The organism is Caulobacter sp. 05L422, from assembly GCF_056397765.1.
Genome location: NZ_JBFTOB010000021.1, coordinates 1 through 53,688, shown reverse-complemented (window position 1 = coordinate 53,688; position 53,688 = coordinate 1). Strand labels below are relative to the sequence as shown.

General features: G+C 69.3%; 55 protein-coding genes and 1 tRNA gene (1 of these 56 only partly in view). 26 read left to right on the top strand and 30 right to left on the bottom strand.

The window, feature by feature from the left end; all coding sequences use genetic code 11:
* Together cydB and AC1DMQ_RS19230 are read right to left on the bottom strand one after the other, a co-directional pair.
* Window positions 1-1,088, bottom strand: the 5' portion of a protein-coding gene (gene cydB, locus AC1DMQ_RS19235; RefSeq protein WP_477035163.1) for a cytochrome d ubiquinol oxidase subunit II. 58 nt of this gene lie to the left of the window's left edge; the window shows 1,088 of its 1,146 coding nt (coding positions 1-1,088); its start codon is at window positions 1,086-1,088; its stop codon lies beyond the left edge, outside the window.
* A 14-nt stretch (window positions 1,089-1,102) separates the two neighbouring features.
* Entirely contained in the window at window positions 1,103-2,668 is a 1,566-nt protein-coding gene (locus tag AC1DMQ_RS19230; protein ID WP_477035162.1) for a cytochrome ubiquinol oxidase subunit I, read from the bottom strand.
* Between the two features lie 128 nt (window positions 2,669-2,796).
* Here AC1DMQ_RS19230 and cydD point away from each other — a divergent pair, with 128 nt between their 5' ends.
* The 5 genes from cydD to fixK all read left to right on the top strand — a co-directional run bounded on the left by cydD (window position 2,797) and on the right by fixK (window position 8,962).
* Window positions 2,797-4,431, top strand: coding sequence for a thiol reductant ABC exporter subunit CydD (gene cydD / locus AC1DMQ_RS19225; protein ID WP_477035161.1), 1,635 nt, complete (start codon window positions 2,797-2,799; stop codon window positions 4,429-4,431).
* Window positions 4,428-6,080, top strand: a complete 1,653-nt coding sequence (locus AC1DMQ_RS19220) for an ATP-binding cassette domain-containing protein (protein WP_477035160.1) — start codon at window positions 4,428-4,430, stop codon at window positions 6,078-6,080. The genes cydD and AC1DMQ_RS19220 overlap by 4 nt, the downstream gene beginning before the upstream one ends.
* Window positions 6,081-6,086: 6 nt before the next feature.
* Window positions 6,087-7,589, top strand: coding sequence for a PAS domain S-box protein (locus AC1DMQ_RS19215; RefSeq protein WP_477035159.1), 1,503 nt, complete (start codon window positions 6,087-6,089; stop codon window positions 7,587-7,589).
* Entirely contained in the window at window positions 7,582-8,193 is a 612-nt protein-coding gene (gene fixJ, locus AC1DMQ_RS19210; protein ID WP_477035158.1) for a response regulator FixJ, read from the top strand. Before AC1DMQ_RS19215 ends, fixJ begins: the two co-directional genes overlap by 8 nt.
* A 121-nt stretch (window positions 8,194-8,314) precedes the next feature.
* Complete coding sequence (gene fixK / locus AC1DMQ_RS19205) at window positions 8,315-8,962, top strand: transcriptional regulator FixK (RefSeq protein ID WP_477035157.1); 648 nt, start codon at window positions 8,315-8,317, stop codon at window positions 8,960-8,962.
* Here fixK and AC1DMQ_RS19200 read toward each other — a convergent pair.
* A complete protein-coding gene (locus tag AC1DMQ_RS19200; protein ID WP_477035156.1) occupies window positions 8,959-9,807 on the bottom strand; it encodes an aldose 1-epimerase in 849 nt (282 codons plus the stop codon). The two genes, fixK and AC1DMQ_RS19200, sit on opposite strands and share 4 nt — an antisense overlap.
* 134 nt (window positions 9,808-9,941) lie before the next feature.
* Between AC1DMQ_RS19200 and AC1DMQ_RS19195 the strand changes: the two genes are divergently transcribed.
* The 4 genes from AC1DMQ_RS19195 to AC1DMQ_RS19180 all read left to right on the top strand — a co-directional run bounded on the left by AC1DMQ_RS19195 (window position 9,942) and on the right by AC1DMQ_RS19180 (window position 14,278).
* Complete coding sequence (locus tag AC1DMQ_RS19195; protein WP_477035155.1) at window positions 9,942-11,105, top strand: CaiB/BaiF CoA transferase family protein; 1,164 nt, start codon at window positions 9,942-9,944, stop codon at window positions 11,103-11,105.
* The gene (locus AC1DMQ_RS19190; RefSeq protein ID WP_477035154.1) at window positions 11,102-12,217 is read left to right on the top strand and encodes a CaiB/BaiF CoA transferase family protein; all 1,116 of its coding nucleotides are present in this window, start codon (window positions 11,102-11,104) and stop codon (window positions 12,215-12,217) included. Before AC1DMQ_RS19195 ends, AC1DMQ_RS19190 begins: the two co-directional genes overlap by 4 nt.
* A gap of 84 nt (window positions 12,218-12,301) precedes the next feature.
* Entirely contained in the window at window positions 12,302-13,315 is a 1,014-nt protein-coding gene (locus AC1DMQ_RS19185) for an SMP-30/gluconolactonase/LRE family protein (RefSeq protein ID WP_477035153.1), read from the top strand.
* Window positions 13,316-13,438: 123 nt separating this feature from the next.
* A complete protein-coding gene (locus AC1DMQ_RS19180) occupies window positions 13,439-14,278 on the top strand; it encodes an outer membrane beta-barrel protein (protein WP_477035152.1) in 840 nt (279 codons plus the stop codon).
* Window positions 14,279-14,287: 9 nt separating this feature from the next.
* Here AC1DMQ_RS19180 and AC1DMQ_RS19175 read toward each other — a convergent pair whose 3' ends face one another.
* The 3 genes from AC1DMQ_RS19175 to AC1DMQ_RS19165 form a co-directional block, all read right to left on the bottom strand.
* Window positions 14,288-14,671: a DUF1244 domain-containing protein gene (locus tag AC1DMQ_RS19175; protein WP_477035151.1), complete on the bottom strand. Its 384-nt coding sequence runs from the start codon at window positions 14,669-14,671 to the stop codon at window positions 14,288-14,290.
* Between the two features lie 137 nt (window positions 14,672-14,808).
* Window positions 14,809-16,752 (bottom strand): acyltransferase family protein, encoded by a 1,944-nt coding sequence (locus tag AC1DMQ_RS19170; RefSeq protein WP_477035150.1) that lies wholly within the window; start codon window positions 16,750-16,752, stop codon window positions 14,809-14,811.
* A 495-nt stretch (window positions 16,753-17,247) separates the two neighbouring features.
* A tRNA-Arg gene (locus AC1DMQ_RS19165) sits at window positions 17,248-17,324 on the bottom strand.
* 229 nt (window positions 17,325-17,553) lie between these two features.
* On the opposite strand from AC1DMQ_RS19165, the gene ggt reads away from it, so the two are divergent.
* Window positions 17,554-19,281, top strand: a complete 1,728-nt coding sequence (gene ggt / locus AC1DMQ_RS19160; RefSeq protein ID WP_477035149.1) for a gamma-glutamyltransferase — start codon at window positions 17,554-17,556, stop codon at window positions 19,279-19,281.
* A 41-nt stretch (window positions 19,282-19,322) separates the two neighbouring features.
* Here the strand turns inward: ggt and AC1DMQ_RS19155 are convergent, their stop codons facing one another.
* From AC1DMQ_RS19155 to AC1DMQ_RS19135, 5 genes are read right to left on the bottom strand one after another with little or no spacing between them, the layout of a single operon-like run.
* Window positions 19,323-20,837: a sensor histidine kinase gene (locus tag AC1DMQ_RS19155; RefSeq protein ID WP_477035148.1), complete on the bottom strand. Its 1,515-nt coding sequence runs from the start codon at window positions 20,835-20,837 to the stop codon at window positions 19,323-19,325.
* Between the two features lie 9 nt (window positions 20,838-20,846).
* The gene (locus AC1DMQ_RS19150; protein WP_477035147.1) at window positions 20,847-21,584 is read right to left on the bottom strand and encodes a TVP38/TMEM64 family protein; all 738 of its coding nucleotides are present in this window, start codon (window positions 21,582-21,584) and stop codon (window positions 20,847-20,849) included.
* Entirely contained in the window at window positions 21,581-22,657 is a 1,077-nt protein-coding gene (locus AC1DMQ_RS19145; RefSeq protein WP_477035146.1) for a quinone-dependent dihydroorotate dehydrogenase, read from the bottom strand. The genes AC1DMQ_RS19150 and AC1DMQ_RS19145 overlap by 4 nt, the downstream gene beginning before the upstream one ends.
* Window positions 22,654-22,998, bottom strand: a complete 345-nt coding sequence (locus AC1DMQ_RS19140; protein WP_477035145.1) for a DUF952 domain-containing protein — start codon at window positions 22,996-22,998, stop codon at window positions 22,654-22,656. The genes AC1DMQ_RS19145 and AC1DMQ_RS19140 overlap by 4 nt, the downstream gene beginning before the upstream one ends.
* On the bottom strand, window positions 22,995-23,507 hold the full coding sequence (locus AC1DMQ_RS19135; protein ID WP_477035144.1) for a SixA phosphatase family protein: 513 nt from the start codon (window positions 23,505-23,507) through the stop codon (window positions 22,995-22,997). Before AC1DMQ_RS19135 ends, AC1DMQ_RS19140 begins: the two co-directional genes overlap by 4 nt.
* A 77-nt stretch (window positions 23,508-23,584) precedes the next feature.
* Here AC1DMQ_RS19135 and metX point away from each other — a divergent pair, with 77 nt between their 5' ends.
* From metX to AC1DMQ_RS19120, 3 genes are read left to right on the top strand one after another with little or no spacing between them, the layout of a single operon-like run.
* Window positions 23,585-24,742, top strand: coding sequence for a homoserine O-acetyltransferase MetX (metX, locus tag AC1DMQ_RS19130; RefSeq protein WP_477035143.1), 1,158 nt, complete (start codon window positions 23,585-23,587; stop codon window positions 24,740-24,742).
* Window positions 24,739-25,407 carry a methionine biosynthesis protein MetW gene (gene metW, locus AC1DMQ_RS19125; protein ID WP_477035142.1) on the top strand — a complete coding sequence of 223 codons (669 nt, stop codon included), beginning with the start codon at window positions 24,739-24,741 and terminating at the stop codon, window positions 25,405-25,407. Before metX ends, metW begins: the two co-directional genes overlap by 4 nt.
* Window positions 25,404-26,207, top strand: coding sequence for an endonuclease/exonuclease/phosphatase family protein (locus tag AC1DMQ_RS19120; RefSeq protein WP_477035141.1), 804 nt, complete (start codon window positions 25,404-25,406; stop codon window positions 26,205-26,207). Before metW ends, AC1DMQ_RS19120 begins: the two co-directional genes overlap by 4 nt.
* Here AC1DMQ_RS19120 and AC1DMQ_RS19115 read toward each other — a convergent pair.
* The gene (locus AC1DMQ_RS19115) at window positions 26,137-27,672 is read right to left on the bottom strand and encodes a phospholipase D-like domain-containing protein (RefSeq protein WP_477035140.1); all 1,536 of its coding nucleotides are present in this window, start codon (window positions 27,670-27,672) and stop codon (window positions 26,137-26,139) included. The two genes, AC1DMQ_RS19120 and AC1DMQ_RS19115, sit on opposite strands and share 71 nt — an antisense overlap.
* A gap of 92 nt (window positions 27,673-27,764) precedes the next feature.
* Here AC1DMQ_RS19115 and AC1DMQ_RS19110 point away from each other — a divergent pair, with 92 nt between their 5' ends.
* Entirely contained in the window at window positions 27,765-29,321 is a 1,557-nt protein-coding gene (locus AC1DMQ_RS19110) for an MFS transporter (RefSeq protein WP_477035139.1), read from the top strand.
* Window positions 29,322-29,324: 3 nt separating this feature from the next.
* On the opposite strand, the gene AC1DMQ_RS19105 is transcribed toward AC1DMQ_RS19110, so the two are convergent.
* Complete coding sequence (locus tag AC1DMQ_RS19105) at window positions 29,325-29,669, bottom strand: P-II family nitrogen regulator (RefSeq protein ID WP_422178578.1); 345 nt, start codon at window positions 29,667-29,669, stop codon at window positions 29,325-29,327.
* A 29-nt stretch (window positions 29,670-29,698) separates the two neighbouring features.
* Complete coding sequence (locus tag AC1DMQ_RS19100) at window positions 29,699-30,505, bottom strand: class I SAM-dependent methyltransferase (RefSeq protein WP_477035138.1); 807 nt, start codon at window positions 30,503-30,505, stop codon at window positions 29,699-29,701.
* 77 nt (window positions 30,506-30,582) lie between these two features.
* Between AC1DMQ_RS19100 and gloB the strand changes: the two genes are divergently transcribed.
* Together gloB and AC1DMQ_RS19090 are read left to right on the top strand one after the other, a co-directional pair.
* The gene (gene gloB / locus AC1DMQ_RS19095) at window positions 30,583-31,329 is read left to right on the top strand and encodes a hydroxyacylglutathione hydrolase (RefSeq protein ID WP_477035137.1); all 747 of its coding nucleotides are present in this window, start codon (window positions 30,583-30,585) and stop codon (window positions 31,327-31,329) included.
* Window positions 31,330-31,331: 2 nt separating this feature from the next.
* Window positions 31,332-31,799 (top strand): cupin domain-containing protein, encoded by a 468-nt coding sequence (locus AC1DMQ_RS19090; protein ID WP_477035136.1) that lies wholly within the window; start codon window positions 31,332-31,334, stop codon window positions 31,797-31,799.
* A gap of 4 nt (window positions 31,800-31,803) precedes the next feature.
* Here the strand turns inward: AC1DMQ_RS19090 and AC1DMQ_RS19085 are convergent, their stop codons facing one another.
* On the bottom strand, window positions 31,804-33,549 hold the full coding sequence (locus AC1DMQ_RS19085; protein WP_477035135.1) for a flavin monoamine oxidase family protein: 1,746 nt from the start codon (window positions 33,547-33,549) through the stop codon (window positions 31,804-31,806).
* Between the two features lie 141 nt (window positions 33,550-33,690).
* On the bottom strand, window positions 33,691-35,592 hold the full coding sequence (locus AC1DMQ_RS19080; RefSeq protein ID WP_477035134.1) for a peptide MFS transporter: 1,902 nt from the start codon (window positions 35,590-35,592) through the stop codon (window positions 33,691-33,693).
* A 184-nt stretch (window positions 35,593-35,776) separates the two neighbouring features.
* Here AC1DMQ_RS19080 and AC1DMQ_RS19075 point away from each other — a divergent pair, with 184 nt between their 5' ends.
* Together AC1DMQ_RS19075 and AC1DMQ_RS19070 are read left to right on the top strand one after the other, a co-directional pair.
* Window positions 35,777-36,331, top strand: coding sequence for a DUF427 domain-containing protein (locus AC1DMQ_RS19075; protein ID WP_477035133.1), 555 nt, complete (start codon window positions 35,777-35,779; stop codon window positions 36,329-36,331).
* A gap of 112 nt (window positions 36,332-36,443) precedes the next feature.
* Window positions 36,444-36,602: a hypothetical protein gene (locus tag AC1DMQ_RS19070; RefSeq protein WP_477035132.1), complete on the top strand. Its 159-nt coding sequence runs from the start codon at window positions 36,444-36,446 to the stop codon at window positions 36,600-36,602.
* Window positions 36,603-36,609: 7 nt separating this feature from the next.
* Here the strand turns inward: AC1DMQ_RS19070 and AC1DMQ_RS19065 are convergent, their stop codons facing one another.
* Entirely contained in the window at window positions 36,610-37,998 is a 1,389-nt protein-coding gene (locus AC1DMQ_RS19065) for an aminotransferase-like domain-containing protein (RefSeq protein WP_477035131.1), read from the bottom strand.
* 121 nt (window positions 37,999-38,119) lie between these two features.
* Between AC1DMQ_RS19065 and AC1DMQ_RS19060 the strand changes: the two genes are divergently transcribed.
* Window positions 38,120-38,980: a DMT family transporter gene (locus AC1DMQ_RS19060; RefSeq protein WP_477035130.1), complete on the top strand. Its 861-nt coding sequence runs from the start codon at window positions 38,120-38,122 to the stop codon at window positions 38,978-38,980.
* 26 nt (window positions 38,981-39,006) lie between these two features.
* Here the strand turns inward: AC1DMQ_RS19060 and AC1DMQ_RS19055 are convergent, their stop codons facing one another.
* The 4 genes from AC1DMQ_RS19055 to AC1DMQ_RS19040 form a co-directional block, all read right to left on the bottom strand.
* Window positions 39,007-40,365, bottom strand: coding sequence for a glutamate--cysteine ligase (locus AC1DMQ_RS19055; RefSeq protein WP_477035129.1), 1,359 nt, complete (start codon window positions 40,363-40,365; stop codon window positions 39,007-39,009).
* Between the two features lie 180 nt (window positions 40,366-40,545).
* Entirely contained in the window at window positions 40,546-41,019 is a 474-nt protein-coding gene (locus tag AC1DMQ_RS19050; RefSeq protein ID WP_477035128.1) for a hypothetical protein, read from the bottom strand.
* Window positions 41,016-41,867, bottom strand: a complete 852-nt coding sequence (locus tag AC1DMQ_RS19045; RefSeq protein ID WP_477035127.1) for a hypothetical protein — start codon at window positions 41,865-41,867, stop codon at window positions 41,016-41,018. The genes AC1DMQ_RS19050 and AC1DMQ_RS19045 overlap by 4 nt, the downstream gene beginning before the upstream one ends.
* Before the next feature lie 278 nt (window positions 41,868-42,145).
* Window positions 42,146-42,862 (bottom strand): 16S rRNA (uracil(1498)-N(3))-methyltransferase, encoded by a 717-nt coding sequence (locus tag AC1DMQ_RS19040; RefSeq protein WP_477035126.1) that lies wholly within the window; start codon window positions 42,860-42,862, stop codon window positions 42,146-42,148.
* A 46-nt stretch (window positions 42,863-42,908) separates the two neighbouring features.
* Between AC1DMQ_RS19040 and AC1DMQ_RS19035 the strand changes: the two genes are divergently transcribed.
* From AC1DMQ_RS19035 to AC1DMQ_RS19025, 3 genes are read left to right on the top strand one after another with little or no spacing between them, the layout of a single operon-like run.
* Window positions 42,909-43,670 (top strand): polyphosphate kinase 2 family protein, encoded by a 762-nt coding sequence (locus AC1DMQ_RS19035; protein ID WP_477035125.1) that lies wholly within the window; start codon window positions 42,909-42,911, stop codon window positions 43,668-43,670.
* A 4-nt stretch (window positions 43,671-43,674) separates the two neighbouring features.
* Complete coding sequence (locus AC1DMQ_RS19030) at window positions 43,675-44,484, top strand: phytanoyl-CoA dioxygenase family protein (RefSeq protein WP_477035124.1); 810 nt, start codon at window positions 43,675-43,677, stop codon at window positions 44,482-44,484.
* A 45-nt stretch (window positions 44,485-44,529) separates the two neighbouring features.
* A complete protein-coding gene (locus AC1DMQ_RS19025) occupies window positions 44,530-45,375 on the top strand; it encodes an alpha/beta hydrolase family protein (protein WP_477035123.1) in 846 nt (281 codons plus the stop codon).
* Here the strand turns inward: AC1DMQ_RS19025 and AC1DMQ_RS19020 are convergent.
* Window positions 45,372-46,211, bottom strand: a complete 840-nt coding sequence (locus tag AC1DMQ_RS19020) for an aldo/keto reductase (protein WP_477035122.1) — start codon at window positions 46,209-46,211, stop codon at window positions 45,372-45,374. The two genes, AC1DMQ_RS19025 and AC1DMQ_RS19020, sit on opposite strands and share 4 nt — an antisense overlap.
* 52 nt (window positions 46,212-46,263) lie before the next feature.
* The gene (locus AC1DMQ_RS19015) at window positions 46,264-46,608 is read right to left on the bottom strand and encodes an MmcQ/YjbR family DNA-binding protein (RefSeq protein ID WP_477035121.1); all 345 of its coding nucleotides are present in this window, start codon (window positions 46,606-46,608) and stop codon (window positions 46,264-46,266) included.
* Between the two features lie 99 nt (window positions 46,609-46,707).
* On the opposite strand from AC1DMQ_RS19015, the gene AC1DMQ_RS19010 reads away from it, so the two are divergent.
* Complete coding sequence (locus tag AC1DMQ_RS19010) at window positions 46,708-47,589, top strand: NAD-dependent epimerase/dehydratase family protein (protein WP_477035120.1); 882 nt, start codon at window positions 46,708-46,710, stop codon at window positions 47,587-47,589.
* Window positions 47,590-47,596: 7 nt separating this feature from the next.
* On the opposite strand, the gene AC1DMQ_RS19005 is transcribed toward AC1DMQ_RS19010, so the two are convergent.
* From AC1DMQ_RS19005 to AC1DMQ_RS18990, 4 genes are all read right to left on the bottom strand, one after another.
* Window positions 47,597-48,133 carry a YkgJ family cysteine cluster protein gene (locus AC1DMQ_RS19005; protein WP_477035119.1) on the bottom strand — a complete coding sequence of 179 codons (537 nt, stop codon included), beginning with the start codon at window positions 48,131-48,133 and terminating at the stop codon, window positions 47,597-47,599.
* Window positions 48,130-48,570, bottom strand: a complete 441-nt coding sequence (locus AC1DMQ_RS19000) for a YkgJ family cysteine cluster protein (protein ID WP_477035118.1) — start codon at window positions 48,568-48,570, stop codon at window positions 48,130-48,132. Before AC1DMQ_RS19000 ends, AC1DMQ_RS19005 begins: the two co-directional genes overlap by 4 nt.
* Before the next feature lie 71 nt (window positions 48,571-48,641).
* Window positions 48,642-48,986 carry a VOC family protein gene (locus AC1DMQ_RS18995; protein ID WP_477035117.1) on the bottom strand — a complete coding sequence of 115 codons (345 nt, stop codon included), beginning with the start codon at window positions 48,984-48,986 and terminating at the stop codon, window positions 48,642-48,644.
* Window positions 48,987-49,028: 42 nt separating this feature from the next.
* Entirely contained in the window at window positions 49,029-49,715 is a 687-nt protein-coding gene (locus tag AC1DMQ_RS18990) for a class I SAM-dependent methyltransferase (protein ID WP_477035116.1), read from the bottom strand.
* Window positions 49,716-49,816: 101 nt separating this feature from the next.
* Here AC1DMQ_RS18990 and AC1DMQ_RS18985 point away from each other — a divergent pair, with 101 nt between their 5' ends.
* Complete coding sequence (locus tag AC1DMQ_RS18985; protein WP_477035115.1) at window positions 49,817-50,266, top strand: PEGA domain-containing protein; 450 nt, start codon at window positions 49,817-49,819, stop codon at window positions 50,264-50,266.
* Here the strand turns inward: AC1DMQ_RS18985 and AC1DMQ_RS18980 are convergent.
* Window positions 50,263-51,228 (bottom strand): fatty acid desaturase family protein, encoded by a 966-nt coding sequence (locus AC1DMQ_RS18980; protein WP_477035114.1) that lies wholly within the window; start codon window positions 51,226-51,228, stop codon window positions 50,263-50,265. The two genes, AC1DMQ_RS18985 and AC1DMQ_RS18980, sit on opposite strands and share 4 nt — an antisense overlap.
* 71 nt (window positions 51,229-51,299) lie before the next feature.
* Between AC1DMQ_RS18980 and AC1DMQ_RS18975 the strand changes: the two genes are divergently transcribed.
* Window positions 51,300-51,641: a lysozyme inhibitor LprI family protein gene (locus AC1DMQ_RS18975; RefSeq protein ID WP_477035113.1), complete on the top strand. Its 342-nt coding sequence runs from the start codon at window positions 51,300-51,302 to the stop codon at window positions 51,639-51,641.
* Between the two features lie 15 nt (window positions 51,642-51,656).
* Here the strand turns inward: AC1DMQ_RS18975 and ubiA are convergent, their stop codons facing one another.
* Window positions 51,657-52,595 (bottom strand): 4-hydroxybenzoate octaprenyltransferase, encoded by a 939-nt coding sequence (gene ubiA, locus AC1DMQ_RS18970; protein WP_477035112.1) that lies wholly within the window; start codon window positions 52,593-52,595, stop codon window positions 51,657-51,659.
* A gap of 228 nt (window positions 52,596-52,823) precedes the next feature.
* Between ubiA and AC1DMQ_RS18965 the strand changes: the two genes are divergently transcribed.
* Complete coding sequence (locus tag AC1DMQ_RS18965) at window positions 52,824-53,057, top strand: hypothetical protein (RefSeq protein WP_477035111.1); 234 nt, start codon at window positions 52,824-52,826, stop codon at window positions 53,055-53,057.
* Between the two features lie 3 nt (window positions 53,058-53,060).
* Here AC1DMQ_RS18965 and AC1DMQ_RS18960 read toward each other — a convergent pair whose 3' ends face one another.
* Entirely contained in the window at window positions 53,061-53,183 is a 123-nt protein-coding gene (locus AC1DMQ_RS18960; RefSeq protein WP_477035110.1) for a hypothetical protein, read from the bottom strand.
* Between the last annotated feature and the right edge of the window lie 505 nt (window positions 53,184-53,688).

Genomic DNA, 53,688 nt, shown 5'->3' with positions numbered 1-53,688 from the left:
TTGAACACCCAGGCGGTGTAGAGCAGCACCACCGGCATCAGCACGACCACGACGATCAGCATGATGAACAGGGTCATGTGGCTGGACGAGGCGTTCCACACCGTCAGGCTCGACCGGGGATCGATCGTGCTGGGCAGGATGAACGGGAACATCGACAGGCCCACGGTAGCTATGATCCCCGCCGCCGAGGCCGACGAGCCGCCGAAGGCCAGCGGCGCGGACCGCCGCCACAGGCCCAGCAGGGCCAGGATCGCCCCTCCGAAGCCCAGCACCGGCGCGATCAGCATCCAGGGATGGCGGCCGAAGTTGTCGAACCAGGCGCCCGGGGCGGCGACGGTCGCGGTCCGCAGCGGGTTGGACGGCGCGGCGGGGTCGAACGCGCCTTCGATGCGGAAGCCCAGACGCATGGCCAGCAGGCCGCCGACCAGGAACAGCAGCAGCGTGGCGATCCCAGCGCCCGTGCCGAACCTGCGGGCCCGGTCCTGGACCACCCCGCCTTCCTCGGCCTTCACCCCCAGCCAGGCCGCGCCGTGCAGCACCAGCATGGCCACCGACAGCAGGCCGCAGACCAGGGTGAAGGGCGTGAACAGGCCCAGGAACGCGCCGTGATAGGTGCTGCGCAGGTCGCCATCCAGCTTGAACGGCGCGCCCTGCAGCACGTTGCCCACGGCCACGCCGAACACCAGCACCGGCACGAAGCTGCCGGTGAACAGCGCCCAGTCCCAGAACGACCGCCAGCGCGGGTCCGGCCGCTTGGATCGGTACTTGAAGCCCACCGGCCGCAAGATCATCGCCACCAGCACCAGGAAGATGGCCAGGTAGAAGCCCGAGAAGCTGACGCCGTAGACCAGCGGCCAGGCCGCGAAGATCGAGGCCCCGCCGGTGATGAACCACACCTGGTTGCCTTCCCAGGTGGCGCCGATGGTGTTGATCACCATCCGCCGCTCCTCGTCGGTGCGGGCGACGAACGGCAGCAGCGCGCCCACGCCCATGTCGAAGCCGTCGGTCAGGGCGAAGCCGATCAGCAGCACGCCCAGCAGGCCCCACCAGATCATTCGCAGGGTCGGATAGTCGATGGGGAGTTCCATGATCCGGTTTCTCCTTAGGCCACGGCTTCGCCGGCGGGGGCGGCGTGTCCAGACGGGAAGGTTTCCTGCTCGGCGAACGGACCCTTCTTGATGGTCTTGAGGATCAGTCCGACCTCGACCACCGCCAGGGCGCCGTAGAGCAGGGTGAAGACCACGATGCTGGTTAGGATCTGGGCCACGCTCAGCGACGAGGGCGCCAGGAAGGTGGGCAGCACCCCTTCAACTGCCCAAGGCTGGCGCCCGACCTCGGCCAGCACCCAGCCCAGCTCGGTCGAGATCCACGGCAGCGGGATGGCCGCCACCGCGATCATCAGGAACCAGCGGGTGTTCTGCTTGCGCAGGGTCACCAGCACGAAGGCGGTGGCGAACAGGGCGATCATCAGGAAGCCGATGCCGGCCATGATCCGGAACGACCAGAACATCACCGGCACGTTGGGCACGGTGTCCCAGGCGGTTTTCTGGATCAGCGCCTTGTCGGCCGTTCGCGGGTCGGCGACGTGGCGCTTGAGCAGCAGGGCGTAGCCGAGGTCGCGGCGGTGGGTCTCGAACACGCCGCGCGCCGCCAGGTCGGTCGGATTGACCTTCAGGGTCTCCAGCGCGTCGTAGGCGATCAGGCCGCTCTCGATCCGGGTCTCGGCCTGGGCCACCAGCTCGAAGATGCCGGCGACGGGACGATCGAAGCTGCGGGTCGAGATCAGGCCCAGGACGTAGGGAATCTTGATCTCGGCATGGGTCTTACGCTCTTTCAGGTCCGGGATGCCGAAGGCGGTCAGGCCGGCCGGGGCGGGCTCGGTCTCCCACATGGCCTCCAGGGCCGCGAGCTTCATCTTCTGGTTGTCGGTCAGGGCGTAGCCGCTCTCGTCGCCCAGCACGACCACCGACAGGGAGGAGGCCAGGCCGAAGGCGGCGGCCACGGTCAGCGAGCGCTTGGCGACGCTGACATAGCGGCCCTTCAGCAGGTACCAGGCGCTGACGCCCAGCACGAAGACCGCGGCGATCGTATAGCCGGCGCTGACCGTGTGCACGAACTTGGCCTGGGCGACGGGGTTGAAGACCACCGCCTTGAAGTCGACGACCTCCATCCGCATCGTGTCGGGATTGAAGGCCGCGCCGACCGGGTTCTGCATCCAGCCGTTGGCGATCAGGATCCACAGGGCCGAGAGGTTGGTGCCCAGCGCCACCAGGAAGGTGACGAGCAGGTGCTGCACCGGCTTCAGCTTGTCCCAGCCGAAGAACATCAGGCCCACGAACGTGGCCTCGAGGAAGAAGGCCATCAGTCCCTCGATGGCCAGCGGCGCGCCGAAGATGTCGCCCACATAGTGCGAGTAGTAGGACCAGTTCATGCCGAACTGGAATTCCATGGTCAGGCCGGTGGCGACGCCGAGCACGAAATTGATGCCGAACAGCGTGCCCCAGAACCGCGTGGTGGTTCGCCAGATCGGCCGCTTGGTCATCACATAGACGCTCTCCATGATCACCAGCATGAAGGAGAGGCCGAGGGTCAGGGGTACGAACAGGAAGTGGTAGAGCGCCGTCAGGGCGAACTGCAGACGGGATAGGTCGACGACGGCGGGGTCCATGAAGCGCTCCGGTTGTCGTTGGCGATCATTGTCGCGCCAAGGACTTTCCACCCCTAGACGCGTCGTGGCTAGGGCGCTTTGATCCTGATCAAGGACGCCCCCGTCCTCTCGGGTCTAAACAGCGGCCGATGACCGTCAGTTTCACCGCCCAGCTCGACGCCGTCGCGCGACCCTGGCTGAAGGCGCTGAGCAAGGCCGGCGGTCGCCAGGCCCGGACCGCCCCGCTGTGGCTGCTGGCCGACGTCCCCGCCGCGATCGCCTTCGCCGCCGGACTGGCCCTGGTCCTCGACGCCCTGCCGCGCGGCTTGGCCGCCGCGACGCCCTGGCTGGCCCTGCTCGCCCTGGCCGCCGCCGCGCGTGGATTGCTGGCCAAACGGGCGGCCGAAGCCGGGGCCCAAGCCGCCGCCGGGGTGAAGGTCCAGGCCCGCCACGACGCCGTCGCCTCCGTGCTGGGCGGTCGCGTCACGGGCGGCGAGGCCCTGTCGGCCGTGGTCGAGGGCGTCGAGGCGCTGGACGGCCATGTCGCGCGGTTCGAGCCGGCGCGAACGGCCGCCGTCGTCGCGCCCCTGCTGATCATCGCCGCCGTCGCCGCGGCCACGCCCGTGGCGGCGGGGATCCTGCTCCTGACCCTGGTCCCGTTCGGCCTGGTCATGGCCCTAGCCGGCGGCGCGGCGGCCGAGGAGGCGCGGCGGCAGTTCCTGGCCCTGGAGCGGCTCTCCAGCCTGTTCCTCGACCGGGTCCGCGCCCTGCCGCTGGTGCTGGCGTTCCAGGCCGAGGGCGCGGTGACCCGCGACCTCTCCGTCGCCGCCGACGACCTGGCGCGACGGACGATCCGCGTGCTGAGGGTGGCGTTCCTGTCGTCGGGCGCCCTGGAGTTCTTCGCCGCCCTGTCGGTGGCCCTGGTGGCGGTCTATTGCGGCTTCAACCTGCTGCGGCTGCTGCCCTTCCCGGTTCCCGAACAGCTGGACCTCAAGCGCGCCTTCTTCGCCCTGGCCCTGGCGCCCGAGGTCTACGCCCCGCTGCGCCGCCTGGCCGCCGCCTATCACGACCGCCAGGCCGCCGAGGCCGCCGCCCTGACCCTGGCCGCCCTGCCCGCCCCCGCGCCACCGCCCGTCGCCGTGACCTTCGACGCCGCCCCGGCCATCCGCTTCCAGGCGGTGACGGTGACCTACGAGGCGGGCGAGGCGGCGGTGTTCGACGGCTTCGATCTGGACATCGCGCCGGGCGAGGTCGTCGCCCTGCTGGGCCCCAGCGGCAGCGGCAAGACCACCCTGCTGAACCTGCTGCTGGGCCTGGCGCCCCTGAGCGGCGGCGAGGTGTCGGTCGGCGACCAGCGCCTGTCGCACCTGGGCTCGATCGCCGCGTCGGTCGCCTGGGCCGGACAGTCGCCCGTGGTGCTGCCCGGAACCCTGGCCGACAACCTGGCCCTGGCCCATCCGGACTCCACGCGGGAGGCGCTGGAGCAAGCGGCCCGCGCCGTTGGCCTGACAGACGTACTGGACGGTCGCGGCGGCCTGGACACAAGGCTCGACGAGCGCGGCGCGGGCCTGTCGGGCGGCGAACGACGCCGCCTAGGCCTGGCCCGCGCCATGCTCAAGCCCGCGCCGATCCTGCTGCTGGACGAGCCAACCGCCGATCTGGACGCGGCGTCGGAGCAGGCCCTGCTGCCGATCCTGATCCAAGCCGCCAAGGGCCGCACGACCCTGATCGCCACCCACTCCGAGGCGGTCGCCGCCCTGGCCGACCGCGTGGTGCGCCTGTGAGCACCCCTCAAGCAAAAGGGGGGGGCCTCGCCGTCCTGATCCGCGAGCAGCGCAAGCGCCACGCCGACGGCCTGCGCCTGGCCGCGATCTCGGCCGCGATCGTCGGGGCCGGGTCCGTGCTGCTGCTGGGCCTGTCGGGCTGGTTCCTGACCGGGGCGGCGATCGCGGGCCTCGGCGGACTGGCCGCGGCCCAGGCCTTCAACGTGCTGCTGCCCAGCGCCGGCATCCGCCTGCTGGCCATCCTGCGCACCGCCTTCCGCTATCTGGAGCGGCTGTCCGGCCACGCCGCCGCCCTCAAGGCCTTGGCCGCCATCCGGCCAACGCTCTACGCGTCGCTGGCCGCCGCCCCACCGACCCAGGCGCTGGCCCTGTCGCGTGGCGAGGCCTCGGCCCGGCTGGTGCAGGACGTCGACGCGGTCGAGACCCGGCTGATCCGCCTGTCCGCCCCCTGGGGCGCAGGAGCCGCCGTCGCGGCGGGCCTGGCCATGGCCGCCCCGGCCGGCTGGGCGTCGGCCCTGGTCGTCACCGTGGCCGTGGCCGCGACCCTGCTGGGCGTCCGCGCCCTGGCCCGCCGCCTGACCGCCCGCACCGGCCCGGCGATCCAGCGGGCCGCCGGCGACCTGAAGGGCGCCCTGGCCGCCTACGCAGCCGCCGCGCCCGAACTGAGGGTCTATGGCGCGCAGGACCGGGCCGCCGCCGAAATCGCCGCCAAGGGCGCCCGCTTGGACGCGCTGCGCCGCGAGGCAGTCGCCGCCGGCGGTTGGGCGGCCGTGCTGCAGGGCGCGATCCTCGGCCTGGCCGTCGCCCTGGTCCTGGCCTTCGCCCACGACGCCGCCACGCCCCTGGCGGCCATGGCCGGCCTGGCCGCCGCCATGGCGCTGGAGGGGCTGGCGGGGGTCGGCAAGGCGTTCGAGCAGGACGCCGGGGCTGATGCGGCGAGCGAGCGGCTGGACGCGGTGCTGGTCCATGCGCCGAGCACGACGGACGCCCAGGCCCCGCTGGATCGTCCGAGCCTTGGCTTCGGCGATCTTGTCCTGGAGCCAGGCTCGCGGCTGGTCCTGACCGGACCTTCCGGTTGCGGCAAGACGACCGTGCTCGAAAGATTGCTGGGCCTCCGCTCCCCCCCATCCCTTCATCCCGGCAAACGTCGGGATGAAGGAAGTTCGCGGTTGGCCGTGGCGGGCCAGTCCGTCGAAGCCCTCTCCCCCCAAACCCTTCGCCCCCTCTTCGCCCACGCCCCCCAGGACGCCGCGATGATCGCCGGCACGGTCCGCGCCAACCTCGCCCTGGCCGGCGTCCATCCCGACGATGCGCTGTGGGACGCCCTGGCCGACGCCGCGCTGGAGGCCCGGGTCCGCGCCCTGCCCCAGGGCCTGGACACCTGGATCGGCGAGAACGGCGAGCGGCTGTCCGGCGGCGAGCGGCGGCGCCTCTCCTTGGCCCGCGCGCTGCTGCGCGACGCCCCCTGGCTGCTGCTGGACGAGCCCACCGAGGGCCTGGACGCCGCCACCGAGGCCCTGGTCGTCGCGCGCCTGGACGCCCGCCTCGAGCGCACCGGCCAGGGCCTGGTGCTGGTCAGCCACCGGCCCGCCCCGCGCGCGCTCTGCGATCAAGAACTGCCAATCGCCGCGTCAGGGGCTATAGGGTAGCCGACCTTGCGCAGCGGAGACCGCTATCACGTGATGACCACGGTTTCGGCCGGGACGCTGCACAGCGACCTGCGGCCCCGGGCCTACCTGGCGGCCGTGGCCACGGTCCTGGCCTGCGCCCTGATCCAGTTGGCCCTGCCCCCCGGCTTCACCGCCCCGTCGGCCTTCCTGCTGTTCGTGCCGGCCGTGCTGATCAGCGCGGCGGTCGGCGGGCTGGCGCCGGGCCTGTTCGCCACCGTGCTGGCGGCCGCGGCGGTCTGGCTGCTGAAGGTGCAGGGAAGGCCCGACCAGGCCACGGCCCTGTCCAGCCTGGTGTTCGTGATGATCGGCTTCGGCATGTCGGTCGGCGGCGGCTGGTTCCACGCGGCCCGGGCCCGGGCCGCGGCCATGACCCATCACCTGCAGTCGATCCTCGATTCCGCGCCGGACGCGGTGATCGTCATCGACCCGGTCGGAGTCATGACCTCGTTCAGCCCGGCCGCCGAGCGGCTGTTCGGCTGGACCTCGTCCGAAGCGATCGGCCAGAACGTCAGCCTGCTGATGCCCGAGCCCGATCGGGGCAGCCACGACAGCTTCCTGGCCAACTACGCGCGCACCCGCGAGCCGAGGATCATCGGCACCGGCCGCGTGGTGGTGGGCCGGCGCAAGGATGGCTCGACCTTCCCCATGGAGCTGGCGGTCGGCGAGACCCGGGGCTCCAGGCCGTTCTACACCGGCTTCATCCGCGACCTGACCGAGCGCCAGCACACCGAGGCGCGGCTGCGCGACCTGCAGGCCGAGCTGGTCCACGTCTCGCGCCTGACCGCCATGGGCGAGATGGCCTCGACCCTGGCCCATGAGCTGAACCAGCCGCTTTCGGCGATCGCCAACCTGCTGACCGGCTCGCGCCGCCTGATCGACCGGGGGCGTCCGGAGGACCAGGCCAAGGTCCGCGACGCGGTCGACAAGGCCTCGGCCCAGGCCCTGCGGGCCGGCGACGTGATCCACCGCATGCGCGAGTTCGTGCGGCGCGGAGCCAGCGAACGCGCGCCCGAAAGCCTGTCCAAGGTGGTCGAGGACGCCGCCGCCCTGGCCCTGATCGGGGCCCGCGAGCATCTGGTCGCCAGCCGCCTGCAGCTCGATCCCGCCGCCGACGCGGTCTATGCCGACCGGGTGCAGATCCAGCAGGTGCTGGTCAACCTGATCCGCAACGCCGTCGACGCCATGGCCGATTCGCCGCGACGTGAACTGACCATCGCCAGCCAGCGGCTGGAGGACGGCTCGGCCCAGGTCAGCGTCATCGACACCGGCTCAGGGATCAGCGACGACTTCCGCGACCGATTGTTCCAGCCGTTCATGACCACCAAGGCCGAGGGCATGGGGGTGGGCCTGTCGATCTCGCGCTCGATCATCGAGGCGCACGGCGGGCGCATCTGGGCCGACGCGAACCCCAAGGGTGGTACGGTGTTCCACTTCATCCTGCCGCCGCGCCGCGACGACCAGAGAGCCGAGGAAACGATCGATGAGTGAAGCCGTGGTCCACGTGGTCGACGACGACGAGAGCGCCCGCGAGTCCCTGGCCTTCCTGCTGGAGGCCGCCGACTTCGAGGTGGTCAGCCACGCCTCGCCCCTGGCCCTGCTGGACGCCCTGCCGCTGGACGGCGCCGGCTGCGTGATCACCGACATGCGCATGCCCGACATGACCGGCCTGGAGCTGGTGCGCGAACTCAACGCCCGCGGCTCGCGCGTGCCGATCATCATGATCACCGGCCATGGCGACATCCCCCTGGCGGTCGAGGCCATGCGGGCCGGGGTCGCCGACTTCATCGAGAAGCCGTTCGGCGAAAGCCGCATGCTGGACGCCCTGAACCGCGCCCTGGAGACCGCCCCGCCGCCTCCGGCGGAAGCCTCGGACGAGACGACCCTGGTCCGCCAGCGGCTCGAGACCCTGTCGGAGCGCGAACGCCAGGTGCTGGACGGCGTCGTCGACGGCCAGCCCAACAAGGTCATCGCCCGCGAGCTGGGCATCAGCCCGCGCACCGTCGAGATCTATCGCGCCAAGCTGATGGCCAAGATGCACGCCGACAACCTGGCGGCCCTGGTGCGGATGACGTTGTCGACCCGGCGCGGCTAGAGGCGCGAGACGATCGCTTCGTGCAAGCCATCCTAGGTAGTCCCCCTTAGGCGTAGGTCCCGACTGTACCACTTGGCTCCGACGACGGAGATTGGGCGGGCTGCCAGATCGGGAGATCGCCATGCTGTCCGTGATTCAGACGCCCGCGCCCACCGTCACCCGCCAGCCGGCGGCGGTCGTGCTGGACGGCCTGCACCTGAGTTACGGCCAGGGCGAGACGATCTTCGACGAGGGCGAGCCGGCCGACCGGATCTATCAGCTGATCTCCGGCTCCCTGCGCACCTGCCGGATCCTGCGCGACGGACGGCGGCAGATCGAGGCCTTCCACTTCGCCGGCGACGTGTTCGGCCTGGAAAGCGGCGAGACCTACCGCGTGGCCGCCCAGACCCTGAGCCCGACCCTGGTTCGGGTCATGCCGCGCCCCGCCCTGCGGGCCCTGGCCAGCGAGCGCGGCGACGTGGCCAGGCGGCTGCTGGAGCTGACCACTGACAGCCTGCGCCGCTGCCAGGACCATGTGCTGATGCTGGGCGGCCGCACGGCCTGCGAGCGCGTCGCCGCCCTGCTGCTGGACCTGGCCGAGCGCACGGGCGCCGAAGCCCTGCTCGACGTGCCCATGACCCGCCAGGACATGGCCGACTATCTGGGCCTGACCATCGAGACCGTGTCGCGCACCTTCACCCAGTTCCAGCACGAGGGCCTGATCGCCCTGCCGACCACCCGCAAGGTGCTGCTGCGCGATCGGGCGGCGCTGGAGGCGATGGTCGACTAGGTCGAGCTGACGCTCATCCACACCGACGCCGTCGCGCCCGGCGCCAGGATCTTGATGCCGCTGTCCTCGCCGTTGAACGGGTCGGGACGGTTGGCGACCGGCTCGGCGCAGACGAAGTCGGCGCCCGGCGGCGAGTAGATGTGCAGCCAACGGCACTCGGGAGAGGCGGTCAGGGTCGTGCTCGCCCCGCCCGGCGCCGACAGGGTCGCGACGCCGTTCCAGCCCGTGTAGCAGTTGTCGATCAGGGACGAGACCGCCGTCGGCGCGCCGGCCGCCCAGTCCGAGCGCCAGGGTCCTTCGACGTTCGTGGTGGGCAGGCAGTCGTCGTCGATCAACCAGACGCCGGTCACGCCCGCCTGCAGTCGCTCGCCCTCGCGGGTCGGGAAATAGGGGTGGAAGCCTAGGCCGACGGGCATCGGCTCGGCCCCGGTGTTGGTCACCGTCAGCTCCTGGCGCAGGCCGTCGTCGCCCAGGGTGAAGCGCTGCTCGGCGCGATAGGCCCAGGGCCATTCGCCGGGCGCGTGCTCGAAGGCCAGCACCGCTTCGGTCTCGCCGGCCGAGACCACGCTCCACGCCCCGCGCCAGGCCTGGCCGTGCAGGGCGTGCGGATGGTCTCCCAGGTTCGGCGACAGGGCCACGTCGTGACCGCCGAAGCTGAAGCGGCCGTCGCGGATGCGGTTGCAGAACGGGACCAGGGCGAAATTGCCGGTGTCGAGCACCTCGGTCGCCCCGGCCGGCGCCGGCCGCAGCACGTCGCGGCCGTCCCAGGTGAACAGGCCGACCGAACCGCCCAGGGCGGGCAACAGCTCGACGCGGGCGCGGGCGGTCTGCAGGACGACGGTCATGGGGGCCTCAATGGAGTAAGCTGACGCGGCCTGCCTACGCATATCGACCCGCCGAAACAAGCGCCCTTCCCCAACGTCGCCCTAGGCGCGGCCGGGCGCCCGTCGCATCATCGCGCCAACAAAAGGCGGAGCGGATGAACAGACCCCTGGACGGCGTGCGCATCGTGGCGGTCGAGCAGTACGCCGCCGGTCCCTACGGCACCCAGCTGCTGAGCGAGCTGGGCGCGCAGGTGATCAAGATCGAGGCTCCGTCCCTGGGCGGCGACATCAGCCGGGGCCTGGGTCCCTACTATCTGGGCGACGGCGACAGCCAGTTCTTCCAGACCTTCTCGCGCGGCAAGTCGTCGGTGGCCCTGGAGATCAAGACCCCCGAGGGTCGGGCCGATTTCGAACGGCTGGTGGCCGGCGCCGACGCCGTGGTCAACAACCTGCGCGGCGACCAGCCGGAGAAGCTGGCGATCCGCTACGAGGACCTGAAGGCGATCAATCCCGCCGTCGTCTGCGCCCACCTGTCCGCCTACGGACGAGGCAACAGCCGCGAGGCCTGGCCGGGCTACGACTACCTGATGCAGGCCGAGGCCGGGTTCATGACCCTGACCGGAGAGCCCGACGGACCGCCGGTGCGCTTCGGCCTGTCGATGGTCGACTTCATGACCGGTTCGGTGTGGGCGTTGGGCATCGTCTCGGCGATCCTCGGGGCGCGGGCCGGCGGCAAGGGCTGCGACGTCGACGTCTCGCTGTTCGACGTCGCCCTGCACCAGACCTCCTATCCGGCAGTGTGGGCGATGAACGAGGGTCACCAGGTCGGCCGGCCGCCCCGCGGGGCCCACCCGTCGATCAGCCCCTCGCAACGGGTGAAGACGAAGGACGGCTGGGGCATGCTGATGTGCCAGACCCAGCGCTTCTGGGAGGTCTGGTGCGACCTGGTCGACCGGCCCGAACTGAAGACCGATCCCCGCTTCGTCGACATGCCGGCCCGCCGCGCCAACCTCGACGCCCTGACCCCGATCCTCGACGCGATCATGGAGCAGCGCACCGGCGCGGACTGGATGGCTTACCTCGGCGGTCGCGTGCCGTTCTCGCCGATCGCCGACCTGGCCGAGGCGCTGGACAATCCTTTCGTCGCCGAGGTCGGCATGCGCGACCGCATCGACCATCCGGCCCGGCCCCAGGGCCTGGACATGCTGGCCTGCCCGATCAAGGTCGACGGCCGGAGGATGGCCGCCGCCCGCGCCCCGGCGATGGGCGAGCACAACGATCTGCTGCTGGGACGCCCGGAAAAGCGGGAGGGGGCATGAAGCTCGACGGCGTCAAGGTCCTGGACCTGTCCCTGTTCCTGCCGGGTCCCATGCTGACCCTGATGATGGCCGACCACGGGGCCGACGTGATCAAGGTCGAGCCGGTCGGCGAAGGCGAGCCCAGCCGCCATATCGGCCCCTCCACGAACGGCCAGACGGTCTGGTTCCGCAACACCCATCGCGGCAAGCGCTCGGTGCAGCTGGACCTGAAATCCGCCGAGGGTCAGGCGGCGTTCTGGGCCCTGGCCAGCGAGGCCGACGTCCTGGTCGAAGCCTTCCGGCCGGGCGTGGTCGACCGGCTGGGCGTCGGCTACGAGGCCGTGAAGGCGGTCAACCCGGGCATCGTCTACTGCTCGATCAGCGCCTTCGGCCAGACCGGTCCCTATCGCGACCGCCCGGCCCACGACCTGGCCGTCGAGGCCCTGGCCGGATTGGTGGCGCTGAACGAGGGCCAGGACGGCAAGCCGGCCATGCCCGGCCTGATGGCCGCCGACGCCCTGGCCTGCCTGACCGCCCTGTCGGGCGTGCTGATGGCGCTCTATCGTCGGACCCGGACCGGCCAGGGCGACCATCTCGACGTCGCCATGCTCGACAGCCTGATGGCCTGGACGCCCAACGCCACCGGCCCGGTGTTCGCCGAGAGCCGCGCCAACGTCCCCAAGGCCGAGCGCTCCTGGGGCGGGGCGGCGATGTTCAACCTCTACGAATGCGCCGACGGCCGCTGGATCGTGCTGGGCGGATCGGAGGTGAAGTTCGCCGCCAACCTGCTCGAGGCCCTGGGACGCCCGGACCTGCTGGACTACGCCAAGCTGCCGCCGGGCCCGGGCCAGGAGCCGCTGCGGGCCTTCTTCCGCGAGACCTTCCGCACACGGACCCAGACGGAATGGGAAACCTGGTTCGGAGGCCGCGACATATGTTTCGCCCCGGTGCGCAGCCTGAAGGCCGCCTTCGACGATCCGGCCGTGGCGGCGCGCGGGATGATCTCCCGCGACGCGGAGGGCGCCGCCGTGGTCGGCACGCCGCTGATGTTCCGCGAGGAGCCGGGACGCGTGGAGCCCAAGGCGCCGGGGTTGGACGAGCACGCCGGCCAGGGGTGGCGGCGCGAGCCATGACAAGGCTGTCATGACCAGTAGCGCTTCGGCGGAACGCGGGGCACAACAACGGGGCCGAAGATTCGGACGTCAGGAGCTCCGCCCGTGAACAACGCCTTCCAGATGACCCGTCGCGGCGCGGCCGCCTCGATCTTCGCCCTCGCCGCCGCTCCGTCTCTGGCCAGGGCCGCGATGCAGTCCTACCCCGTGGTCGGCAAGGTCGAACGCCTCGACCCGGCCCTGGACGCCCTGATCGACGTCGACGCGCCGGTAGAGCAGGTGCTGGACGGCTTCACCTGGAGCGAGGGCCCGGTCTGGGTGGGCGGCAAGGACGGCTTCCTGCTGGTCTCCGACGTGCCGGCCAACAAGATCATGCGCTGGTCGCCGGCCGCCGGCGGATCGGTCTGGCTGACGCCTTCGGGCTATGCGGGTCCGGAGACGGGCAGCCTGCGCGAGGCCGGCTCGAACGGCCTGATCCTGGCCCGCGGCGGCCTGGTGATCGGCGACAGCGGCAACCGCTGCGTCTCGCGGATCGACCTGAAGACCCAGAAGAAGACGGTGCTGGCGTCCAGCTTCGAGGGCAAGCGTCTCAACAGCCCCAACGACCTGGTGCTGGCCCGCGACGGCGCGATCTATTTCACCGATCCGCCCTGGGGCCTGAAGGGCGACTGGAGCTCGCCCTATCGCCAGACCGACTATTCGGGCGTCTACCGCCTGGGGACCGACAATGTCGTGACCCTGATCGACAGGACGATCGAACCGAACGGCATCGGCCTGTCGCCCGACGGCAAGACCCTCTACGCCACCGACCGCAAGTCGGGCTGGGTGGCCTGGGACCTGGACGCCAAGGGCGCCCCGACCGCCCGCCGGCAGTTCGTCGACCGCGCCGCGACAGGCATCGACGGCGGCGACGGCCTGAAGGTCGATCGCGGCGGCAACCTGTGGGCCTCCGGCAAGGACGGGATCTCGATCTTCACCCCGGCCGGCAAGCGCATCGGGATCGTCCGGGCCGACGACGTGATCTCCAACTGCGAGCTGGCGGCCGACGGCCACCTCTACATGTCGTCCAATCACCGGGTGATCCGGGTCAAGGTGAAGGCCAGGAAGCTGACCGTCTGAGCCCATCGTCTCCAGACAAACCTGATCCGCACTAATGTAAAATCCACGGGCGAATTGAGAATTCTCCCGATTGGTTCGCGGCGCTTCCACGAGCAGCTTGACGGGTACACGCGGAGAGACCCCATGGCCCGATCGTCCACGAAGTGCTGCTTCCTGACGTCGGGGGCGGCGGTCGGAGCAGCCTTCGTCGCCTTCGCCTCATCCGCTCAGGCCCAGAACATCGAGGACCGCTACTGGCTGGAGGCCCAGGCCTTCTGGCCGGACATCGACACCACGGTCAGGGTCGAGGGCAACGGCGGCGTGATCGGCACCGAGATCGACCTTGAATCCGATCTCAAGCTGAAGGATCGCAAGTCCCTTCCGGCCTTCTTCGCCGGCGCACGGTTCGGCGACCACTGGTCGATCATCGGCGAGTACTACGCCCTCAACCGCAGCGCCTCGGCCAGCGCCAACCGGGACATCGTCTTCGACGACGTCACCTTCCCGGCCGGGGCGACCATCTCCAGCGAGTTCGACACAGACGTCTATCGCCTGGCGGTCGGCTATTCCTTCATCCGCAACGACAAGGCCGATCTGGGCGTGGCGCTCGGCCTGCACGCCACCCAGTTCTCGGTCGCCCTCGAAGGTCAGGGTCACATCGGCTCCGCCGCGGTCCAGACCCAGAACCGCAAGCGCGACGCCCTCGCGCCCCTGCCGACGGTGGGTCTGTTCGGCGCTTACCAAGTGACCCCCAGGCTGTCGCTGGGCGGACGGGTCGATTACCTGTCGCTGAAGGTGTCGGACTACGACGGCCGCCTGATCAACGCCGAGGCGCGGGCGTCGTATCGCCTGTTCAAGAACGTCGGGGTCGGCGTGATGTACCGTTATGTCGACTACGACCTGGACATCGAGAAGGACCGCTGGAACGGCGAGGTGGCCTACAAGTTCAAGGGCCCCGCCATCTTCCTGCAGGCCGCCTTCTAGCCGCCCGTCCTAGCGTCCCGGCTCGGTCATGGCCGGCGGATCGCTGGCCGGAAAGCTGTCCTCCAGCGCCTCGTCCAGCTTGGCCTCCCGCTCGGCGCGCAGGCGTTCGTTGAGCGCCACGCTGGCCTCCATGCGGGCCAACTGCTCGGGAGTCGCCGGTCCCTGGTGGCGCGACTGCCAGTCGGACTGCGGCATGCCGTAGATAGCCTCGCGGGCCTGGTCCCGGCTCAGCGCGCCCTCCGAGGCCTCGCTCACCCAGTCCCCCAGGCAGTTGCGGCAAAACCCCGCCATGCCCATCAGGTCGACGTTCTGGACGTCGGTCCGCAGGCGCAGATGCTCGACCAGCCTGTGGAAGGCGGCGGCGGCGAGACGGTCGTCGATCGGTGTGGTCATGGCGGCTCGTCCGGGATTTGTCCTGCACCACCATTTGGCGGCTCACGGCCGGATCGGCAACAGCCAGGACATGGCGCAGGCCTGTCCCAAGCGTGCCGGGCCGGCGCGGAGGCGCGGGCCCGGCACGTGGATGACGACTATCGCCGCCCGTCGGCCGGCCTGTTCTTCAGGAACGCCGAAAGCTCCCCGACGAACAGTCGGCTCGCCGCGAACGACAGGTGGTTGTCGTCGGTGTACAGAAGCTGACCGTCAAGCTGTCCATGGCAGTAGGCCGCGTCGCAGGTGCGGGCCGCCAGATCCATCATCGTCACATTGGGCTTGGCCGCGAGTTGGGTCAGGACGTCGCCGTAGGCCGCGCGGGAGGCGTCGAACGTCTCGCGGGGGATCCGCGGGTCGAAGGGCTGGTGGAACATCCGGGCGCGCGCGGCCGGGTGACCTCCGAAGCTGAACGAGTCGGCCGTGGACGTGGTCACCAGGAAGCGCCGGTCGGGATATCGATCGATCAGCGCGTTCAGGCCGCGCGACATCGCGACATCGCCCGCGATGCGACGGCCTTGGGCGTCGATATAGTCGTCCGTCACCGTCGCCGCCTTCCAGTAGACGACCACGATGACCTCGCGGACCTCCGGATGGGTGTCGAGCAGCTTCACGACCAGTGGATTGAGGTAGGCGTACTTCTCCGGCTCGCCGCGTTTGCGATAGCCCAGGACCGGCCGATAGCCGGTCGCCGAGATCTGATAGCCGGATTGGCCGACACCGGCGCCCGCCTCGAACGCGGCGGCCGCCATCGCGTCGGCATGGCTGTCGCCGACCACCAGGAAGGTCGGCGCGACGCCGGGCGCGCCGAGGACGCAGAGCGTGTCGACCGTTCGCTTCTTGTCGAAAGCGAACCCGCAGTCACGGCGCGGGCCCTGGTGCGTGGCCTTTTCCGAAAACCGGACGATCTCCGGCGAAATGCGTCCGGCGAAGCCGCCGGTCTTAGCCAGGACGGCGCCCGTGCACGCCGCGACGGCAAGGGCGGCCGCGCCGACGACCAGGGCTCCACGAGGAGAGCCGCCCGGCTTGGCGTGGCGCAGCGGCTGCTCGACAAAACGCCAGGTGAGATAGGCCAGGGCAAACGACAGCACGACGACCGCGGCCATCAGGCCGGGGTTCGGTTCGATGAAATAGTACTTCGTGAAGACGATCAGCGGCCAGTGCCACAGGTAGAGCGAGAAGCTGATTAGGCCGATCCACCGCAGGGGCGCGGTGGCCAGAAGGCGACCCACCAGCGTCTGTGTCGACGCGCTTCCCGCATGGATGATCATCGCGGCCCCGGCCACCGGCGCGATCGCCGCCCAGCCCGGAAAGGGCGTGGTGTCGTTGAACAGCAGGACGCTCGCGACGATGGCGGCCAGGCCCAGCGCCGAGACGATCTCGGCGTACAGGCGGCGTGTCAGCGGCGGCACGACGCCGATGGCCAGCAGCGTCCCGGCCAGCAGCTCCCAGGCCCGCGCGGGCAGGAGGTAGAAGGCCGCGATGCTGTAGTGGTCGGTCGCGTAGATCGACAGGGCCAGCGACAGGACAAGTCCGACGACGACGACGGGCTTGAGGAATCGCCAGCCGCGAAGGCGGCTGACGGCGAGCAGAAGCAGGGGAAAGACGACATAGAACTGCTCTTCCACACCCAGGGACCAGGTGTGGAGAAGGGGCTTCAGGTCCGACTTGTTCGCGAAATAGTCGCCGCTTTCGAGCCAGAACAGGACGTTCGAGCCCGAGAGCGCGGCCGCCACGAGACTATCGCCAAATCGCGCCAGATCCTCCGGCAGCAACAGGGCGAAAGAGGCCAGGCAGGTGATCGCGGCGACGAAGAGGAACGCCGGCAGGATGCGCCGGACACGGCGCTCGTAGAACCGCGCGAGGCTGAAGCGGTTCTCCCCGATCTCCGTGGCGATGATCTGCGAGATCAGGAAGCCGGAAATGACGAAGAACACATCCACGCCCACGAAGCCGCCGGAAATCCCCGACATGCCTGCGTGGAACAGAACGACCGGGACCACGGCCAGTGCTCGAAGGCCGTCGATGTCGGGGCGATACTTCACCTTCTGCTTCCGGTCGCCAGGCTCCGCCGGCGTTAGCTCCGGCAGTAAGGCGCCCCCCCAGTCCATTCGCATAGTCGTCTATCCCCCGAGCTTCCCGATATTGTGCGTCGCACAAGTCAAGCTTCGACGCCAGCAGCGCGCCGCCCGATCTTTCAATATTCCGAGATTTAGATCCGTGGCGCGAACCGACGGCGAAAAGCTGATCTCCGCCTTTGCAAAACAGGAAGACATTCCCCTTTGGGGCGAGCCGATCTGTTGAAGTCCAGGACGAACAAAGGCGGGCGCCTGTACAACCTAGGATTTGCCCACCGTCCGGCGATCGGGACAATCTAGACCACCCAGATCAACGCGACCGACGCCGAAAGTCACCGCGTGGACACGCTGTCCGCCGCCGAGATCAAGATCGTGGGAAAAGGGACCGAACCGCTTCGGACATCGGCCGCTGCAGGCGGCGACCGGTCTGCAATTCTGGAGGTTCTCGGCTCTAGACCGAAATGGCGCGCCCGGAACGATTCGAACGTCCGACCCTCAGATTCGTAGTCTGATGCTCTATCCAGCTGAGCTACGGGCGCGCACTGCCTTTCGGCGAGGCGGGGGAGATAGCCCGGACCATCCGGGGACGCAAGCGCCTTTTGATGCAGAACGCGCGAAGTTTGTGGAGAAGGGCTTCCAGGCCTTGACCCGCAAGGCTCCGCTCCCTTCTTGAAGGAACGACCTTGGCCGCGTGGGGATCGCCACGGCGCGCTCCCCGTTTCCGTGACCAGGGCTCATGTGACCAGAGTCCTTCGACGAAAGTTCGCCATGCGCCTGATTACCCCGCTGCTCCTCGCCCTGCTCGCCGGCTGCGCGCCGCTCTCGGCCGAGGCCCGGCCGCCCGCGGCGGCTCCAGCCCCCGCCTCGGCGCCGGCCTACAAGCCTAGCGGCATGGTGGCGGCGGCCAATCCCCTGGCGGTCGAGGCGGGCCTGCGGGTGCTGCGCGACGGCGGCACGGCGGTGGACGCGGCGGTGGCGGTGCAGTCCGTGCTGAGCCTGGTCGAGCCGCAGAGCTCGGGCCTGGGCGGCGGCGCGTTCATGGTCTTCTACGACGCCAAGACCGGCAAGGTGACCGCCTATGACGGTCGCGAGAAGGCGCCGCAGGGGGCGACCCCGCAGCTGTTCCTGGGTCCCGACGGCAAGCCGCTGAACTTCGTGATCGCCGTGCTGTCGGGCCGCTCGACCGGCGTGCCGGGAGCCGTGGGCATGCTGGCCCAGGCCCAGAAGGAGCACGGCAAGGCCGCCTGGAACACGCTGTTCAAGGACGCCGAGGGCCTGGCCGACAACGGCTTCACCGTCAGTCCGCGCCTGGCCGGCATGATCAACAGCCCGCGCATCCCGCAGAACACCGCGCCGGACGTGATCGCCTATTTCACCAAGCCGAACGGCCAGCGCTACCAGGCCGGCGACACCCTGAAGAACCCCGCCTACGCCGCCACCCTGCGCGACCTGGCCGCCAAGGGCTCCAGCGCCCTCTACGAGGGCCCCCTGGCCCAGAAGATCGTCGACCGGCTGCACCAGGGCGACCTGCCCTCCAGCATGACCCTGGCCGACCTGAAGGCCTACGAGCCGCGCTCGGCCGACGCCCTGTGCCGTCCGTGGAAGGTCTACACCGTCTGCGTGCCCAATCCGCAGTCGAGCGGCGTGTCGGTGATCCAGGCGCTGATGATGCTGGAGCACACCGACATCGCCAAGCGCGGGCCGACCGACCCGGTGGCCTGGACCCTGCTCGCCGAGGCCGAGCGCGTGATGTACGCCGACCGCGACCGCTATGTCGGCGATCCCTCGTTCGTGAAGGTGCCCGTCGAGGGCCTGCTGGATCCGGCCTATGTCGCCGAGCGCGCCAAGCTGATCGGCGAGACCGCCGGACCGGCGCCGAGCTTCGGCCAGCCCAAGGGCGCGCCGGTCGTCGGCCCCGACAAGACCCAGGAGCCGGCGGGCACGACCCACATGGTCATCGTCGATCCGATGGGCAACGTGGTGTCGATGACCACCACGGTCGAGAGCGTGTTCGGCTCGGGCCGGATGGTCGGCGGCTTCTTCCTCAACAACCAACTGACCGACTTCAACTTCGCGCCCAACGACCCGGACGGCGTCCCCGGCGCCAACGCTGTGGCCGGCGGCAAGCGGCCGCGCTCGTCGATGGTGCCGATCGTCGTGCTGGACAAGGACGGCAAGTTCCTGGCCGCCGTGGGCTCGCCCGGCGGCTCGGCGATCCTGTCCTACAATCTGAAAGCCATGGTCGGGGTGTTCGACTGGGGCCTGACCATGCAGCAGGCGATCAACCTGCCCAACCTGGTGGCGCGCGGCGACAGCTTCTCGGCCGACGTCGAGAAGTTCGGACCGGAGATGACCGCGGCGCTGCAGGCGCGCGGCGTGGCGATCCGCACCGGCCAGAACGAGACCTCGGGCCTGCACGGCGTGATCGTGCGGCCGGGCGGCGTGCTTGAAGGCGGGGCAGATCCCCGGCGCGAGGGGGTTGCGAAGGGGCTGTAGAGACGCCCTTCCCTCCCCCTCGTGGGGAGGGAAAGCAGAAACTAGGGCTTCGACCTGGCCTTGGGCTTCGCCGGTTCGGGCGGAGCTTCCGGCAGCGGTTCGGGGGTTCCCGTCAGGGTCAGGTCGAAGACCGAGCCGCCCGGACCGGTCTCGACCAGGGCCAGGTCGCCGCCGTGGCCCTGGGCCAGCTCGCGGGCGATGGCCAGGCCCAGGCCCGTGCCTCCGCGCCGCACCGAACCCACGAACGGCTGGAAGAGGTTGTTGCGCGCCTTCTCCGGCACGCCCGGACCATCGTCGGACAGCCGCAGGACGCTCATGCCCTCGACCCGGCGCAGTTCGACGAACACGCGGCCCTTGCCGCCCCGGTCGGGCGCGCCCTCGATCGCCTCGCGAGCGTTGCGCAGCAGGTTCGTCAGGATGCGGTGCAGTTGGTCCGGATCGGCCACCACCTGCTCGCGGTTGTCGATCACGGTCTCCAGGGCCACGCCGGAGGGCTGCAGGCCGGAGTCCTCGGCGGCCATGTCCAGAGCGGCGCGTAGCGGCGTGGTGCGCAGGGCCGGGGCCGGCTCCTTGGACTTGCCATAGGCCATGACGTCGCTGGCCAGGGTGATGGCGCGGTCCAGGGCCCGTTCGAGGCGCGGCAGGGCCTGGGCCACCTTGGGATCGCCCAGGGCGGCCAGGCGGTCGGACGCCATCTGGGCGCTGGTCAGCATGTTGCGCAGGTCGTGATTGATCTTGGCCACCGCCTCGCCCAGGGCGGCCAGGCGAGCCTTGGCCTGCAGGGCGGTGATCAGGTCGGACTGCATCATGTCGAGCTCGCGCTCCGCCCGACCGATCTCGTCGCGGCGCCGCGAGACCACGACCCGGGCGGCCGGATCCTCGGGATCGGCGCGGAACCGCTCCATGGCCTGGGTGATGCGCTGCATGGGGCGCACCAGCAGGAAGTTCAGCGACAGATAGATCAGCCCTCCGGCCAGGCCGGCGACGAACAGCGTCACCCCGGCCAGCCGCCCCAGGGTGGCGACCAGCTGCGCCTTCAGGGGGGCGTCGGGCAGGACGATCTCGACGAACTCGGCCTCCTGGCGGAAGCGCGGCTCGGCCATCACCCGCACCATGCTGCCGGGCGCGCTCTTCAGGGTGAAGAACGGGGCGGCCAGCCAGGAGCCGGAGTTCTGCCGGCGCAGGTCGACCAGATAGGGCGTCTTGATCCGCAGGCCGCGCGGCTCGGCGGGCAGGACGAGGCGACGGGCGCCGTCAACCTCCAGGGCCACGATCACCACCCCGGCCTGGTCCAGAAGCTGCTGGGAGACCTTGTCGGTCACCCGTCGCTCGGGGTCGGCGTCGGCGATGGTCGAGGCCAGTTCGGCGGCCCGCACGCGGTCCAGCAGCCACTGCTTCTCGAAGTCGGCCAGGGCGGGGGGCAGGATCAGGGCGCCGGCGATGGCCACGAACAGGGCGGTCAGCAGCAGCAGACGCGCCGACAGGCCTCCAGGCCACGGGAAGCGACGCCCTGGCTTGGCATTTTCCGGAACGGACGGCGTGACCGGCTCGGTCATCTGTCTGGGTTACTTCAGGTCTGGGGCTTCGGCAACGCGTCGGCGTCGCCAATAGCGCCACAGGGGCGGCAACAGGGCCAGCCCGCCCATCGCCGCGATCGGCAGATAGATGCGCGGCGAGAACAGGGTGTGCATCGTCACCGGCTCGCCGCTGGCGAAGATGTGGCCCAGGCCAGCGCCGATGCCGGCGTAGACGAACGAGCTGGGCACCATCCCCAGGAACGAGGCCAGTAGATAGGTGCGCACCGGGATGTTCATCAGGCCCGAGGCGACATTGACCAGCAGCAGCGGGAAGGCCGGGATCAGGCGCAGCGTCAGCAGGTAGGAGAAGGCGTCGGCCTTGAACCCCTCCTCGACCCGCGCCAGCAAGGCGCCGGGCTTCCTGCGCAGGAAGTCGCCGAAGGCCGTCCGGCAGACCAGATAGACCACGGTCGAGCCGCCGGTCGCCCCGGTCACCGCCGCCGCCCCGCCGCCGATCGGTCCGAACAGGAAACCGCCGGTCAGGGACAGGATCAGGGCGCCCGGCAGCGAGATCGACACCGTGGCCACGTAGATCAGGATATAGATCACCGCCGTCTTCAGCGGATTGGCCGCGGCGTAGGTCTGCAGGGCCTGGCCCTGGGCCTGGAGGGTTTCCAGGTTGAGCCGCCCCGCCAGGCCCGTGGTCAGGGCCACGACCAGCAGGATCAGCAAGGCGGCCAGCGGTCCGAACCGCCGCAGCCAGGCCAGGGTGGTGTCGGGCGTCATCCAGCGCCGACCGCGTCGGTGACCGAGGCGAAGCCCTCGGCGCGCAGCCGGGCGGCCAGGTCGGTCTTGATCCGCTGGACCAGGCCCGGCCCGCCATAGACCAGGGCCGAATATAGCTGCACCGCGCAGGCCCCGGCGCGGATCTTGGCCAGGGCGTCGGCGCCCGTGGCGATCCCGCCCGCGCCGATCAGCGCCAGGTGACTGTGGTTGGCCGCATGGAAGCGGGCCAGCATGGCCGTGGAGGCGGTCAGCAGCGGCTTGCCGGAAAGGCCGCCGCTCTCGCCCTTCTGGGGCGAGGCCAGGTCGGCCGGGCGGGCGATGGTGGTGTTGCTGACGATGATGCCGTTCAGGCCGTTGGCCGCGACCGTCTCGACGATGGCCTCGACCTCGCCGTCCTCCAGGTCGGGCGCGACCTTCAGGAAGATAGGATAGTCGACCGTGCCGGCCGCCTTCAGCAGGCCCCGCGCCTCGGCGATCTTGCCCAACAACTCCTCCAGCGCGGCCTTGGTCTGCAGGGCGCGCAGGCCCGGCGTGTTGGGCGAGGAGATGTTGACGGTGAAATAGTCCGACAGGCCCCACAGCCGCGTCAGGCCGGTGACATAGTCGGCGATGCGGTCGGTCGCGTCCTTGTTGGCCCCGATATTGGCCCCGACGATCGGCGCGCGGCCGCCGCTGGCCCGGCGGGTTTTCAGGGCCGACAGGCGGGCGGCGAACGGCTCCAGCCCCTCGTTGTTGAAGCCCATGCGGTTGATCACCGCCTGGTCTTCGGTCAGCCGGAACAGGCGCGGGCGCGGGTTGCCGTCCTGGGCCAGGGGCGTGACGGTGCCGCACTCCACGAAGCCGAAACCGGCCTGGGACATGGCGGCGGGAACCTCGGCGTTCTTGTCGAAGCCGGCGGCCAGGCCCACGCAGTTGGACAGCGGCAGGTGGGCGATCGTACAGGCCAGGATCGGGTCGTCGACGTCGGTCTGGCGCGGCCCCAGGCCCATCTTCAGGCCCTTGATCGCCCAGCCGTGGGCGTCCTCGGGATCCAGCGCGTGCAAGGCGCGGGCGGCGATGTCGTGAAGGCTCATGCCGGCAGCTCGCCCAGCATCGGCACGCCGTCGGCGTCGAGCTCGAGCGCCCGCTCGGCGATCACCTCGTCGACCTTCAGGTCGCGGAACAGGTGCGGGAACAGGGCCCCGTCGCGCGAAGCCTCCCATTTCAGGGCCTCGCCCAGGTCATCGGCCTCGACGGTCAGCAGCATCAGGCCGACCTGGCCCTTGAAGTACAGCTGGGCCGTCCGCTGGGCGGTGTCATGGCCGGAGAAGTGGATGAAGCCGTCGGCCAGGTCGACCGCCGAGCCGGCGAAGGCTCCGGCGGCGCGGGCGGCGCCCCACTCGGCCTTGGAAAGGATCTTGTAGATCTTGCTCATTCGCCGCCGTGTCCGCCGTTTTCCGATGCATAGAACAGGTGGCTCAAGGTCGGGGCTCCATCGGCGTCGATCGAAAACACCGCGACCGTCGCGGTGGGGAACTTGCCGCGCAGCTGAGCCAGCTTGGCGGGATCGGCCGGACCGCCCATGGCCAGGCGCAGGGCCAGCTCGTGGAGTCCGGGATTGTGGCCCACGACCATGACGGTTCCGCTGTCGGGCGCGTCCTCGCGAATCGCCGCCAGCAGGTCCTGGGCCTCGGCGTGATAGAGGTCGCGGCGCGTTTCGACGCGCGTCTTGGGGAAGGCCGGGGCCGCCGCCTCCCAGGTCTCGCGGGTGCGGCGGGCCGAGGAGACCAGGGCCAGATCCGGCGACAGGTCGGCCTTGGCCAGCACCTTGCCCATCAAGGCGGCGTCGTTCTGGCCTCGCGGCGCCAGGGCGCGCTCGAAATCGCCGCCCGAAGCGGCGTGCTGCTCGGCCTTGCCGTGGCGCATGAGGATCAGTCGGTCCATGATCCTCCATAGCCTTCACCGGAGCGCTCCGGAAGCGCGCGGTTGACACAGAAGTCGCCAAGCGGTCCAAGGCGGGCATGGCAAATCTCGATTTCGCCGGGGCTGTGCTTTCGGAGGGCGGAACCTGGCGGTTCCCGGCCCAGCAACCTTTGCGGCTCGACTCCGGCGCGACCCTGGAAAATCTGGAGATCGCGTACCGCACCTGGGGCACGCTGAACGAGGACGGGACCAACGCGGTCCTGATCTGCCACGCCCTGAGCCTGGACCAGCACGTGGCCGGAACCCACCCCGTCAGCGGCAAGGCCGGCTGGTGGACGCGCCTGGTCGGCCCTGGCCAGCCGGTCGATCCGGCCCGGCATTTCATCATCTGCTCCAACGTGATCGGCGGCTGCTCGGGCTCGACCGGCCCCGCCTCGATCAATCCGGCCACCGGCAAGCCCTACGGCCTGAGCTTCCCGGTGATCACCATCGCCGACATGGTGCGGGCCCAGGCCATGCTGGTCGAGGCGCTGGGCGTGGAGAGCCTGCTGGCCGTGATCGGCGGCTCGATGGGCGGCATGCAGGTCCAGCAGTGGGCGGCCGACTATCCGGACAAGATGTTCAGCGCGGTGATCGTCGCCTCGGCCTCGCGCCATTCGGCCCAGAACATCGCCTTCCACGAGGTGGGCCGCCAGGCGATCATGGCCGACCCCGACTGGAAGGCCGGGGCCTACGCCCAGGGCAAGTCGCGTCCGGAAAAGGGCCTGGCCGTCGCGCGGATGGCCGCCCACATCACCTATCTGTCCGAGCCGGCCCTGCAGCGGAAGTTCGGCCGCGAGCTGCAGCGCGACGGCCTGTCGTGGGGCTTCGACGCCGACTTCCAGGTGGAAAGCTATCTGCGCCACCAGGGGGCCAGCTTCGTCGACCGCTTCGACGCCAACTCGTACCTCTACATCACCCGGGCGATGGACTATTTCGACCTGGCCGCCAGCCATGGCGGGGTGCTGGCCCAGGCCTTCGCCGGGGCGCGCAACGTGCGCTTCTGCGTGCTGTCGTTCACCAGCGACTGGCTGTACCCGACCGCCGAGAACCGCCACATCGTCCGCGCCCTGACCGCCGCCGGCTGCCGCGCCGCCTTCGTCGAGATCGAGAGCGACAAGGGCCACGACGCCTTCCTGCTGGACGAGCCGGTGATGGACGCGGCGCTGCAGGGTTTCCTGAGCTCGGTGGAACGGGAGCGGGGGCTCTCCAAATGATCCGCGAAGACTTCAAGGAGATCCTGCGCCTCGTCCGCCCAGGCTCCCGCGTGCTGGACGTCGGCTGCGGCGAAGGCGTCCTGCTGGACCTGCTGACCCAGGAAAAGCAGGTCGACGGCCGCGGGCTGGAGATCAGCGCCGCCGGCGTGGCCGCCTGCATGTCGCGCGGCCTGTCGGTGGTGCAGGGCGACGCCGACCAGGACCTGGACCACTTCCCCGACCGCACCTTCGACTACGCGGTGCTGTCCCAGACCCTGCAGGCCACCCGCCGGCCGCGCCATGTGCTGGACGAGCTGCTGCGGATCGCCGACCGCGCCGTGGTGTCGTTCCCCAACTTCGGCCACTGGCGGGTGCGCTGGTCGCTGCTGCATCGCGGACGGATGCCCGAGACCGAGGCCCTGCCCCTGCCGTGGTGGGCGACGCCCAACATCCATCTGTGCACCCTGGCCGACTTCTTGGCCCTGACCGAGGACCTCGACGTCCGCATCGACGCCTGCGCCGCCTTCGCGGGCAACGGCCCGGCCCGGCAGATCGACCCGACCAGGACCCTCGAGAACTGGCGGGCGGAAACCTGCCTGTTCATGCTCAGCCGCAATCCCGCGCCCGCCGGCGCCGCGTCGGAGGCGGAACCTCCAGCCCCTTCAGGCGATCTCTTCGACGGATGAAGCTTCGTCTCATGACCTACAATGTCCACCGTTGCGTGGGCACGGATCGCAAGCTCGACGTCGAGCGTGTGGCCGAGGTCATCGCTGCGGAAAACGCCGACGTGGTGGCGCTTCAGGAACTGGACGTCCGCCGGGCCCGCACCAAGGGCGTGGACCAGGCCCATCGCCTCGCCGAACTGCTGAAGATGCGCTCGCATTTCCATCCGGCCATGGCCGTGGAGGAAGAGCTCTACGGCGACGCCATCCTGACCGCCCTGCCGGAGAAGAAGGTCAAGGCCGGCGGCCTGCCGCTGTATCCGCTGATCCCCGGCCTGGAGCCGCGGGGCGCGATCTGGATCACCGTCGACGTCGGCGGCACGCCGGTGCAGATCATCAACACCCACCTGGGTCTCGTGCCCCAGGAACAGAAGCGGCAGGCCGCCGCCCTGCTGGGCGAGGGCTGGATCACCCACGACGCCTGGAAGGCTCCGGGCATCCTGCTGGGCGACTTCAACGCCACGCCCTATTCGGCCACCTATCGCCTGCTGAAGGCCGCCCTGCGCGACGCCCAGGCCCCCACCGCCACGTGGCGCCAGGCTCCGACCGCGACCTTCCCGTCGAACTTCCCGTTCATGCGCATCGACCACGTCTTCCTGACCAAGGGCGTCGAAACGGTCGGGGTGCGCTCGCCCTACGGCGCCCTGGCGCGGACCGCCTCCGACCACCTGCCGCTGGTGATCGACCTGGAGATCAGTCCTGCAGGTGATCCGGCAGGATCGGCGACTGGTGATCGTCCATCAGACGGTGCAGCTCGCGCTTGAGGCGCTTGCGGCGGCCCCAGGGCCGCCAGGCGTCGATCGGCGAGATGGCGTCGCCCAGGCTCCAGTCGGCGATGAACTGCTGGACGCCCGTCAGCGACTTGATCGGCACCGGCGCCAGGCGGCGCGGCAGGCCGCCCCTGCGATCCAGTTCGTTGATCGTCGCCGCCAGCCCGCCCAGGCGGTCGTAGGTCTCGAGCACGTGCTCGGTCTCGTGATCGAGGAAGTGGCCGATCAGCCGGCCCAGGAAGGCGCGGATCGCCGACCGGCTGGTCTCGTCCACGCCCTCGAAGGCGATGTCGCACTCGGTGTCCAGGCCGATCGAGCGGTTGTTCAGGTTCGCCGACCCCAGCCGCAGCATGCGGTCGTCCATGATCGCCACCTTGGAGTGGACGATGATCGCCGCGCCCTTGGGCGTGCGGGCGCTGAAGGCCGAGAAGCGGCCGTGGACGTCGGTCTCGCGCAGGCGGTTGATCGCCGAGGTGCGGGCGCTGTCCATGGTCATCTGGTCGAAATAGCTGGGGCTGTGGGCGGGGCCGACGGTGACCACCTCGGGACCGTCCGGCTCGGCCAGGCGGTCGGCCAGGGCTTCGACGATGATCGGCGAGGTCAGGTACTGGTTCTCCAGATAGACCAGCCGCTTGGCCGCCTTGATGCTGGCCAGGTGCATCAGCATCGTCTCGTTGATCTCGGGGTCGTCCTTCCAGGCCGGCTGGGTGCGGCAGATCGCGACGGGCGCGTTGCGCAGGTCGGGGATCAGATAGTCCGGCCAGGGCGCCTCCTCGGGCTTCGCCGAGCGCTCAAGCGCCTCGCCGGTCGACCGCTGCCAGCGGGCGATGAACAGGTCGCCGAGGGCCTCGGCGGCCTTGCCGTCGACCAGGGCCGCCACTTCGTGCCGAGCCGGATAGTGATGGCCGGTCGGCAGGCGACGTCGCGGATCGTTGTCCAGGTGCTGGGTGGTGTCCCAGCGGTCGACGCCGATGTCGCCGCCGCTGACCAGGGCCACCGAGCCGTCGACCACGACCACCTTCTGGTGATGGCAGGCGCTGGCCGGCAGGGTGTTGTCCAGGTGGTACTTCACCCGCGAGCCGGTGAAGAACACCTGGCCGCGATGCGGGCCGAACAGCTGCGAGGCGGCGATCGGGAACGGCATGTCCCAGACCAGGATCCGCACGTCGAGCCCGGGGTTCAGCGCCGCCTGGCGACGCAGCAGCAGGCCGATGCGGTCGACATGGGCCGGGTCGCGGCTCTTGCGCACCCGGTCGGGGTCCAGCCGGGTCAGCGGATCGAACACCCAGGCCAGGATCCAGATCGACTTCCGGGCCGACAGCAGAATGGACTTCAGGGCGTCGAACGCCTCGTCGTTGTCGATGAACAGCGCCAGCCGGTCGGCCTGCTCCACGCGCCAGCAGGTGGCGCCCGGGCGGAGAAGCGAAGCGGAGGTCAGCGAGGATGCGTCGTCGGCCATGTCGCTCCTTGTGCCATGGAAATTCGTCAACGCACGGACCCATGTTATGGCTCCGCTTGGATAGAACTCTCGCGCATGTTTGTTGGACGCCCATGACAGCCCAGACGCCCGCCCATCACGTCCTCGCCGACCGCAAGCGCCTGTGGGCCTTCTGGCTGGGTTGCCTGGTGGTCACGGCGGGCGTCGTGCTGCACGTGCCGATGTACCTGATGGGCGCCGACATCGGCTACCAGCTGGCCGGGATGAAGATGGACCTGGGCATGACGGTGGGCATGCTGATCATCCCGCCCGGCTGCGCCCTGGCCGGCTGGGGCCTGCTGCCCCGGCACGGCGTCGACCATCACCTGGAGCACACCGTCGAGGTCACGCCGCCGGAGGATGCCCCGCTGTCCATGGCCCATTGGTGGCTGATGCTGGTGCTGGTCGTGGCCCTGATCATCGACATCATGAAACCGGCCAGCCTGGGCTTCGTGGTGCCCGGCATGATCAAGGAGTACGGCGTCAGCAAGTCCATGGTCGCCTGGCTGCCCTTCGCCGCCCTGAGCGGCACGGTGACCGGCTCGATCATCTGGGGCGCCCTGGCCGACATCTTCGGGCGGCGGGCCTCGATCCTGCTGTCGGCGGTGATGTTCGTCGGCACCTCGATCTGCGGCGCCATGCCCGATTTCTGGTGGAACGTGATCATGTGTTTCATGATGGGCGCGGCCGCCGGGGGCCTGCTGCCGGTGGTCTACGCCCTGCTGGCCGAGACCATGCCGTCCAAGCACCGCGGCTGGGCCCTGGTGCTGGTCGGCGGCCTGGGGGCCGTGGGGGGCTACCTGGCCTCGTCCGGCTGCTCGGCTTGGCTGCAGCCGGAGTTCGGCTGGCGGATCATGTGGTTCCTGAACCTGCCGACCGGCCTGATCCTGATCGCCCTCAGCGGCGCGATCCCCGAGTCCGCCAAGTTCCTGATGACCATCGGCCGCATCGACGCCGCGCACACGGTCATGAAGCGGTTCGGCTCGGTGGTCCGCGAGAAGGTCGACACGCCCGAGGATCATCACCACGTCCTGATACCGCCGCCGGTCGAGCGGCGCTTCATCGGCAAGACCTTGGCGCTGAGCATCGCGGCGGTGGCCTGGGGCCTGGTCAATTTCGGCCTGCTGCTGTGGCTGCCGGCCGAACTGGTGGCCGAGGGCCACAGCGTCGGCGTCTCCAGCCAGCTGCTGGCCAAGTCGGCCCTGATCGCCTTCCCGACCGTCTTCGTCTGCGCGTTCCTGTACAGCCGCTGGAGCACCAAGTGGTCGCTGGCGGCGACGATTGCCGTTAGCGCTTTGGGCGTGGCCGGCGTGCTGACCATCGGCCCCGGCGTCAGTCCCGTGCTGCCGGTCGCCCTGATGATCATCGGCACCAACGGCCTGCTGGCCATCCTGCTGCCCTACACGGCCGAAAGCTTCCCGCTGCGGATTCGCGGCCGGGCCACCGGCTGGGTGGCGGCGTGCAGCAAGTCGGGCGGACTGATCGCCCAGCTGCTGGGCATCCTGGCGGCCGTGCCGCCGCTGAAGGTCGCCGCCCTGATGATCATCGCGCCGCTGGCCCTGGCCCTGGTCCTGGTGGCGTGGTTCGGCACCGAGACGCGCGGACGCGACCTGCGGGAGCTGGAGGGGTAGCGGCTAGCCCGCGATCGCCGCGGCGTCGCGTTCGCCGGTGCGGATGCGCAGGGCCTGTTCCAGGTCCATGACGAACACCTTGCCGTCGCCGATCTTGCCGGTGTTGGCGGTGCTCTGCAGGGCCTCGACCACCGGCTCGACCACATCGTTGGCCACGGCGATCTCCAGCTTGACCTTCGGCAGCAGCTTCACCTCGTACTCGGCGCCGCGATAGACCTCGGTCTTGCCCTTCTGCCGGCCGTAGCCGCGAACCTCGGTGACCGTCAGGCCCGAGGCGCCCGCCTCGGTGACCGCCTCAAGCACGGCGTCAAGGCGGCTGGGCTTGATAATGGCGACGATCATCTTCATGGCGCGGCTCCCGCTGACGACGGCTTGTTCTACGACTTGAAGCTAGGCCCGGGAATCGATGGCTCCAAGGGCTTTGCGGCATTTAGATTACGCGGCGCCTTTCGAACAGGCGCCGGACCGCCCGGCGAGGGCTGCAACACGCCCGGCGCGAACACCCGCACCCGCGCACGGCTGCCGCGCGGCTTGACGGCGAAGGTCTGCTTGACCGCCTCCATCAGGATCAGGCCGGCGAAGCGCGGCCACAGGCGGGCGCCGACCTGCTCGAACCCCTCGGCCCAGCGCGCCGCCACCGGCATGGGCGGGGCGTAGAGGGCCCGGGTCCAGCCGGCGGGCTCCAGGTCGGCCTCGCGCAGTAGGGCCTCCAGCTGGTGACGGCTGAACGGCCGGCCATGGCCGAAGGGCGTGCTCTCGGCCCCGGCCCACAGGCCGTCGCGCGAGGCCACGGCGACGATCAGCCGGCCCGACGGCGCCATGACCCGCCAGATCTCGCGCAGGACGGCGGCAGGGTCGTCGGCCTCCTCCAGGGCGTGGACGGCCAGGATGCGGTCGAACATGGCGTTGGCGAACGGCAGGGCGGTCTCTTCGACCAGGGTGGCGGCGTTGGCCCCGCCGTTCGGCCAGACCTCGACGCCCTGGGTGGCCGGCATGGCCGCCACAACCCGGCGGGCCTGGGTGCGGGCCTTGTCGAGGAAGGGCGTGGCGTAGCCCAGGCCCAACACGTCCAGTCCCCGCGCGTCGCCCCAGGCCTCCTCGACCTTGCGGCCCAGCATCTCGCGGGCCGCGCGTCCGAGCGGGCTGGCGTAGAAGGCTCTGAGATCGAGCACGTCGCGGCGCATTGAGTCTCCCGATCGATGGCTTCATCTATGTAGGCGGGCCGACCCTTCGCGTCACGCCCCAGTCCGGAGTCGAGAGCATGTCGCTGACCGTCCACCAGTTCCCCTGCCTGTCGGACAATTACGGCTTTCTCGTGCGCGACGACGCCACGGGAACGACGGCGACGATCGACACGCCCGACGCCGACGCCATCCTGGCCCAGCTGGACAAGCTGGGCTGGAAGCTGGACCTGATCCTCAACACCCACTGGCACCCTGATCACGCCGGCGGCAACGCGGCGATCCAGGCGGCGACCGGCGCGACCATCGTCGGCCCGCAGGAGGTGACCCGCATCGCGCCGCTGGACCGCCCCGTCGGCCAGGGCGACACCGTGATGCTGGGCGAGACGCCGCTGGCGGTGATCGACACCGGCGGCCACACCCTGGGGCACATCGCCTATCACGACGCCCGCGACCACATCGCCTTCGTCGGCGACACCCTGTTCGCCCTGGGCTGCGGCCGGTTGTTCGAGGGCACGGCCGAGCAGATGTGGGGCTCGCTGTCCAAGCTGACCGCCCTGCCCGACGACACCACTGTCTATTGCGCCCACGAATACACCGCCTCGAACGCCCGCTTCGCATTGTCCGTGGACGACGCACCGGTGCTCAAGGATCGCGCGGCGGCGGTGTTCGCCGCCCGCGAGCGCGGCGAGCCGACCGTGCCGACCACCATCGGCCTGGAGAAGGCGACGAATCCGTTCTTGCGCGCGCCCCTGCTGCGGCCCCATCTGGCGCCGGCGGAGGCGTTCGGCGAGATTCGCGCCGCCAAGGACGACTTCAAGGGGTGAGCATGTTGTCGGAAATCTCGGGCGAGCTAAGCGGCAACGAGGTCATTCGCTTGCTCGATCTGCAGCCGCACCTCGAGGGCGGCTGGTATCGCAGGACGTTCGAGGACACCCCGGCCGAAGAGGCCCGCCCGGCCTCGACCGCGATCTACTACCTGCTGCAGGCCGACGAAGTGTCGGCCTGGCACAAGATCGACGCGGTGGAGGTCTGGCACTACTACGCCGGCGCCCCGATGAAGATCACCATGTCGCCCCCCGACGGGCAGGGCGCGACTGTCCACGTCCTGGGCCCCGACCTGCGGGCAGGCGGCCTGCCGCAGCTGGTGGTGCCGACCGGCTGGTGGCAGACCGCCGTCAGCCTCGGGGCCTGGACCCTGGTCGGCTGCACCGTGGCCCCGGGCTTCCATTTCGACGGCTTCGAACTGGCGCCCAAGGACTGGCGGCCGCACTCCCAGGCGCCGCGCCGCCCCTAGGCCGTCAGGAGCAGGCGCAGATCAGCGGATAGTTGGTCGTGTCGGCGATGGTGGTCATGCCGTAGTAGTCGACCAGCACCGACTCCGCCGTACAGAACGCCCCTTCCACCCAGGCCTGGTCGTTGGAATAGGCCTCGCCGATGATGAACAGGTTTGCGGCCGGGGCGCCGTCCACCAGGCCGGTGGGCTGGCGGATCTTCTGCATCACGTCGCAGATGTCGTAGTGCGCCGCCCAGGCGTGGTAGCCGGCCCCGAACGGGTTGAACGAGAAGTCGTTGTACACCGCCGACACCGGGTACGGGATCTTGTAGGCGTCGTCGGGGCTGCCGTAGTGCACCTTGGCCAGCTCCAGCAGCACCATGCGGACCATCGTCTCGTTGGCCGTCGCGGGGGCATGGAGGACCTGGTAGTCCTCCTCCAGCGGGATGGTGCGGCGCTCGTCGACGTGCAGCTCCAGTTCCTGCCAGAACTGCACGTATTGCATGTCGTCGTACGAGGCGAGCACGCCGTAGACGGGGTTGGGGTTGCCGTCGCTGTTGTTGCCGAAATAATAGACCTGGCGCAGCGGCAGGTCGGTGATGGTCGGGCCGAAGGTGTTGGGCAGGCCGTCGCTGGTCAGGTCCGGCGGATAGGGGCAGGTCTCCCACCAGGGGCTGTCGAAGAACAGCATCACCCGCATCGACGGCTGGCGGATCACCCCGTCCATGTAGAGCTGCACGGGCCGCTGGTTCATGATGTCCAGCGTGCCGGCCGGCAGGTCGGCGTAGCGCGTGGCCTCGGCCACCAGGTCCAGCGAGGCCGGCGGCATGGCCAGGAAGGCGTTCGGCGTGGTCAGGGTCGGCCCGCCCTTGAACGGGTCGGCGGCGCTGGCCAGGCGATAGTTTATCACGCCGTCCGCCAGCCAGACCGAATGCAGCCGCGTCTTGGCCTGCAGCGAGAACGCCACCCCGGCGTCCTGCGCCGCCGCGCGGGTCTGCTGGAACAGCTGGACGAAGACCTGGGAGTAGCCGCCCTGCACGGTCTTGAACTGGCCGCCGGGCGCGAACTCGCTGTTGTAGACCGCGGCGTTGGCGGCGTTCCAGTTGATGACGTTGGAGGTGTAGCCGCCGGCGTCCGAGGCGTACTCGTAGCCCTCGTTGCCGGCCTGGTCGTAGAAGATGTTCCAGTAGCCGATGTTGCCGGCGGTCGACCCCGGCGCATAGACGAACGAGTTGAAGCTCGAGGGCAGGGTCCCGTCACCGTAGAAGGCGCACTGAGCGGCCCGGGTCTTGGGCGCCGGCGTGCCGGTGATCAGGTTGGAGATGTTGGCGAACAGCGTCGCGGCCGGGGCGGCGTTGTTGCCCGGCGTGTTGTAGGGCGCGTTCTGGGTGGCCAGGTTCTTCTGGTAGATGTGCTCGCCGCGCAGATAGAGCAGCGGGTCGGTCGTGGTGTTGAACGGGACGACCTGAGGCCCCAGGCCGAGCATGTTGATCGTCAGGGTGACCAGCTGGTGGCCCTGGGTTCCGTCCCATTCGATGAACCGCATGCCGCCGGCCTCGACATAGGACTGGGTCGGATCGTCGTTGCAGAAGTGGGTCACGATCCGGCCGGCCGGCAGGCGGGTGCCCGAGCCCGGACCGTCGAAGGCGTAGTCGCCCCACTCGATCAGCTCGATGTTGTCGCCCGCCACGGCCTTGCCGCCGGTGACCAGCCGCCAGGCCGTGTAGAGGCCCGCCGGCCCCGCGCCGAAGATGGTGTAGGCAGTTCCCATGACGCCCTCCCGAGAAGGCGGCTTCGCGCCGCTCAATCGACCATAGCGTGCGATGGAGAATTATTCGCGTCAACTTGGCGCTTGAGCTTCGGCCATGAAAAAGGCCCGGATCGCTCCGGGGCCTTTCTCGTTGCGCGACGCCTAGGGGGCGATCGAGGCCGGTTCGGCGACCGGCTCGGGGTTGGTGTCGTCCGAGCCGTGCGACCACTTCTTGAGGATCGGCGACAGGGCCAGGAACAGCACGCCGATCAGGATCGAGATGCAGCCGATGATCTTGAACACCAGCAGCGACTGGGTCATGGCCGCGGCCGGGTCCAGCACCTGGCCGCCGATGGTCTCGGTCGAGGCGATGCCGGCGATCCAGCCGGCGACCAGGTTGCCCATGGCCAGGGCCATGTACCAGACGGCCATCACGAACGAGACGATCGACAGCGGCGACAGCTTGGTCATCTGCGACAGGCCGACCGGCGACATGAACATCTCGCCGGAGGTGTGCAGCATGTACATGAGCACCAGGAAGATCAGCGGCATGCGGAACGCGCCGTCGGCGAACTGGGCGCCGACCAGCAGGATCAGGAAGCCCGCGCCCACCTGGATCAGCGACAGGCCGAACTTGACCATCGGGCCCGGATTGCGGCCGCGCCTGCCCAGGAACGTCCAGAGGGCGGCGAACACCGGGGCGAAGATCAGGATCCAGCCGGCGTTGAGCGCTTGGGTCTGGGCCGCGTTGAACGAGGTGTTGACCCACAGCTTGCCGGCCGTGCTCCAGCCCGCCGCGGCCAGTTGCTCGGGCGAACCCAGCACCACCGCGCCGCCGAACCACTGCACCGGCTGCGACAGCAGGACGAGGTTGACGTTGGTGGCCGCGAACAGGTTCAGCGACGAACCGGCCTGTTCGAACAGGGCCCAGAATATCACCGCGCCCAGCACCAGCACCGTGGCCAGCAGCAGCCGCTCGCGCTCGACCTTCTCGCACTTCACGAAGGCGAACCACAGGATGTAGACCAACGACAGGAAGCTGCCGGCGATCAGGGTGACGCTGACCACCGGGGTGTACTGCACCAGGAAGAAGATCACCCCGACCAGGCCCAGCGAGGCGGCGTAGATCAAGCCCTCGCGGTTGACCGGGCCCAGCACCGGAGCCTTCAGCTTGACCGGCTCGGGCGGTTCGCCCTTGCCCAGCAGCCAGGGCTTGCCCAGCACGAAGACCACGAAGCCGGCCAGCATGCCCAGGCCCGCCATGCCGAAGCCCGCGCCCCAGCCCAGGTTGACCCCCAGCAGGCCGCAGAGGATGGCCGCCCAGAACGAGCCCAGGTTGATGCCGTAGTAGTAGAGGGTGAAGCCCGGGTCGCGGCGCGGATCGCCCTGCGGATAGAGCTGGCCCACCAGGGTGGCGACATTGGCCTTCATGAAGCCCACGCCGACGATGATCAGCGAAAGCGCCAGCCAGAAGATGTTCAGGTACAGCGGATCGCGGTCCTTCACGTCCAGCTTGTACTGACCCTTGGGCAGGACCGACGGCACGGCCGAATGGGCCGGCAGGTTCTTGATCTCGAAATCGCCCGCCGCGTTGGCCGCCACGTCGTACGGCTTATCGCCGACGACGATCTTGGCCACCCGCTCCTCGCCGCGGCCCTTGACCTGGAACTCGTAGGTCTGGCCGGCGTACTGCAGGGTCTGGGTCGCCGGGCGGCCCTCGACCGCCATGGTCAGGTGGCCCGCCACCAGCAGGATCGCCCCGAAGGCCACGGCCTTGCGGGTGCCCAGATAACGGTCGGCCAGGAAGCCGCCGAGCAGGGGTACGATATAGACCAGCGAGGTGTAGGAGCCGTAGTGGCCGCCGGCGGTCTTGGAATCAAAGAGGAAGTGCTGGGTCAGGTAGAAGATCAGCAGCCCGCGCATGCCGTAGTAGGAGAAGCGCTCCCACATCTCGGCCAGGAAGCAGATGATCAGGCCGCGCGGATGGCCCCGCAACAGCTGGATAAGCACGGGAACACCGGTCACGAGCGTGACCAGGATGCCGGCGGCGACAACGATATTCATTCACGAACCTTGAAACGTATAAGCGGTAGGGCGACCGACAGGTGGTTTCGCCCTCCCCTCCCCAATTGGCGGGGAGAAGATCACGGCGCTTTGCGTTTCACAAGCAATGGCTTGCCGCTTCGGAGCCCCGCTCCCCTCCCGCGCGTTTCCTAGGCGGCGCCCTCCTCAGGCGGGAGAATTCACCATGACCGACCCGACCCAGGACCACCCCATCACCTGTTCGCGCGAAGACGGACGGGTCGAAGTGCTTTTCGAGGGCCACGAGATCGCCGACAGCGGCGACGTCCTGGTGCTCAAGGAGGCCGACTACGCTCCGGTGCGCTATTTCCCGCGCGCGGACGTGGCCATGGACTTCCTGCAGAAGACCGACAAGGTCACCCACTGCCCCCACAAGGGCCAGGCCAGCTACTACACGATCCATCGCGACGCCCAGATCATCGAGAACGCGGTCTGGTCGTACGAGGCCCCGCTGCCCGGCGTCAGCCAGATCGCCGGCCGCCTGGCCTTCTATCCCGAGCACGTGGATTTCAAGCGCGCCGGCCTGACCGCGGCCGAGACCCGGGCGGTCGATGTCGACGAGGTGGTCCGGCACACCGACAGCGGTTCCGGCTCCAGCCAGGCCGAGCATTGGGCGCCCAATGTCTCGATGCCCGACGACGCGGCGTGGGAGGGCGACGACATCCGCGAAGAGGGGCCGGCGCACATCGCAAAGCCCTATGAGGGAACCGGATCAATCTGAGCCACGTTGAACCGGCTACAAGTGTAAAGCGTTCGTTAACCTTTCAAGCGCTGCAATACCCGCAGCGCTTAGCGCGAAGCCTCCTGCAGAGAGGCGTCCTGGGAGAAACGTCGTGGCTTACGTCGGTTATGATTCCGGTATGCGGCCGTCGCCCGGCGCCGCGCGGTCGCGTCCCGCCCGCGCCAAGCTGGCCTGGGGCCGGCTGGCGGTCGTGGCGGCCAGCGTGTTGGCCTGGGTTGGGATCATCGCCGGCTTCCGCGCGATCTTCTGAACCGCGCCTAGGCGCTCGCCAGGGCTTGTTTCAGCACCGCGTAGACGCGCGGGTCCTGCATCTGCCCGACATTGAACCGCATGAAGTCCGAGGCCTCCTGCGGGACGCTGAAGACGTTTCCCGGCGCCAGGATCACGCCCTCCAGAAGCGCGGCCCGGGCGATGTCCGACGCGTCCTTGCCGTCCGGCAGCCGCCCCCAGAGATAGAAGCCGCCGCGAGGGGCGACCCAGGCCCGCACCCCGAGATCCGCCAGCCTGGCCGTCGCGTCGCGCCGGGCGCCCGACAGCCGGCGCCGCAGCGCCTCGACGTGCCGCCGATAGCCGCTGTCCATGAGACTGGTGAAGATCAGCTGGGCCGCCACCGGGCTGGCGCCGCCGAAATTGGTGGCGACCTGGAGATCGACCATCGCCTCGATCCATTCCGGCCGCGCCGCGATGTAGCCGCAGCGGACCGAGGCCGACAGCGTCTTGGAGAAGCTGCCGATCCGGATCACGTTGACCAGGCCGTCGAACGCCGCCAGGCGCGGCGAGGGCTCCGGCTCGAACTCGGCGAAGATGTCGTCCTCGACGATGATCAGGCCGTGGGCCGAGGCGACCGTGAGCAGCTTGTGCGCGGTCTGGGCCGACATCGTCGCGCCGGTCGGATTGTGGATCGCGGAATTGGTGATGTAGAGGCGCGGCTTCTCCTCGGCCAGGACCTGCGCGAACCGCGCCACGTCCGGGCCGGCGGGCGTATAGGGCGCGCTGACGATACGCACCTTGTGGGCGGCGAGCAGGGCCTGGAAGTTGAAGTAGCAGGGGTCATCGACCAGGACCGTGTCGCCGGGGCGGAGCAGGAACCGGCAGATCAGGTCGATCGCCTGGGTGCCGGACGAGGTCAGCAACAGTTGCTCGGGGCCGACATCCAGGCCGTCGCCCGCGCAGCGCCTGGCCAGCAGTTGTCGCAGGTCCAGCAACCCCCGCGAATTGCCGTAGTCGGCCAGCACGGCGTCGTCGGCGCGGGCCAGGCCGCGCATGGCGCGTCGAAGGATCGCGTTGGGCATCCAGTCCGACGGCAGCCAGCCGCACCCGGGCTTCAGCGCCTGCGGCTCCGCATCCAGCGACTGGCGCGAAACCCACAGCGGATCGATCGCCCGATCCGCTCGCGGCTGGAGATCGTTGACGACCGGCGTCGCGACGCCCGCGGAAACATAGAAGCCCGACCCCGGCCGCGAGAGCACCACGCCCTCCGAGACCAGCCGGTCATAGGCCTCGACGACGGTCGAGGGCGACACCTTCAAGCTCGCGGCGAGGCCCCGGATCGAGGGCAGCTTGTCGCCATGCGACAAGGCCCGGCTTGAGATCCTGCCGCGGATCGCCTCCATCGCCTCGCCGGTCCGGCTCACGGCCTTGCTCATTCACCCGCACCTCAACTGTATGGCTCATCATAGCATACAGTTTGACCCAGATCGTACTGACCGTTCCGGGTCATGCGCGACCGCCTCGACTATGCCTCGCGCTGGCTTTTCGGGGACGAGCATGGAACAGACATCAAAGGGATGGGGCAGCGGCCTTCTGGGCGTGATCATCTTCAGCGGTTCGCTGCCGGCCACGCGCGTGGCGATCGGCGGCTTCGAGCCGGTTTTCCTGACCTCGGCCAGAGCCGTGATCGCCGCCGTGCTGGGCGTGGCCCTGCTGCTGGCGCTGAGGCAGGCGCGGCCGGCTAGGTCGGACCTGCGCCCGCTGGTGGTCGTGGCGCTGGGTGTCGTGGTCGGCTTTCCGTTGCTGACGGCCCTGGCGCTGCAGCACATCGACGCGGCCCACTCCATCGTCTTCATCGGCCTGCTGCCGCTGGCGACGGCGATCTTCGGCGTGCTGCGCGGCGGCGAGCGCCCCAAGCCGGCGTTCTGGGTCTGCTCGATCATCGGCAGCCTGTCGGTCGCGGGCTTCGCCGTCTCGCGGGGCGGTTCGGGATCGCTGGCCGGCGACCTGCTGATGGTGGCCGCGGTCGTCGCCTGCGGCCTGGGCTACGCCGAGGGCGCGGTCCTGTCCCGCAGGCTGGGCGGCTGGCAGGTGATCTGCTGGGCGCTGGTGCTGTCGCTGCCCCTGATGACGATCATCGCGCTGGTCACCCTGCCCCGGACCTGGAGTGGGATCGGCGCGCCGGCCTGGCTGGGCCTGGCCTATGTCTCGATCTTCAGCATGCTGGTCGGCTTCGTGTTCTGGTATCGCGGCCTGGCCCTGGGCGGCATCGCCAAGGTCGGGCAGCTGCAGCTGCTCCAGCCGCTCTTCGGCCTGACGCTGGCCGCGCTGCTGCTGCACGAACCCGTCGCCATGACCATGATCGCGGTCACCGCCGTGATCGTGCTGTGCGTGGCCGGGGCCAAGCGGTTCGCGTGAGGCGCGCCGGCCTCAGCCCCGAGGCCTCAGTACGCGAAGTCCTCGAACACCCGGTTGATGTCGCCCTTCCACGCGCCGTTGTAGAGCGACAGCAGCCGTTCGGCCGGCGTGATCCCGGTGGCGGCGATCTCTTCCAGGTCGCCCAGATAGATCGTCTCGTCCAGGAAGCCGCCGTTCAGGTGGGCGCGCGACTTCAGGCCCGACTTGGCGATGGCCACGAAGTCCTTGGCCACGTCCTGGGCCGTGCGGCCGGCCACCACGGCCTTCAGGCCCAGCTTCGGCACGTCGCGGCGCAGGCCGGCGCGATCCTCGGCCGTCCAGTGCTTGCAGAGGTCCCACGCGGCGGCCAGGGCCGCGTCGTCGTAGAACACCCCGGTCCACAGGGCTGGCAGGGCGCAGAGGCGGCTCCACGGCCCGGCGTCGGCGCCGCGCATCTCCAGATAGGTCTTCAGCCGCACCTCGGGGAACAGGGTGGTGGTGTGATCGGCCCAGTCCTTGATCGAGGCGCGCTCGCCCGGCAACTCGTCGATCTTGCCGTCGATGAAGTCGCGGAAGCCGCGGCCGGCCAGGTCGATGTACTTGTCGCCGCGCTTGGCGAAGTACATCGGCACGTCCAGGGCGTAGCGGGCGTAGCGCTCGAAGTCGAAGCCGTCCTCGAACACGAAGTCCAGCAGGCCAGTGCGGTCGGCGTCGGTGTCGGTCCAGACGTTGGCGCGGGCCGACAGGAAGCCGTTGGGCTTGCCCTCGGTGAACGGCGAATTGGCGAACAGCGCCGTGGCGATCGGCTGAAGGGCCAGGCTCATGCGGAACTTGGCGACCATGTCGGCTTCGCTGGAGAAGTCGAGATTGGCCTGCACCGTGCAGGTGCGCAGCATCATGTCCAGGCCCAGGCCGCCGACCTTGGGCATGTAGTTGCGCATGATCACGTAACGCCCTTTGGGCATGACAGGAACTTCGTCACGCCGCCAAACCGGCGAGAAGCCCAGACCCAGGAAGCCCAGGCCCAGCTCGTCGGCCACGGTCTTGACCTCGTCCAGGTGCTGGCCGGTCTCCTCACAGATGTCGTGCATGGTCAGCAGCGGCGCGCCGGAAAGCTCGAACTGGCCGCCGGGCTCCAGGCTGACATTGGCGCCGTTGCGCTCCAGCCCGATGATCGTCGGGCCTTCCATCACCGGTTTCCAGCCGAAGCGCTGCAGGCCGGTCAGCAGGGCGTGCACGCCCTTGTCGCCGTCATAGGGCACCGGCGCGTGCGAACCCAGGTAGAAGCCGAACTTCTCGTGCTCTGCGCCCACGCGGAACTGGTCCTTGGGCTTGGAGCCGGCGGCGAAATAGGCGGTCAGATCGTCGAGCGTCAGCGGACGCTCCTGGCTCACGGCTTCGGCCATAGGCCACCCTCCCAAAAACACGCTTCAAGAAGGGAGAGCATCGCCCTCCGACCCGCCCGCGAACTGTCGTGCTGCGCAGTTGGGCGTTTTCTTAGCGAACCTCAAGGGGCGGGCCCAGCCTTTCGCAACAGATGAGGTTTTGGTGGGAGGCGGCCGMTCGACCGCGGCCGCCCCGCCGGATTACTCGTCCCAGCTGGGTTCGGGGATTTCCCCTCCCTCCCCCGGGTCGACCTCGCCGCCCGGATCGACAGGATTACCGCCTGCTTCGGCCGGATCGTTTCCATCCCCTTGCTCATTCCTGGCCGCGTCTTGGTCGATCTCCTCCCGTTCAGCGGGCCAATCGAAGTCGCCGCCATTGATGATGGCGTCGATCTCGTCGACCAGCGGATCGTGGTCCGGGACCGGATTACGCATGGCCTCGAGGACCGAGGTCCAGCGATCATCTCCGGCATGCATGCCGTTGACATAGCTTTCCAGATTGGGAAGCGGGATGTCCTCATTCCTGAGCACGTCCGCGATTTCCCGAGGGGTGATATTCGGATCCGCGACGAGATTTTCCAGATCCGACTGGCTGTACCCGTTGGAGTTCATCGGTAAGTCCGCCATGAGCGCGCTTCCTACTTGTTGTCGATCAGATTGGGTGGAGGTGATCACGCCGTCTTGGGGGCCGGCGGTTGGCCGACGACAACGCGGTGGGGAGGCAGGGTGATGACGCCCGCGCGTTCATCCGTATTGCTCATGATGCCGCCGAAGCCGGCGCTGTTGACGGCGTTGTGATACTCGTCAAACCAGCGACTGCCGCCGCCTCCGTGGTCGGAAACATAGAACGACGTGGTCACGTCGATTTCCAGCGCACTCAGTCCGGCCGCCCGATCGACCTTGAACAGCACCGTTTCCATATGGTTGAAGCTCGCATAGGCGCTCGGCGATCCGTCGGCGATCGTGTAGCGCCAGGACGCTGTCTGGCCGGTCTGCAGGCTGTTGTTGGTGATCACCACGCCGGGGAGTTCGACCGTGCGGCTTCTGGACGTCGTCATGGACGCGCCGCCGCCCCCGGTGGGAGCGTCCCCCATGAAGCCCAGATTGCCGCTGATGGTCGTCGACACTGAAACCGAGGTCGAGACGGCGCCTTGTGTGGTGTCGGGAGAAGCGCTGTCCAACAGCACGCGGCCGTCAACGGGGGCGATCGTGATGCTGTACCCGTCACACGCCAAGGTCTGCGGCACCACGTAGCGCAATATTCCGCTCAGCTCGATCAGGTAGTAGTCGAGCGTCTGACCGCCGTTCTCGCAGCTCACGACATAGGTCAGGACGTCGAACACGGCTCGACCGGGCTCCGTCGTGAAAGTGTTGAACTCAGGCCCGCCGCTGAAAATGCCGCTGAGGTTGGGCTCCTGCCACGTCGCGGCAGGGACGCCGTTGGGCCAGCCAATGTCATTGCCTGGCCAGCTTGCATCGATCTTGCTGACAGCGTCGAAGATCGAAATGGTGGTGTCCGTCATGGGTCAAGCTCTCTGATGATTGAAGATCGGAGGCTCGACCAAAAGACACGGCCTCGCCTCGGCCGCGTACTGACGCACCCGCACATGCGCTTCCGCCTGACGGGGAGTAATTCCCGCATAGCGAGTTACATCGAGAATGCTGACGCGATTCGCGAGGAACAGGCCTGCAATGGTCAAGTTTGGGACGGCCGGCCAAGCTTTGGACTGGCAGCCAAGTTTAAGGCGGCCTGCCGCGTTTCCCGCCGAGGAAGCCCGTCGGGATTCGCCTAGGTAAATTCCTAGCGCCAGTCGCCCACGGCGGCCTGCCACAGGGTCATGGCGGCGATGGCCGCCGTGTCCGCCCGCAGGATGCGCGGTCCCAGCGTCACCGAGATGACGAACGGCAGCGACCGCAACTTCTCGCGTTCTTCGGGGGCGAAGCCGCCTTCGGGGCCGATCAGGATGGCGGCCGGGGCGGGCGCTTCCTTGGCGGCCTCGATCAGGGGGCGGGCGTCGCCGCCTTCGTCGCAGAAGATCAGCCGGCGCTCCGGATCCCAGCCATCCAGGATCTTGTCCAGCTTCAGCGGGTCGTCGATGACCGGCACGTCCAGGCGGCCGGTCTGCTCGGCGGCCTCGATGGCGATGGCGTCCAGGCGGCCCAGCTTGAGGAAGTCGACATTGGTCCGGCGGGTCTGGGTCAGGCGCACCCGGCGCGCGCCCAGCTCGGCCGCCTTCTCGACGATGGTCTCGACCCGGCCGCGCTTGACCATGGCGATCACCAGGTCGAGGTCGGGCGCGTGGTCCTGCTCGCGGGTCTGGGCCTCGCAGCGCAGCAGGCAGCCGCGCTTGCCGGCCTCGGTCAGGCTGCAGCGCCACTCGCCATCCTGGCCGTTGAACACCAGGATCTCGTCGCCGACGTTGAGCCGCATCACGGCGGACAGGTAGCGCGACTGGTCGACGGTGGGCGCGACGCCGGCGCCGGCCTTGAGCGGATGAGGAACGAAAAGACGGATCATGCCGCTCTTCTAGCGCAACTGAACCGGACGGGGGTAGGCTCCAGACATGAGCAAGCTCGAAGACTACGAAGCCGAACTCCGCGACCTGCAGCTGGCGATGATCGGCCTGCAGCGTCAGGCCATCAAGGAAGGCTGGAAGACGGTCACCCTGTTCGAGGGCCGCGACGCCGCCGGCAAGGACGGGGCCATCGCCCGCCTGACCGAACACGCCCACCGCCGCGCCACCCAGGTGATCTCCCTGCCCGCCCCCAGCGACCACGAGCGCAGCGAGTGGTACTTCCAGCGCTATGTCCGCCACCTGCCCGCCGCCGGCCAGGCCGTGGTGTTCAACCGCTCCTGGTACAACCGGGCCGGGGTCGAGCGGGTGATGGGCTTCTCCACCTCGCACGAGCAGGAACAGTTCCTGCGCGACGTCCCGGCCTTCGAACTGATGCTGGTGGAGAACGGGGTCAAGATGACCAAGTTCTGGCTCGACATCGACCAGGAAACCCAGGCCGAGCGCCTCAAGGCCCGGCGCGAGGAGCCGCTGAAGGCCTTCAAGGTCAGCGACCTGGACGCCGTGGCCCAGGCCAAGTGGGACGACTATACGGCCGCCCGCGACGAGATGCTGATGCGCACCCATTCGACGCCGGTCCCGTGGATCTGCGTGCGCGCCAACCACAAGAAGGTCGCGCGGCTGAACATCCTGCGCTGGCTCCTGCACGTCTCGGCCCCGAAGAAGCTGCTGAAGGGGATCAAGCGGCCGGATCCGGAGGTGATCTTCAAGTTCGAGCCGGCGGCGCTGACGGACGGGCGGCTGGCGCGCTGAACGCATGTCGGGCGAACGGGAATCCGCCGAGGGCCGCACCCTGAACGACGCCGAAATTCGGCATTTCGTCGAACGCGGCTTTGTCCGGATCGACCGGGCCTTCCCTCGGGCCCTGGCGGACGAGGCGCGCGCCATTCTGTGGCGCGACACGGGCTGCGATCCCGCCGATCCGAGCACCTGGACCAGACCCGTCGTCCGTCTGGGGATGTACAGCCAGAGGCCCTTCGTGGAAGCCGCCAACACACCGGTCCTGCACGCGGCGTTCGATCAGCTCGTCGGGCCAGGCCGCTGGCTTCCCTGCATGGCCATGGGAACATTCCCGGTGCGGTTTCCCTCGGTGGAGGACGCCGGCGACACCGGATGGCACCTCGATCCGAGCTTCGGCCATGACCAGCCCGATTTCATGGAGTGGCGAACGAACGTCGCCTCGAAAGGACGGGCGCTGCTGATGCTGTTCCTGTTTTCCGACGTCGGGCCGGAGGACGCGCCCACGCGCCTTCTCCCGGGTTCGCACGGGGACATCGCGCGGAGCCTGGCGACGGCCGGCGAAGAGGGGCTAACGCTCCGGGAGCTCGTGCGGACCATCGGCGACATGGAGCCGCGCGATGAAGCCATGGCCGTCGGCGAGGCCGGGACGGTCTATCTCTGCCATCCGTTCCTCGTGCACGCGGCCCAGCCGCACCACGGACGCAACGCCCGCTTCATGGCGCAGCCGCCGCTGCTTCCACGAACGCCGCTGAGGCTGGACAGGCATGACGGCGCCTACGCCCCCGTCGAGCAGGCCATCCGGCTGGCCATGGGTCTGGCGGAGTAGGCCTCGGGGCTTGCCCCGCAAGCTGGACCGCATAGCATCGCGACCATGAAACGCATGGCCAGCCTTACAAGTCTCGTCCTCGTCGGGGTCTTGCTCCTGTCGGTCCCCGCCTGCGCCCAGATTCACGAGCGCATCTATCCGGCCCCCACCGCTCCGCTCGCCCCGGCGGACCTGCCGGCCGGCGCGGCGATCATCACCGTGCGGACGGCCGATGGCCTGACCCTCAAGGGCGTGGAGATCGCGCCGCGCGACGGCAAGCCGACCTTCCTGGTGTTCCACGGCAACGGCTCGGCCGCGACCCGGTCGATGCAGTGGCTCGCCCCGCTGATCGCCGAGGGCTACGGCGTGGTGGCGGCCGAATATCGCGAGTACAGCGGCAATCCGGGCCGGGCCAGCGAGAAGGGCCTGGCCTCCGACGCGGACGCCTTCTACGCCAGGGCCCGCGTCGTGGCGGGCGGCGGCAAGCTGATCGTGGTGGGCCACAGCCTGGGCGGCGGCGTCGCCTTCGGCCTGGCCCGGCGGCAGAGGCTGGACGCCCTGGTGACCATCGGCACGTTCACCGACCTTCGCACCATGGCCCCAGCCGCCGCCCGCTGGATGATCTCGGACCGCTACGACAACATCGGCACAGTCTCGACGCTGGACGAGCCCCTGTACCTGATCCACGGCACGGCGGACGAGGTGATCCCCTTCGCCCACGGCGAAGCGCTGCGCCAGGCGGCGGCGTCGGCCCACAGGACGGGCGCGCTGTTCACGATCCAGGGCGCCGGCCACTCGCCGGACGGCGCCGACATCTCGGCGATCCTCCGCGCCGTCGCGGCCAAGACCCAACACCCCGGCGCGATGGTGAAGGTCCAGCTTCCGGAAACTGTCCGGCTGACGCCGTTCTAGTCCGCGTCCCACTCGAAGGCCGCGTCCAGCCAGTTGCCCAGCCGTCCGTCCGGTCGCGCCAGGTCGAAGATCCGCGCCATCTCGGCGTCCGACAGGGCGAAGTCGAAGATGTCGAAGTTCTCGGCCAATCGCGCCGGACTGCTGGTCCGCGGGATGGTCGCGACCCGCTGCTGGACCTGCCAGCGCAGGGTCACCTGGCCCGGGGTCTTGCCGTGGGCCTCGCCGATCTCGATCAGCACCGGGTCGGCCGCCACCTTGCCCTGGGCCAGGGGCGACCAGGCGGTGATCGTCGAGCCCATCGCCTTGGCCTTGGCGATCAGGGTCTTCTGCGACAGGTAGGGGTGGTACTCGACCTGATTGGTGGCGATCGGCGCCTCCGAGGCCGCCTGGGCCTTGGCCATCAGGCCCGAGGGGAAGTTCGACAGGCCGATGGCGCGGGTCAGGCCCCGGGCGTGGACGTCGTTCAGCGCCGCCATGGTCTCGGCCAGGGCCGGCCTGGGCTTGGGCCAGTGCAGCAGCAGCAGGTCGACCTGCGGCGCCCTCAGGCGCTTGAGGCTGCCCTCGACCGACCGCTGCAGGTCGCCCTGGGCGAACTGGTCGACCCAGACCTTGGTGGTCAGGAAGATCTGGTCGCGCGGCACGCCGGTCGCCGTCAGGGCCGCCCCGACATCCTGCTCGTTGCGATAGGCCTGGGCGGTGTCGATGTGGCGGTAGCCCAGCTCCAGGGCCTTCTCGACCATCGGCTGGGCCGCGCCGTCGTCCAGCTGCCAGGTGCCCAGGCCGATGATCGGCATGGCCACGTCGCCCGCGCGGATGTCGGGGATGGAATGGGGCATGGCGGATCTCCGGCTGGGGGTCAGGCCGATATAGGCGCTTGGGCAAGCCGCGTCATGCGTTCGCCGCGTCATGCTCCTTGAGCAGCTTCTTGGGCGCGGTCGCCCGCCAGCGACGCTCGAGGAAGCGCTCCACCGTGCCGGCGTCGACGCGTGACAGGCGGACCAGGACGTACGGGTAATTCTTGTAATGGTCGGTGACGTAGAAGGTGTCGGGCTCGGCCTCGATCAGCATCTCGCGCTCGTCGAACGTGACGCCCGGAACGACCAGGGTGTCGCCGTCGTCCCACACCCGGGTCAGGAACTTGCCGTGCGCCTTCAGGCACGGATGGCCGTAGGCGGTTCCGTCGGTCACGCCGGGCAGTTTGAAGGCGAAGGCGCGAACATCCTCGAAGGTCATGAGCAAAGTTCCCTTTGGACCGTGCCAGGCGCCGAAACCGCCTACACTTTCGGCCGCCACGCTCTAGGTCGCCGCTTGCGGCGCGACTATAGGGGAAAGATGGACGCTGAAACCACCTCCCCCTCCTCGTCTTCAGGCCTGACCTCGCCCATCCTGGTGCTGGGCGCCACAAGCCTGATCGGCGAGTTCCTGCTGGCGCGGCTGAACACCCTGGAGATCACGCCCATCGCGCTGAGCCGACGTCCGCCGACCGATGACGTCTGCTGGGTGGACGGCGACCTGGCCGACCCGAACCTGGCCGACGAACTGCCGCCGGTCGCCACGGTGTTCTCGCTGTCGCCGATCTGGCTGCTGCCCCAGGCCCTGCCCGCCCTGAAGGCGCGCGGCATGACCAGGCTGGTCGCCTTTTCCTCGACCAGCCGCTTCACCAAGCAGGATTCGCCGGAGGCCTCCGAGCGGGCCGTGGCCCAGGCCCTGGCCGAGTCCGAGGCCAAGGTCGAGGCCTTCTGCGTCGAACATGGCGTGGCCTGGACGATCCTGCGGCCGACCCTGATCTATCTGGAAGGCCGCGACGCAAACGTCAGCCGCCTCGCTGGCCTGATCCGCCGGTTCAAGGTGCTGCCGCTGTCGGGCAAGGGCGAGGGCCTGCGCCAGCCGGTGCACGCCGACGACCTGGCCGGCGGCGCGATCGCGGCCGCCACCGCCCCCGCAGCCCGCGACAAGGCCTACGACCTGGTCGGCGGCGAGACCCTGACCTACCGGACGATGGCCGAGCGGATTTATGCGGGCTTGGGCCGCCGGCCGGCGATCCTGCCCCTGCCGGCCTGGCTGTTCCGCCTGCTGCTGACCCTGGCCAAGCCGTTCTATCCCGGCGCCACGGCGACCATGGGCGACCGCATGGCCCAGGACCTGACCTTCGACGACGCGGCGGCGCGGACCGACTTCGGCTGGGCGCCGCGCGAGTTCAGGCCCCGGTTCTAGGCCAAGCCTAGGCGTCGCTCAGCACCATGGCGAACGGGACCTTGTCGCCGTCCTTGTCGACATAGCCGCTGACCAGCTTGTGGTCGGGGTTGAGCATGCCCAGGTCGACGTCTTCGGTCGGGAACATCACCACCCGGCGGTCGCCGATGCAGATCAGCAGTTCGTAGCCGTCATAGGCCCGCTGCGACATCGCCTTGAGCCGCGAATAGTAGGGCTCGCGCTGCCAGGACGAAGGCTTGCCCGGATCGACCACCACGTTCAGCCGCTTGCCGTCGCGGTCGGGGTACATCAGGAAGCCGGCCTTGTTGGGACGCCAGGCGTCGTCCAGCTTTTCCGAGGTCAGCCACAGGCAGTGGAAGCCCCGGCAGGCCTGGGGCCGGGCCTCGTAGTCGCCGCAGCCCGAGCCCTTGCGGAACACGCCGCACCACTGGCCCGCCGGCTTGTTCAGCTCGCTGATGTGCAGGACCTTGCAGCACATGCCGCAGTCGCCGCACGACTTGGAGGGGACGGGGGCCGAAACAGGGATGGAAGCCGCTTCGCTCATGCCGGAATCTCGCGCACCAGGCCGTAGTCGACGTCGCGGTCGGGCAGGATCTCGTAGCCGCGTCCGCCGACCAGCACGTTGAGGGTCAGACCCTTGGCCGCGCCGCGCGCCGCCCAGGTCTTGAAGGTGTCGTAGTACGGCGCGCGCCGCCAGGCGTCGGGCGAGGCGGGATCGACCTCGACCACCAGGGTCTGGCCGCCGTTCTCGCGGTGCAGGACGAAGCGCGCCCGGTCGGGCCGCCAGCGGTCGTCGAGATTGGGCGCGTCCAGCCAGTAGCAGGCGTAGTCGGCGCAGGCCTTGGGCCGGTCGGCGTAGATGCCGCAGCCGGCGCCTTTGCGGAAATGGCCGCACCAGACGTGCGGGGCCTTGTCGATGGCGGCCACGCCCATCAGCTTGCAGCACATCCCGCAATCGCCGCAGGTTCTGGCCTGGTCCACCGTCGCTCGCCCCGTAAATCGTCCGGAGACGATTTATCGCGGTTTCGTGACGGTTTTTCTGTCGCGAGGGACTAGCTCTCGCTCCAGACCGCCAGCTCGTTGCCCGAGGGGTCGGTGAAATGGAAGCGGCGGCCGCCGGGGAAGCTGAAGATCGGCTTGGTGACCACGCCCTTCGCCGCCGTCACCTTGGCCAGCATGGCCTCGATGTCGTGGGCGTAGAGCACGACCAGCGGCCGGTCGGTCGAGCCTTCCTGAGGGGTGGTGAAGCCTCCGTCGGCGCCTTGCCCCTCGAAGGCCGCGTAGTCGGAACCGTAGTCGACGAAGCTCCAGCCGAAGGCGGCGGTGTAGAAGGCCTTGGTGGCCGGCAGGTCGCCGGCGGGCCATTCGATATAGTCGATCTTGCCGTCTTCCCGCATGGTCGCGCCTCTCGTTTGTTCTTATTATGTTCTAGATCGCCGTCAGGGCAGAGTCCAGACGCTGGTGCGCTTGACGGCCATGTCCTCCAGCTCCCGGGTGGTGGGCACCTGGTATTCGGCCAGCTTCACCAGGCCGTCCTTGGGGAAATAGGTGCGGCCGGGGTCGCCGATCAGCACGGTCGCCCCCGCCGCCCGGCCCTGGCCCAGCCAGGCCATGACGGCTTCCGCCATCGGCCGCTCGTAGCAGATGTCGCCGGCCAACAGCACGTCCGCGCCTAAAGGGGGGCCGACCGGCGGCGGGGCGTCCAGCAGGTTCACCTCGGTGAAGGCCAATGTCACGCCGTTGGCGTCGGCGTTCACGCCGATCGCCGCCTCGCAGAACACGTCGATGTCGGCCGCCAGCACGCTGGCCGCGCCGGCCTTCATCGCGGCGATCGCCACCAGGCCCGAACCGCTGGCGAAATCGATCACGCGTTTCCCAGAAACGATTGCAGGATTGTCGAGGATGTAGCGCGCCAGGGCCTGGCCGCCGGCCCAGGCGAAGGCCCAGAACGGCGGCGGCAGGCCGATCTCGGCCAGGGCCTCCTCGGTCAGCCGCCAGATCGGGGTGATCTCGTCGGCCAGATGCAGGACCAGTTCGGGCGTGTGCGGCGGGGCCTGGAGACGCGTGTTCTCCAGGATGAAGGCCCTGCGGCCGGGGAGGGTCTGGTCGATGCGGGAGACTTTCATGTCGGGGTGACGACAACCGAAGGTTCTTGACGAAAGAGCTCAACCGTTTAGCGATTGCGCTACAGCCAAGTTACGGCTGACGTTCATTTCGGGGGAATACCATGAAGTTCGATACCCGGCTCGCCCTTCGGGCGGCCCTGCTGACCTGCGCCGCGTTCAGCCTCGGCGCCTGCGCCACCGTCACGCGCGGCTCCAGCCAGGCCTGGACGGTCGAGACGACGCCGGGGGGCGCCGCCGTGGCCACCACGACGGGCTTCAAGTGCGACGCCACGCCTTGCACCTTCAAGATGAAGCGCAAGAAGGAGTTCGACGTCACGATCACCAAGGCCGGCTACAAGCCCTACACGACCAGCATCACCAACCAGATCGGCGGCAAGGGCGGGGCGGCCCTGGCCGGCAACGTACTGGTCGGCGGCCTGATCGGCCTGGGCGTCGACGCGGCGACCGGCGCCAGCAAGGACCTGACGCCCAACCCGCTGAAGGTGACCCTGGAGCCTGAAGCCAAGATCGCCGCCGCGGCCGCGGCGGCTCCCGCGGCTCCGGCGAACTAAGCCTGCTGGGCGGCGGCCGGCGCCTTGCCGGACGCCGCCTTCAGCACCGACAGATAGCCCGGGGCGGTCAGCATGCCGCCTGTCAGGCCCTTCTTCTCCAGCAGCCCATGCGCCTTGGGCAGGTTCCAGCACGGCATGTGCATGAACAGGTGATGCTCGGCGTGGAAGTTGACGTGGTAGGGCGCGATCAGGGCGCGCTCGATCCAGTTGGCCCGGGTGGTCCGCGCGTGGCGGAACGGGTCGGGCTCGTCCTTGGCCACCAGGGCGTGCTCGGCGATGTTGCGCAGCCGGGTGACCAGCGGGAACCAGGTCGCCATCGGCACGATCCACAGCGCCGGCCAGGCCCACCACAGGCCCATGGCGCTCAGCACGATCAACAGACCCAGGTTCCACAGCAGGAAAGGCTTCTGCCGCGCCACTTCGCCCGCGAACACCGCGCCCTTGGGCTGGTCGCCCGAGGAGACTCGAAGCTTGCCCAGCAGCGGACCGAACCGCTGCTTGAAGAAGGTCTGGCCGGTCAGGTCGCGGACGATCTTGCGGCGCAGCGAGGCGCGGGTGGTCGGGAACGGCGCCGACAGCACCAGGTCCGGATCCTCGGCCTGCTGGGCGTATTTGTGATGGGTCAGGTGATAGGGCCGGTACTTGGCCAGCGAAGCGCCGGTCGGGGCCGCGCACAGCCACTCGCCGACCCAGTCGTTGACCTTGAGGTTGGGATGCAGGCCGCCGTGCGCGGCCTCGTGCATCAGGATGGCCAGGCCCAGCTGACGCGCGCCGATCAGCATCACCGCCAGGATGTAGGTCAGGGGATTGGGCCAGATCATGAACATCGCGCCGGCCGCGATGATCATCGCCCAGGCATGGGCCACCATCAGGAGGCCCTTCCAGGACGAGCGCGCCGACAGCGGGCCCCACTCGTCGGGCGTGAACAGTTCCTGCGGCTTGATCCGGGACGCGACGGCCATGGAACCCATCATGCCACATTCAGCTTCCGGCTTACAGAATGACCCGACGTCACGCCCCTTCGGAGACCACCATGCGCCTTGTGCTGACCGCCCTCGCCCTGACCCTCGCCCTGCCTATGGCCGCGAACGCCGCCAGCTTCGACTGCGGCCGCGCCCGTTCGCCGGACGAGAAGGCGATCTGCGCCAACACCGCCCTGAACGACAAGGACGTGAAGATGTCGGTGCTCTACGACATCAACAAGCGCACCCTGGCCATGGGCGGGCGCGGCGCGTTGCAGGACGCCCAGCAGCAGTGGCTGCGGGACCGGCGCAAGTGCGGGGCGAACCGCTCATGCCTGAACCGCGCCTACGACCGCCGGCTGGACGAGCTGGAGCGGAGCATGGAGCGGATCTATCGCAACGGCCCGTTCTAGAGGGGGCTTACCGCCCTACAGCCCTGGCGGCCGCCACATCCCCGCCGCCAGGGCCAGGAACAGCACGAAGCCGACCTGGGCGTTGGACTTGAACAGGGCCAGGGCGCCGACCGGGTCGTCGATTCGGACCCGGGCCGCCTGACGCGACAGGTGCACGGCGACCAGGGCGGCCAGGGGCAGGAACAGCGGTCCCAGCCCGCCGACCCAGGCCGCCGCGATCACCAGCACGAAACAGGCGATGTAGAAGGCCAGCACGCCCATCTGCACATGCTCGCCCAGCCGGCGGGTCGACGACTTCACCCCGGCCAGGGCGTCGTCCTCGATGTCCTGGATGGCGTAGATCGTGTCGTAGCCCAGGGTCCAGAACAGGCCCGAGGCGTAGAGCAGCGCCGCCGACCAATCCAGCCGGTGCGTGGCCGCCGCGTAGCCCAGCAGCGCCCCCCAGTTGAAGGTCAGTCCCAGCCAGGCCTGCGGCCACCAGGTGATGCGCTTCATGAACGGATAGGCCGCGACCAGGCCCAGGGACAGCACGCCCAGGCCGATGGCCAGCCAGCCCAGGCACACCAGGATGCCGAAGCTGACCAGGCAGCAGCCGATCACGAACGCCCAGGCCTGCTTGACGCTGATCAGGCCGGCCGGGATCGGGCGCATGGCCGTGCGGCTGACCTGGGCGTCGAAGTCGCGGTCGACGATGTCGTTGAAGGCGCAGCCCGCCGCCCGCATCAAGGCCGCCCCGACGAAGAAGGCGATCAGCAGCCAGGGATTGGGCCACTTGCCCTGGCTCGCCGCCGCCAGGGCGATGCCCTGCCAGCCGGGCAGCATCAGCAGCCAGATCCCCGCCGGCCGGTCGAACCGGCCCAGTTTCAGCCACGGCCGCAGGGCCGGCGGCGCATGGCGGTCGACCCAGTTGCCGGCGGCGGCGTCGGGCAGGATGGCGGTGTCGGGAGAACTCATGGGGCAAGGCTTAGCCCCGCCCTCCGGCCTCGCGCAACCATGCCGAACCGCGAGCATAGAGCTTTCCAATCTCGATCCGAAAAACGATCAATTGGATTGATCGAACGCCAGGGACCAGGGTGTCTTCACCGAAACGGCGATCCCCCGCCGCTTCGCGGGCCCGAGGAGGGTCGCCGTCTTCCCCCCAGCGCGGCGGCCCTCCTCGCAAAGCTTCGAAAGGTTTCCGCCATGACCCATTTGATCGATCGCCTGGAAGCCTGGACCTTGCTGGCCCTGGGCCTCGCCGCCGGGATCGTCGCGCCGCACCCGGTCACCACCGCCCTGTGGACCGCCGCCGCGCGGTCCTTCAGGCGGGCCGGCGACGCCGGCATGGTGTCGCGGCTGACCTCGGGCACGAAGTTCGGCGGCCGCATCCGCGCCGGCCTGCGCGGCGACACGCTCAGTCATCTGCGGTTCGCCTGAGGCCTAGCGAGGCGCCGCCACCGGCAGAACCAGGGCCAAGGCCAGGACCAGCAGACAGGCCAGGAGGTAGGCCGCCAGATAGGCGGCGACGACGATCCTCGCAGGTCCTGGACGATCGATCCTCATGGGCCTCGGCTCCCGCCAGACAGGACTGTCGACGGCCGGCACAATGATACCGGTCAAGCTGCCTCCGCCATCAGGGAATCCCTGGTTTTGCCCTAGGTGGAACCCTGAGGGATCCGTCGGGACACGGCTTCGCCGTCTCACGCGGGAAACCCGCTGAGCGTGATGGGAGGGTGCGAAGCGCCCGGGCCTCGCCCGGATGATTTGCAGTTGTGAGTACCGTTTCGACGAAGCTCAGGCGCTTCGCGCGGCCGTTATCCAGAAGCCTTCGGATCGCGGATTTTTAACCCGCTCCGATGGAGGCCCCCGACGGGCAGGACGTTGGCTCGTCCTGGACCGCATGGGCGATTTCAGCCCATGCCTGCCGCGTCCGCCGATCCCTCGCCGCCTGGGTTTCGTCCCGTGTTTCAGGGAACCTGCCCAGGACCGTCGCGAAGGCGTCCATCTAAAGACCACCGACGAACGCTTCCCGCTCGACCACCCCCGAAAGCCGCATCGGTCGCCGTAC

What these genes read in the sequence shown, in the direction of transcription:
- ubiA (WP_477035112.1), bottom strand. Translation starts at nt 52,595, where the DNA reads ATGAGTTCTCCCGACACCGCCATCCTGCCCGACGCCGCCGCCGGCAAC.
- AC1DMQ_RS19200 (WP_477035156.1), bottom strand. Translation starts at nt 9,807, where the DNA reads ATGACCGTCGTCCTGCAGACCGCCCGCGCCCGCGTCGAGCTGTTGCCC.
- cydD (WP_477035161.1), top strand. Translation starts at nt 2,797, where the DNA reads ATGACCGTCAGTTTCACCGCCCAGCTCGACGCCGTCGCGCGACCCTGG.
- AC1DMQ_RS19025 (WP_477035123.1), top strand. Translation starts at nt 44,530, where the DNA reads ATGAAACGCATGGCCAGCCTTACAAGTCTCGTCCTCGTCGGGGTCTTG.
- AC1DMQ_RS19155 (WP_477035148.1), bottom strand. Translation starts at nt 20,837, where the DNA reads ATGACCGAGCCGGTCACGCCGTCCGTTCCGGAAAATGCCAAGCCAGGG.
- AC1DMQ_RS19060 (WP_477035130.1), top strand. Translation starts at nt 38,120, where the DNA reads ATGGAACAGACATCAAAGGGATGGGGCAGCGGCCTTCTGGGCGTGATC.
- AC1DMQ_RS19015 (WP_477035121.1), bottom strand. Translation starts at nt 46,608, where the DNA reads ATGACCTTCGAGGATGTTCGCGCCTTCGCCTTCAAACTGCCCGGCGTG.
- AC1DMQ_RS19140 (WP_477035145.1), bottom strand. Translation starts at nt 22,998, where the DNA reads ATGAGCAAGATCTACAAGATCCTTTCCAAGGCCGAGTGGGGCGCCGCC.
- AC1DMQ_RS18965 (WP_477035111.1), top strand. Translation starts at nt 52,824, where the DNA reads ATGACCCATTTGATCGATCGCCTGGAAGCCTGGACCTTGCTGGCCCTG.
- AC1DMQ_RS19035 (WP_477035125.1), top strand. Translation starts at nt 42,909, where the DNA reads ATGAGCAAGCTCGAAGACTACGAAGCCGAACTCCGCGACCTGCAGCTG.
- AC1DMQ_RS19110 (WP_477035139.1), top strand. Translation starts at nt 27,765, where the DNA reads ATGACAGCCCAGACGCCCGCCCATCACGTCCTCGCCGACCGCAAGCGC.
- AC1DMQ_RS19065 (WP_477035131.1), bottom strand. Translation starts at nt 37,998, where the DNA reads ATGAGCAAGGCCGTGAGCCGGACCGGCGAGGCGATGGAGGCGATCCGC.
- AC1DMQ_RS19180 (WP_477035152.1), top strand. Translation starts at nt 13,439, where the DNA reads ATGGCCCGATCGTCCACGAAGTGCTGCTTCCTGACGTCGGGGGCGGCG.
- AC1DMQ_RS18985 (WP_477035115.1), top strand. Translation starts at nt 49,817, where the DNA reads ATGAAGTTCGATACCCGGCTCGCCCTTCGGGCGGCCCTGCTGACCTGC.
- AC1DMQ_RS19005 (WP_477035119.1), bottom strand. Translation starts at nt 48,133, where the DNA reads ATGAGCGAAGCGGCTTCCATCCCTGTTTCGGCCCCCGTCCCCTCCAAG.
- AC1DMQ_RS19020 (WP_477035122.1), bottom strand. Translation starts at nt 46,211, where the DNA reads ATGCCCCATTCCATCCCCGACATCCGCGCGGGCGACGTGGCCATGCCG.
- AC1DMQ_RS18960 (WP_477035110.1), bottom strand. Translation starts at nt 53,183, where the DNA reads ATGAGGATCGATCGTCCAGGACCTGCGAGGATCGTCGTCGCCGCCTAT.
- AC1DMQ_RS19190 (WP_477035154.1), top strand. Translation starts at nt 11,102, where the DNA reads ATGAAGCTCGACGGCGTCAAGGTCCTGGACCTGTCCCTGTTCCTGCCG.
- AC1DMQ_RS19120 (WP_477035141.1), top strand. Translation starts at nt 25,404, where the DNA reads ATGAAGCTTCGTCTCATGACCTACAATGTCCACCGTTGCGTGGGCACG.
- AC1DMQ_RS19175 (WP_477035151.1), bottom strand. Translation starts at nt 14,671, where the DNA reads ATGACCACACCGATCGACGACCGTCTCGCCGCCGCCGCCTTCCACAGG.
- AC1DMQ_RS19010 (WP_477035120.1), top strand. Translation starts at nt 46,708, where the DNA reads ATGGACGCTGAAACCACCTCCCCCTCCTCGTCTTCAGGCCTGACCTCG.
- AC1DMQ_RS18995 (WP_477035117.1), bottom strand. Translation starts at nt 48,986, where the DNA reads ATGCGGGAAGACGGCAAGATCGACTATATCGAATGGCCCGCCGGCGAC.
- AC1DMQ_RS19230 (WP_477035162.1), bottom strand. Translation starts at nt 2,668, where the DNA reads ATGGACCCCGCCGTCGTCGACCTATCCCGTCTGCAGTTCGCCCTGACG.
- AC1DMQ_RS19090 (WP_477035136.1), top strand. Translation starts at nt 31,332, where the DNA reads ATGTTGTCGGAAATCTCGGGCGAGCTAAGCGGCAACGAGGTCATTCGC.
- AC1DMQ_RS19085 (WP_477035135.1), bottom strand. Translation starts at nt 33,549, where the DNA reads ATGGGAACTGCCTACACCATCTTCGGCGCGGGGCCGGCGGGCCTCTAC.
- AC1DMQ_RS19150 (WP_477035147.1), bottom strand. Translation starts at nt 21,584, where the DNA reads ATGACGCCCGACACCACCCTGGCCTGGCTGCGGCGGTTCGGACCGCTG.
- AC1DMQ_RS19040 (WP_477035126.1), bottom strand. Translation starts at nt 42,862, where the DNA reads ATGATCCGTCTTTTCGTTCCTCATCCGCTCAAGGCCGGCGCCGGCGTC.
- AC1DMQ_RS19030 (WP_477035124.1), top strand. Translation starts at nt 43,675, where the DNA reads ATGTCGGGCGAACGGGAATCCGCCGAGGGCCGCACCCTGAACGACGCC.
- AC1DMQ_RS19055 (WP_477035129.1), bottom strand. Translation starts at nt 40,365, where the DNA reads ATGGCCGAAGCCGTGAGCCAGGAGCGTCCGCTGACGCTCGACGATCTG.
- AC1DMQ_RS19075 (WP_477035133.1), top strand. Translation starts at nt 35,777, where the DNA reads ATGACCGACCCGACCCAGGACCACCCCATCACCTGTTCGCGCGAAGAC.
- gloB (WP_477035137.1), top strand. Translation starts at nt 30,583, where the DNA reads ATGTCGCTGACCGTCCACCAGTTCCCCTGCCTGTCGGACAATTACGGC.
- AC1DMQ_RS19115 (WP_477035140.1), bottom strand. Translation starts at nt 27,672, where the DNA reads ATGGCCGACGACGCATCCTCGCTGACCTCCGCTTCGCTTCTCCGCCCG.
- AC1DMQ_RS18990 (WP_477035116.1), bottom strand. Translation starts at nt 49,715, where the DNA reads ATGAAAGTCTCCCGCATCGACCAGACCCTCCCCGGCCGCAGGGCCTTC.
- AC1DMQ_RS19045 (WP_477035127.1), bottom strand. Translation starts at nt 41,867, where the DNA reads ATGACGGACACCACCATTTCGATCTTCGACGCTGTCAGCAAGATCGAT.
- AC1DMQ_RS18975 (WP_477035113.1), top strand. Translation starts at nt 51,300, where the DNA reads ATGCGCCTTGTGCTGACCGCCCTCGCCCTGACCCTCGCCCTGCCTATG.
- AC1DMQ_RS18980 (WP_477035114.1), bottom strand. Translation starts at nt 51,228, where the DNA reads ATGGCCGTCGCGTCCCGGATCAAGCCGCAGGAACTGTTCACGCCCGAC.
- ggt (WP_477035149.1), top strand. Translation starts at nt 17,554, where the DNA reads ATGCGCCTGATTACCCCGCTGCTCCTCGCCCTGCTCGCCGGCTGCGCG.
- fixK (WP_477035157.1), top strand. Translation starts at nt 8,315, where the DNA reads ATGCTGTCCGTGATTCAGACGCCCGCGCCCACCGTCACCCGCCAGCCG.
- metW (WP_477035142.1), top strand. Translation starts at nt 24,739, where the DNA reads ATGATCCGCGAAGACTTCAAGGAGATCCTGCGCCTCGTCCGCCCAGGC.
- AC1DMQ_RS19105 (WP_422178578.1), bottom strand. Translation starts at nt 29,669, where the DNA reads ATGAAGATGATCGTCGCCATTATCAAGCCCAGCCGCCTTGACGCCGTG.
- AC1DMQ_RS19100 (WP_477035138.1), bottom strand. Translation starts at nt 30,505, where the DNA reads ATGCGCCGCGACGTGCTCGATCTCAGAGCCTTCTACGCCAGCCCGCTC.
- metX (WP_477035143.1), top strand. Translation starts at nt 23,585, where the DNA reads ATGGCAAATCTCGATTTCGCCGGGGCTGTGCTTTCGGAGGGCGGAACC.
- AC1DMQ_RS19135 (WP_477035144.1), bottom strand. Translation starts at nt 23,507, where the DNA reads ATGGACCGACTGATCCTCATGCGCCACGGCAAGGCCGAGCAGCACGCC.
- fixJ (WP_477035158.1), top strand. Translation starts at nt 7,582, where the DNA reads ATGAGTGAAGCCGTGGTCCACGTGGTCGACGACGACGAGAGCGCCCGC.
- AC1DMQ_RS19195 (WP_477035155.1), top strand. Translation starts at nt 9,942, where the DNA reads ATGAACAGACCCCTGGACGGCGTGCGCATCGTGGCGGTCGAGCAGTAC.
- AC1DMQ_RS19080 (WP_477035134.1), bottom strand. Translation starts at nt 35,592, where the DNA reads ATGAATATCGTTGTCGCCGCCGGCATCCTGGTCACGCTCGTGACCGGT.
- AC1DMQ_RS19145 (WP_477035146.1), bottom strand. Translation starts at nt 22,657, where the DNA reads ATGAGCCTTCACGACATCGCCGCCCGCGCCTTGCACGCGCTGGATCCC.